The 55,371-nt window shown below is 48.2% G+C and carries 62 protein-coding genes and 1 riboswitch (2 of these 63 cut by a window edge); of the genes, 33 read left to right on the forward strand and 29 right to left on the reverse strand.

What is annotated here, in order from left to right:
* The 3 genes from H511_RS0103680 to H511_RS0103690 form a co-directional block, all read right to left on the reverse strand.
* Positions 1–161, reverse strand: partial view of an SCO family protein gene (locus H511_RS0103680; RefSeq protein WP_027251091.1) — the start only. Its footprint begins 433 nt before the window's first position; only the first 161 of its 594 coding nucleotides appear in the window; its start codon is at positions 159–161; its stop codon lies beyond the left edge, outside the window.
* Positions 158–586: a hypothetical protein gene (locus H511_RS0103685; protein WP_051287805.1), complete on the reverse strand. Its 429-nt coding sequence runs from the start codon at positions 584–586 to the stop codon at positions 158–160. The genes H511_RS0103680 and H511_RS0103685 overlap by 4 nt, the downstream gene beginning before the upstream one ends.
* A gap of 154 nt (positions 587–740) precedes the next feature.
* Positions 741–1,652: a polyprenyl-phosphate transporter gene (locus H511_RS0103690; protein ID WP_027251093.1), complete on the reverse strand. Its 912-nt coding sequence runs from the start codon at positions 1,650–1,652 to the stop codon at positions 741–743.
* Positions 1,653–1,886: 234 nt separating this feature from the next.
* Between H511_RS0103690 and H511_RS22465 the strand changes: the two genes are divergently transcribed.
* Entirely contained in the window at positions 1,887–2,183 is a 297-nt protein-coding gene (locus tag H511_RS22465) for a hypothetical protein (RefSeq protein WP_051287807.1), read from the forward strand.
* Between the two features lie 2 nt (positions 2,184–2,185).
* On the opposite strand, the gene pdsS is transcribed toward H511_RS22465, so the two are convergent.
* Together pdsS and pdsR are read right to left on the reverse strand one after the other, a co-directional pair.
* Positions 2,186–4,378 (reverse strand): proteobacterial dedicated sortase system histidine kinase, encoded by a 2,193-nt coding sequence (gene pdsS, locus H511_RS0103700; protein ID WP_027251094.1) that lies wholly within the window; start codon positions 4,376–4,378, stop codon positions 2,186–2,188.
* Positions 4,366–5,052 carry a proteobacterial dedicated sortase system response regulator gene (pdsR, locus tag H511_RS0103705; protein ID WP_027251095.1) on the reverse strand — a complete coding sequence of 229 codons (687 nt, stop codon included), beginning with the start codon at positions 5,050–5,052 and terminating at the stop codon, positions 4,366–4,368. The genes pdsS and pdsR overlap by 13 nt, the downstream gene beginning before the upstream one ends.
* A gap of 241 nt (positions 5,053–5,293) precedes the next feature.
* On the opposite strand from pdsR, the gene pdsO reads away from it, so the two are divergent.
* Together pdsO and H511_RS0103715 are read left to right on the forward strand one after the other, a co-directional pair.
* On the forward strand, positions 5,294–6,052 hold the full coding sequence (gene pdsO / locus H511_RS0103710; RefSeq protein ID WP_248616567.1) for a sortase-associated OmpA-like protein PdsO: 759 nt from the start codon (positions 5,294–5,296) through the stop codon (positions 6,050–6,052).
* A 9-nt stretch (positions 6,053–6,061) separates the two neighbouring features.
* Positions 6,062–6,247 (forward strand): hypothetical protein, encoded by a 186-nt coding sequence (locus H511_RS0103715; protein ID WP_027251097.1) that lies wholly within the window; start codon positions 6,062–6,064, stop codon positions 6,245–6,247.
* Between the two features lie 180 nt (positions 6,248–6,427).
* On the opposite strand, the gene H511_RS0103720 is transcribed toward H511_RS0103715, so the two are convergent.
* On the reverse strand, positions 6,428–7,378 hold the full coding sequence (locus tag H511_RS0103720; protein ID WP_027251098.1) for a chemotaxis protein CheV: 951 nt from the start codon (positions 7,376–7,378) through the stop codon (positions 6,428–6,430).
* 571 nt (positions 7,379–7,949) lie between these two features.
* Between H511_RS0103720 and H511_RS0103725 the strand changes: the two genes are divergently transcribed.
* Positions 7,950–8,312: a hypothetical protein gene (locus H511_RS0103725; protein ID WP_027251099.1), complete on the forward strand. Its 363-nt coding sequence runs from the start codon at positions 7,950–7,952 to the stop codon at positions 8,310–8,312.
* Positions 8,313–8,378: 66 nt separating this feature from the next.
* Here the strand turns inward: H511_RS0103725 and nagA are convergent, their stop codons facing one another.
* Both nagA and H511_RS0103735 read right to left on the reverse strand, forming a co-directional pair.
* A complete protein-coding gene (gene nagA, locus H511_RS0103730) occupies positions 8,379–9,518 on the reverse strand; it encodes an N-acetylglucosamine-6-phosphate deacetylase (protein ID WP_027251100.1) in 1,140 nt (379 codons plus the stop codon).
* A gap of 131 nt (positions 9,519–9,649) precedes the next feature.
* Positions 9,650–10,189 carry a hydrolase gene (locus H511_RS0103735; RefSeq protein ID WP_027251101.1) on the reverse strand — a complete coding sequence of 180 codons (540 nt, stop codon included), beginning with the start codon at positions 10,187–10,189 and terminating at the stop codon, positions 9,650–9,652.
* 272 nt (positions 10,190–10,461) lie between these two features.
* On the opposite strand from H511_RS0103735, the gene H511_RS0103740 reads away from it, so the two are divergent.
* Positions 10,462–11,148, forward strand: coding sequence for a VC0807 family protein (locus tag H511_RS0103740; protein WP_027251102.1), 687 nt, complete (start codon positions 10,462–10,464; stop codon positions 11,146–11,148).
* 47 nt (positions 11,149–11,195) lie between these two features.
* Here H511_RS0103740 and H511_RS0103745 read toward each other — a convergent pair whose 3' ends face one another.
* On the reverse strand, positions 11,196–12,062 hold the full coding sequence (locus H511_RS0103745; protein WP_036758633.1) for a DNA ligase: 867 nt from the start codon (positions 12,060–12,062) through the stop codon (positions 11,196–11,198).
* Positions 12,063–12,383: 321 nt separating this feature from the next.
* Between H511_RS0103745 and H511_RS0103750 the strand changes: the two genes are divergently transcribed.
* Both H511_RS0103750 and H511_RS22470 read left to right on the forward strand, forming a co-directional pair.
* Positions 12,384–13,055 carry a chromosome segregation ATPase gene (locus tag H511_RS0103750; protein WP_248616568.1) on the forward strand — a complete coding sequence of 224 codons (672 nt, stop codon included), beginning with the start codon at positions 12,384–12,386 and terminating at the stop codon, positions 13,053–13,055.
* Positions 13,056–13,060: 5 nt separating this feature from the next.
* On the forward strand, positions 13,061–13,447 hold the full coding sequence (locus H511_RS22470; protein WP_051287819.1) for a cupin domain-containing protein: 387 nt from the start codon (positions 13,061–13,063) through the stop codon (positions 13,445–13,447).
* Positions 13,448–13,511: 64 nt separating this feature from the next.
* Here the strand turns inward: H511_RS22470 and H511_RS0103760 are convergent, their stop codons facing one another.
* Positions 13,512–15,017, reverse strand: coding sequence for an NAD(P)-binding protein (locus H511_RS0103760; protein ID WP_081669179.1), 1,506 nt, complete (start codon positions 15,015–15,017; stop codon positions 13,512–13,514).
* Between the two features lie 405 nt (positions 15,018–15,422).
* Between H511_RS0103760 and H511_RS0103765 the strand changes: the two genes are divergently transcribed.
* Positions 15,423–16,412 (forward strand): OmpA family protein, encoded by a 990-nt coding sequence (locus H511_RS0103765; RefSeq protein ID WP_027251106.1) that lies wholly within the window; start codon positions 15,423–15,425, stop codon positions 16,410–16,412.
* An 87-nt stretch (positions 16,413–16,499) separates the two neighbouring features.
* Here the strand turns inward: H511_RS0103765 and H511_RS0103770 are convergent, their stop codons facing one another.
* Complete coding sequence (locus tag H511_RS0103770; RefSeq protein WP_036758639.1) at positions 16,500–17,297, reverse strand: M48 family metallopeptidase; 798 nt, start codon at positions 17,295–17,297, stop codon at positions 16,500–16,502.
* Between the two features lie 105 nt (positions 17,298–17,402).
* Between H511_RS0103770 and H511_RS0103775 the strand changes: the two genes are divergently transcribed.
* From H511_RS0103775 to H511_RS0103790, 4 genes are all read left to right on the forward strand, one after another.
* Positions 17,403–17,840 carry a hotdog fold thioesterase gene (locus H511_RS0103775; protein ID WP_027251108.1) on the forward strand — a complete coding sequence of 146 codons (438 nt, stop codon included), beginning with the start codon at positions 17,403–17,405 and terminating at the stop codon, positions 17,838–17,840.
* Entirely contained in the window at positions 17,837–18,079 is a 243-nt protein-coding gene (locus tag H511_RS0103780) for a DUF3389 domain-containing protein (protein ID WP_027251109.1), read from the forward strand. The genes H511_RS0103775 and H511_RS0103780 overlap by 4 nt, the downstream gene beginning before the upstream one ends.
* A 190-nt stretch (positions 18,080–18,269) precedes the next feature.
* Positions 18,270–19,175 carry a phosphotransferase gene (locus tag H511_RS0103785; RefSeq protein WP_027251110.1) on the forward strand — a complete coding sequence of 302 codons (906 nt, stop codon included), beginning with the start codon at positions 18,270–18,272 and terminating at the stop codon, positions 19,173–19,175.
* A 58-nt stretch (positions 19,176–19,233) separates the two neighbouring features.
* Positions 19,234–19,884 (forward strand): putative ATP-dependent zinc protease, encoded by a 651-nt coding sequence (locus tag H511_RS0103790; RefSeq protein WP_027251111.1) that lies wholly within the window; start codon positions 19,234–19,236, stop codon positions 19,882–19,884.
* Positions 19,885–19,950: 66 nt separating this feature from the next.
* Here the strand turns inward: H511_RS0103790 and H511_RS0103795 are convergent, their stop codons facing one another.
* The 3 genes from H511_RS0103795 to H511_RS0103805 all read right to left on the reverse strand — a co-directional run bounded on the left by H511_RS0103795 (position 19,951) and on the right by H511_RS0103805 (position 23,949).
* Positions 19,951–20,772, reverse strand: coding sequence for a DUF2797 domain-containing protein (locus tag H511_RS0103795; protein WP_027251112.1), 822 nt, complete (start codon positions 20,770–20,772; stop codon positions 19,951–19,953).
* Between the two features lie 165 nt (positions 20,773–20,937).
* Positions 20,938–23,334, reverse strand: a complete 2,397-nt coding sequence (locus H511_RS0103800; protein WP_036758641.1) for a fatty acid cis/trans isomerase — start codon at positions 23,332–23,334, stop codon at positions 20,938–20,940.
* Positions 23,335–23,496: 162 nt separating this feature from the next.
* Complete coding sequence (locus H511_RS0103805; protein ID WP_027251114.1) at positions 23,497–23,949, reverse strand: DUF3069 domain-containing protein; 453 nt, start codon at positions 23,947–23,949, stop codon at positions 23,497–23,499.
* 266 nt (positions 23,950–24,215) lie between these two features.
* On the opposite strand from H511_RS0103805, the gene H511_RS0103810 reads away from it, so the two are divergent.
* The 5 genes from H511_RS0103810 to H511_RS0103830 all read left to right on the forward strand — a co-directional run bounded on the left by H511_RS0103810 (position 24,216) and on the right by H511_RS0103830 (position 27,394).
* A complete protein-coding gene (locus H511_RS0103810) occupies positions 24,216–25,163 on the forward strand; it encodes a GGDEF domain-containing response regulator (protein WP_027251115.1) in 948 nt (315 codons plus the stop codon).
* A 151-nt stretch (positions 25,164–25,314) separates the two neighbouring features.
* Positions 25,315–25,992 carry a YceH family protein gene (locus H511_RS0103815; RefSeq protein WP_027251116.1) on the forward strand — a complete coding sequence of 226 codons (678 nt, stop codon included), beginning with the start codon at positions 25,315–25,317 and terminating at the stop codon, positions 25,990–25,992.
* Positions 25,985–26,299 carry a GIY-YIG nuclease family protein gene (locus H511_RS22475; RefSeq protein WP_036758642.1) on the forward strand — a complete coding sequence of 105 codons (315 nt, stop codon included), beginning with the start codon at positions 25,985–25,987 and terminating at the stop codon, positions 26,297–26,299. The genes H511_RS0103815 and H511_RS22475 overlap by 8 nt, the downstream gene beginning before the upstream one ends.
* Positions 26,300–26,375: 76 nt before the next feature.
* The gene (locus H511_RS0103825; RefSeq protein WP_027251117.1) at positions 26,376–26,813 is read left to right on the forward strand and encodes a hypothetical protein; all 438 of its coding nucleotides are present in this window, start codon (positions 26,376–26,378) and stop codon (positions 26,811–26,813) included.
* A gap of 35 nt (positions 26,814–26,848) precedes the next feature.
* The gene (locus tag H511_RS0103830) at positions 26,849–27,394 is read left to right on the forward strand and encodes a YaeQ family protein (protein ID WP_027251118.1); all 546 of its coding nucleotides are present in this window, start codon (positions 26,849–26,851) and stop codon (positions 27,392–27,394) included.
* A gap of 155 nt (positions 27,395–27,549) precedes the next feature.
* Here the strand turns inward: H511_RS0103830 and H511_RS0103835 are convergent, their stop codons facing one another.
* Positions 27,550–28,164, reverse strand: a complete 615-nt coding sequence (locus H511_RS0103835) for a glutathione S-transferase family protein (protein ID WP_027251119.1) — start codon at positions 28,162–28,164, stop codon at positions 27,550–27,552.
* Positions 28,165–28,268: 104 nt separating this feature from the next.
* Between H511_RS0103835 and H511_RS22480 the strand changes: the two genes are divergently transcribed.
* A complete protein-coding gene (locus tag H511_RS22480; RefSeq protein WP_338091513.1) occupies positions 28,269–28,748 on the forward strand; it encodes a TetR/AcrR family transcriptional regulator in 480 nt (159 codons plus the stop codon).
* A 269-nt stretch (positions 28,749–29,017) separates the two neighbouring features.
* On the opposite strand, the gene tenA is transcribed toward H511_RS22480, so the two are convergent.
* From tenA to thiD, 5 genes are read right to left on the reverse strand one after another with little or no spacing between them, the layout of a single operon-like run.
* Positions 29,018–29,680, reverse strand: coding sequence for a thiaminase II (tenA, locus tag H511_RS0103845; protein WP_027251120.1), 663 nt, complete (start codon positions 29,678–29,680; stop codon positions 29,018–29,020).
* Between the two features lie 39 nt (positions 29,681–29,719).
* Positions 29,720–30,661, reverse strand: coding sequence for an ABC transporter substrate-binding protein (locus H511_RS0103850; RefSeq protein WP_027251121.1), 942 nt, complete (start codon positions 30,659–30,661; stop codon positions 29,720–29,722).
* 27 nt (positions 30,662–30,688) lie between these two features.
* Entirely contained in the window at positions 30,689–31,465 is a 777-nt protein-coding gene (locus H511_RS0103855) for an ABC transporter permease (protein WP_051287821.1), read from the reverse strand.
* A gap of 31 nt (positions 31,466–31,496) precedes the next feature.
* Complete coding sequence (locus tag H511_RS0103860; RefSeq protein ID WP_051287811.1) at positions 31,497–32,288, reverse strand: ABC transporter ATP-binding protein; 792 nt, start codon at positions 32,286–32,288, stop codon at positions 31,497–31,499.
* Complete coding sequence (thiD, locus tag H511_RS0103865; RefSeq protein WP_036758644.1) at positions 32,285–33,169, reverse strand: bifunctional hydroxymethylpyrimidine kinase/phosphomethylpyrimidine kinase; 885 nt, start codon at positions 33,167–33,169, stop codon at positions 32,285–32,287. The genes H511_RS0103860 and thiD overlap by 4 nt, the downstream gene beginning before the upstream one ends.
* Before the next feature lie 100 nt (positions 33,170–33,269).
* Positions 33,270–33,367: riboswitch (TPP riboswitch) on the reverse strand.
* Between the two features lie 193 nt (positions 33,368–33,560).
* Between thiD and H511_RS0103870 the strand changes: the two genes are divergently transcribed.
* Entirely contained in the window at positions 33,561–33,911 is a 351-nt protein-coding gene (locus H511_RS0103870; RefSeq protein ID WP_027251125.1) for a VOC family protein, read from the forward strand.
* Positions 33,912–33,984: 73 nt separating this feature from the next.
* On the opposite strand, the gene H511_RS0103875 is transcribed toward H511_RS0103870, so the two are convergent.
* The gene (locus H511_RS0103875) at positions 33,985–36,573 is read right to left on the reverse strand and encodes a family 20 glycosylhydrolase (protein WP_027251126.1); all 2,589 of its coding nucleotides are present in this window, start codon (positions 36,571–36,573) and stop codon (positions 33,985–33,987) included.
* Positions 36,574–37,185: 612 nt separating this feature from the next.
* Between H511_RS0103875 and H511_RS22485 the strand changes: the two genes are divergently transcribed.
* Complete coding sequence (locus H511_RS22485; protein WP_051287814.1) at positions 37,186–37,674, forward strand: hypothetical protein; 489 nt, start codon at positions 37,186–37,188, stop codon at positions 37,672–37,674.
* Positions 37,675–37,980: 306 nt separating this feature from the next.
* Here H511_RS22485 and H511_RS0103885 read toward each other — a convergent pair whose 3' ends face one another.
* Positions 37,981–38,613: a hypothetical protein gene (locus tag H511_RS0103885; RefSeq protein ID WP_155804794.1), complete on the reverse strand. Its 633-nt coding sequence runs from the start codon at positions 38,611–38,613 to the stop codon at positions 37,981–37,983.
* 247 nt (positions 38,614–38,860) lie between these two features.
* Positions 38,861–39,322: a hypothetical protein gene (locus tag H511_RS0103890; protein ID WP_202601861.1), complete on the reverse strand. Its 462-nt coding sequence runs from the start codon at positions 39,320–39,322 to the stop codon at positions 38,861–38,863.
* Positions 39,323–39,572: 250 nt separating this feature from the next.
* Here H511_RS0103890 and H511_RS0103895 point away from each other — a divergent pair, with 250 nt between their 5' ends.
* The 7 genes from H511_RS0103895 to H511_RS0103925 all read left to right on the forward strand — a co-directional run bounded on the left by H511_RS0103895 (position 39,573) and on the right by H511_RS0103925 (position 44,966).
* On the forward strand, positions 39,573–40,337 hold the full coding sequence (locus H511_RS0103895) for a DUF3450 domain-containing protein (RefSeq protein WP_027251129.1): 765 nt from the start codon (positions 39,573–39,575) through the stop codon (positions 40,335–40,337).
* Between the two features lies 1 nt (position 40,338).
* Positions 40,339–41,673 carry a MotA/TolQ/ExbB proton channel family protein gene (locus tag H511_RS0103900; protein ID WP_027251130.1) on the forward strand — a complete coding sequence of 445 codons (1,335 nt, stop codon included), beginning with the start codon at positions 40,339–40,341 and terminating at the stop codon, positions 41,671–41,673.
* Complete coding sequence (locus H511_RS0103905; protein WP_027251131.1) at positions 41,673–42,221, forward strand: MotA/TolQ/ExbB proton channel family protein; 549 nt, start codon at positions 41,673–41,675, stop codon at positions 42,219–42,221. The genes H511_RS0103900 and H511_RS0103905 overlap by 1 nt, the downstream gene beginning before the upstream one ends.
* Positions 42,218–42,622, forward strand: a complete 405-nt coding sequence (locus H511_RS0103910) for an ExbD/TolR family protein (protein ID WP_027251132.1) — start codon at positions 42,218–42,220, stop codon at positions 42,620–42,622. The genes H511_RS0103905 and H511_RS0103910 overlap by 4 nt, the downstream gene beginning before the upstream one ends.
* On the forward strand, positions 42,622–43,242 hold the full coding sequence (locus tag H511_RS0103915) for an energy transducer TonB (RefSeq protein WP_027251133.1): 621 nt from the start codon (positions 42,622–42,624) through the stop codon (positions 43,240–43,242). The genes H511_RS0103910 and H511_RS0103915 overlap by 1 nt, the downstream gene beginning before the upstream one ends.
* Positions 43,242–44,402: a tetratricopeptide repeat protein gene (locus H511_RS0103920; RefSeq protein ID WP_036758714.1), complete on the forward strand. Its 1,161-nt coding sequence runs from the start codon at positions 43,242–43,244 to the stop codon at positions 44,400–44,402. Before H511_RS0103915 ends, H511_RS0103920 begins: the two co-directional genes overlap by 1 nt.
* A 216-nt stretch (positions 44,403–44,618) precedes the next feature.
* Positions 44,619–44,966 (forward strand): hypothetical protein, encoded by a 348-nt coding sequence (locus H511_RS0103925; protein WP_027251135.1) that lies wholly within the window; start codon positions 44,619–44,621, stop codon positions 44,964–44,966.
* 46 nt (positions 44,967–45,012) lie between these two features.
* On the opposite strand, the gene H511_RS0103930 is transcribed toward H511_RS0103925, so the two are convergent.
* Both H511_RS0103930 and H511_RS0103935 read right to left on the reverse strand, forming a co-directional pair.
* Positions 45,013–45,483: a hypothetical protein gene (locus H511_RS0103930; protein ID WP_027251136.1), complete on the reverse strand. Its 471-nt coding sequence runs from the start codon at positions 45,481–45,483 to the stop codon at positions 45,013–45,015.
* Positions 45,484–45,802: 319 nt separating this feature from the next.
* Positions 45,803–46,471 (reverse strand): MaoC family dehydratase, encoded by a 669-nt coding sequence (locus H511_RS0103935; RefSeq protein ID WP_027251137.1) that lies wholly within the window; start codon positions 46,469–46,471, stop codon positions 45,803–45,805.
* A gap of 441 nt (positions 46,472–46,912) precedes the next feature.
* On the opposite strand from H511_RS0103935, the gene H511_RS22490 reads away from it, so the two are divergent.
* The 6 genes from H511_RS22490 to H511_RS0103965 all read left to right on the forward strand — a co-directional run bounded on the left by H511_RS22490 (position 46,913) and on the right by H511_RS0103965 (position 52,222).
* Positions 46,913–48,067 (forward strand): serine hydrolase domain-containing protein, encoded by a 1,155-nt coding sequence (locus H511_RS22490; RefSeq protein ID WP_051287822.1) that lies wholly within the window; start codon positions 46,913–46,915, stop codon positions 48,065–48,067.
* A 120-nt stretch (positions 48,068–48,187) separates the two neighbouring features.
* A complete protein-coding gene (locus tag H511_RS0103945) occupies positions 48,188–48,403 on the forward strand; it encodes an alternative ribosome-rescue factor A (protein WP_027251138.1) in 216 nt (71 codons plus the stop codon).
* A gap of 129 nt (positions 48,404–48,532) precedes the next feature.
* Positions 48,533–49,294, forward strand: coding sequence for a molybdate ABC transporter substrate-binding protein (modA, locus tag H511_RS0103950; RefSeq protein WP_036758646.1), 762 nt, complete (start codon positions 48,533–48,535; stop codon positions 49,292–49,294).
* Positions 49,295–49,326: 32 nt separating this feature from the next.
* Positions 49,327–50,025, forward strand: a complete 699-nt coding sequence (gene modB, locus H511_RS0103955; RefSeq protein ID WP_036758656.1) for a molybdate ABC transporter permease subunit — start codon at positions 49,327–49,329, stop codon at positions 50,023–50,025.
* Positions 50,025–51,110: a molybdenum ABC transporter ATP-binding protein ModC gene (modC, locus tag H511_RS0103960; protein WP_027251141.1), complete on the forward strand. Its 1,086-nt coding sequence runs from the start codon at positions 50,025–50,027 to the stop codon at positions 51,108–51,110. Before modB ends, modC begins: the two co-directional genes overlap by 1 nt.
* 416 nt (positions 51,111–51,526) lie before the next feature.
* Positions 51,527–52,222 (forward strand): CAP domain-containing protein, encoded by a 696-nt coding sequence (locus H511_RS0103965; protein ID WP_027251142.1) that lies wholly within the window; start codon positions 51,527–51,529, stop codon positions 52,220–52,222.
* Positions 52,223–52,296: 74 nt separating this feature from the next.
* On the opposite strand, the gene H511_RS0103970 is transcribed toward H511_RS0103965, so the two are convergent.
* From H511_RS0103970 to H511_RS0103985, 4 genes are all read right to left on the reverse strand, one after another.
* Positions 52,297–52,851: a hypothetical protein gene (locus tag H511_RS0103970; RefSeq protein WP_027251143.1), complete on the reverse strand. Its 555-nt coding sequence runs from the start codon at positions 52,849–52,851 to the stop codon at positions 52,297–52,299.
* Between the two features lie 232 nt (positions 52,852–53,083).
* Positions 53,084–53,872: an alpha/beta fold hydrolase gene (locus tag H511_RS0103975; protein WP_027251144.1), complete on the reverse strand. Its 789-nt coding sequence runs from the start codon at positions 53,870–53,872 to the stop codon at positions 53,084–53,086.
* Complete coding sequence (locus H511_RS0103980; RefSeq protein WP_027251145.1) at positions 53,869–54,921, reverse strand: M14 family zinc carboxypeptidase; 1,053 nt, start codon at positions 54,919–54,921, stop codon at positions 53,869–53,871. The genes H511_RS0103975 and H511_RS0103980 overlap by 4 nt, the downstream gene beginning before the upstream one ends.
* Positions 54,922–55,140: 219 nt before the next feature.
* On the reverse strand, positions 55,141–55,371 hold the 3' end of the coding sequence (locus H511_RS0103985) for a DUF4336 domain-containing protein (RefSeq protein ID WP_027251146.1). Its footprint extends 450 nt past the window's final position; 231 of the gene's 681 nt are visible here — the last part of the coding sequence; its start codon lies off the right edge, out of view; the stop codon is at positions 55,141–55,143.

The raw sequence follows: 55,371 nt of genomic DNA on the forward strand, positions 1-55,371 counted from the left end.
TTATCATTGGTATTGAACAAGTCGACGGACTCTTTACCACTCTCGAGCTGACCGCTCGATTGCTGGGCTTCTGCGACACTGGCGTCATGACTGTCAACAAGGTAACGGGTGGCGAGGCCAGCAACCAAGGCTACGGCCAGAATTATCCATTGAAATTTCACTGTGTCATCCTTAAGGAAACGTAAAGAGGTGTAAGGGAGCCGGAATCTGAGGTGATCTTGCCTTGCCAGGTCATCGCATCCTGTGTACAGAAAGGCAGCATGAGTTCACCAGAAAAGCTGTCATCCGGTTGCCGGGTTAATTGTAGCTGATATTGTCCCATCATCATTTCCTGACCTTCCAGAGTAAGAAGGAGGCTATTTGTCTCTTTCGGCAGTTCAGACCAGCGAATGGTCATTGTGGTGGGTTGCAACGGGTGGACAATATTGTCGCTCAGCCTGATGCTGGCATTATTCTGGAGGCAGCTTGCCTGACTTAACTCACAGGCCTGTGAGCTGTCATAGACGGTCTCAGAGTTTATGAATGCCGGCAGCCACTCAAAAGCGGCTAAGCCCAAACTGAACGCCAGGATGATCTTTACTGGCATTAACCAATGTGTTGAGAAAAGCTTATGGGACATCGGTTTCTCGCGTAAGTCACTTGTTATCAATCCACTGCGATAGAATATCACGCTTTATGTCGTGCTCGCAGCTGCTGCAAAGAAAGGCTGCCGGATGGCAGCCTCAGCATTCACTCAGCGGTTAGTCCGCAGCAAATTTTTCCAGTCCCCACACAAGCACGATACCGGCAAGCATGGCAATCACGGCATAAGCAAGAAGCGCTGGCTGGCCGGTTACCTGTTCAAAACTGAAGGGGGACAGATTGTGCTCCAGCAGGGGCACTTGTTCACCGCTGGAATTGGTGCGCCAGCTGATGGTTTCTTTCCAGGGCCAGACTTTATTCAGTGTGCCGAGCATCAGGCCTGTCAGGAAGGTCAGCGTGAGATCGCGGTAATGACGAAGCAGCCACGACAGTATATGAGAAAAGCACAGCAGGCCGATAACACAACCCGTCGCAAATAGTCCCAGTGTACCCAGTTGCAGCGATTTTGCTGCCGCGAGGATAGGGCCATACATACCCAGCAGTAATAAAATAAAGCTGCCGGAGATGCCCGGCAGAATCATCGCACAAATAGCAATAGAACCGGCTAGTACTATGTTGATACTGGTTGGGGCCATATCAACAGGGTGTAAAACAGTGATGCCATAAGCAAACACTGCACCGGCAATAATGCTCACTATCCGAGATGCTCTCCAGTGCTGAACTTGTTTAAACATATGAACAGCAGAAATCAGGATCAGGCCAAAGAAAAAGGACCACAGCGGGATCGGGTGTGTATGCAGCATCCAGGTGATCACACGAGCCAGGGTGAGAATGCTGGTGAGAATGCCGGTGAGAAGCACAATCAGAAAACCCGCATTGATGTGGGTGAGAACTGCGCGGATTCCCTGATTGCGCCACAGCGTGATCAGGCTGGGGTTGATACGTCTGATGCTTTCCAGCAGCGTATCGTAAATACCGGTTATAAAAGCGATTGTACCGCCGGAAACACCGGGAACGACGTCTGCCGCACCCATAGCCAATCCTTTAAGAAATGTAAAAACGTTGCTCATTTGATTCAGGTATAGTTGTTATGAAAGTGAAGGCATTATACCGACTTGGTGTCAAAACGGTATGAGCACTTTGTTGAGTTCAGCCGGAAAATGTCGCGGCAGATGGCTCTGCCTGAAGTCTGTCACTGTCAGTAATAGGTAAATTGTCTCAAGATTCGATCATTGTTTGCTGCTAATTTGCTTAACTCTAAAGTATGGGCCTGTGCGGTTCATACTTGAACGAAGGTGAGCAAGATGAAATGGAACAGTGTGATGTTACCAGCGCTGGTGGTTTCTGGAGTATTCGTCGCGAATGTTCAGTCGGAGAGTCTGCTGATGTCTTATGACGAATATATGGAGCGGTGCACCGAAACGTATGGCTCGGACAGGACAACCATCAGTGTCTGCGAAAACCAGTATCTGACTATGTATGCCAAAGAAGAAGAGGTGACAGCGCAAGCTGATACACAATTGCCGGCCACATCTCCCTCTTTAGATTCTTCTGAACCACAATCATCGGTACCTGAGACTGATACCGAGCAGGCGGAATAAACTCAGGTATTGATTGCCGCACTCAATGGCAGAGTAATGGCGACAGTGACACCCAAACAATCATGGCGGTTTTTGATTGCGATCTGTCCTGCGTGATAATCCACGATCAGCCGTGCAATATACAGACCCAGTCCGAGGTGCGGTTTGTCCTGATGGGCCTGACTGCGTACCGAGACCATTGAGTGTAACAACTGATCGGCCATATCATCCGGTAGTAGCGGCCCCTGATTGCTGACAGTCAGTGTGGCGTGCTTATCAGTTTGTGACAGTGTGACGTCAATCGGGCTGTTCGGATGGCTGAATTCCACAGCGTTGGCAATCAGTTTGTCCAGCAGCTGAGCCAGAAAGTCGGGGGCACCGGTGATAAGGACCGGGGTGTCCGGCACCTGCACCTGAAAGTCTTGCTCTGCAAAGGCGAACTGATAACCTTGCATACAGCCGCTGATCAACTCATTGAGCGCAAACTCTTCCATGTCTGCACCTTGCAGGCTCTGCTCGATACGGGTGGCTTCTGTCATACTCGATAAAATCGTGCTCAGTCTTCGGATACCTTCCTGCGCCCGTTCTATATAGCGCTGTTCATCATGATTGAGGCTGGACATGGAAAGGTTATCCAGTGAAGAGCGGACGACGGCAACGGGCGTGCGCAGCTCATGTGACAGGCGCGAAGACAGGTTTTCCAGGTAATGATTGTATTGTCCGAGCCGGTTAACCATGCTGGCCAGACTGCGGGATAAATCACCGACTTCATCTTTCGATGATGACGCAGTGATCGCTTCGCGAATCCGGCCCTGAGCATCTATCGATTGCTCTGCCTGATCGCGTAACCGCCGGATACGGCCTGAGAGGCTTGAGGCAAACAGGAAAAGAATAATGGCAGCAATGATGATAATTGCCAGTAACACGTTAAAGAGTTGTTCCAGAGCCCGGTTTTTCAGGGTCTGAACGCCCTGGGTTGATTCTTCGGCGACCACGGCTCCCATCACTTTGTCATCCAGCCAGATGGGGTAGGCGGCGGACAGAATCATTGCTTTGCCGTCACTGGACGGCCGCCAGTGGGCGTAACCGCGTCCCTGTAAGGCTTGATCAACATTGACACCTGTGATGAGTGCGGGATCGGCGGGCTTGTCGTCGAACGGGACGGGCTCTGATAAGAGAAAGGTGTAATACAGCGGGCGCAGCAGGTGTTGATCCAGCCAGGAGCCTAAACCGTATTCTTCCTCATCATAGCGAACTGACGTTGCCCACACCCCGTCTGAATGCCGAATGTCGCCGGATTGCGCCAATACACGCTGATGACGATCCAGCACCCAGATACGTGAACTGCTGTGGCCCATGCCTTTTACTATGTGTTCGATTTCCGGTGAAGGCAGCAGCACTGTACCCAGATCAGCCGCCGTTTTGCTGTTGGCTGTGCCTATGATGGTCTCAACATCACGGTGGGTATCGTGGTTAACATCATAAACAGACACCGACAGCCGTTGGCCTAGGTGTGACAAGGGCATGCTGATTTCCAGCGAGTAGCCATCCTGCCTTGGTTGCCACTGCGCTGTAATCAGGTTCGTGGCAGAGATCAGATTCGGCTCGTCAAGCTCATTGGTTATCATCCAGGCCGAAGTCTGACTATTTTGTTCAAGTGCAATCAGATAACGTTCGAACTCACCCTGTGGGGTTGTCAGTGCCAATATCAGATGATCGTTCCTGTCGACCTGATGACTGTTGGCACGGCGCAAAACGGTGTGCCTGTCCTTCACTTTCATGGCGGCATAAAATTGCTGACTGTGTCGCCCGGTAATCAGATAGAAATCGGTTTGCCCCTGCTGGTAAGGGCGCTGGCTGAACCGGACATACTGACGCCCGTAATAATGCATCTTGGCATCAAGATCCTCTGGCCAGTCTGCAAGGCTTCCGTCAATGATGATTGAACCGGGTAAGTCGTAGACGTATAAATCGCGGCCATGCTGAACACGAGGCAGAAAACTGGCTTGCTGGCTGAACAGCGCCGGCCGTTCGTTCAGCGCGGTGGCAATGGCTCTGGCTGTGCCAATCAGAGTTTGCTCTTGTCCCTGACGGAGCAGTTTTTCCATTTCAAGGACAAACCGGTACCCGAACCAGGGCAGGGTGAGCAACAGGCTGGCGATGATAACGATCTTAACGCGAAGTCCTGCGGTAAGTCGTGCGGTCAGGCTCCCCATCGGTATCCCATTCCGTAGACAGTATGAATATGATCAAAGTCGGCATCATGCTGGGCAAACTTTTTGCGGATACGCTTGATATGAGAGGTGATGGTGCTGTCATCGACCACGACGTGGGCATCTTCCATCAAATCCTGACGGCTTCTGACATGGCCCGGCCGTTTTGCCAGCGCGTACACCATCCAGAACTCAGTCACAGTCAGATCAATGTGCTGATCCTGCCAGAAGATCTGCATTTTGTTCTGGTCAATGGTCAAAGCTCCCCTGTGCAGCAGTGTCTCTTCCGTGGCTGGGGCAGACATCAGCTCACTGCGCCGGAATAGTGCGGCAATTCTTGCCATTAAATGGGGCAGGCTGATGTCTTTGGTGAGATAGTCATCTGCTCCCATCCGCAGTCCGCATACCGTATCGAAGTCGCTGTCGCGTGCAGTCAGAAAAATGATGGGTACAGTGGGAGACAGGGCACGTAACGACTGACAAAGTGCGAACCCGCCGTCGATCTCATGGCCCAGGCCGATATCTATGATGGCCAGATCGGGCAGTTTGAGGTCGAACGCTTGCTGCGCTTGCTGGCGGTCAGCGTAACCCTGCACCTTGTAACCGTGCTTTTTCAGCACATCCATGTAGTTTTCCCGAATCGCTGCTTCGTCTTCAACAATGGCTATATGTTTCATTGATTGCTTCATCATTCACCTTGGAGAAAACTGACTATACCTGAACTGGCAGGCTAAAAAAGTGCAAATCTGCCTTCAAAGTCAATTGCCATAATGTTGCCACATTTGATCAGCACATTGCCTTTTTCTCTCCCTCTTATTGCCTGAACACTTTGTTTTAATTCTCTCATCGGCAAACGAGAGCTGCATTAACGGCCTCTGATGCTTTTTCGGATAACACAGAAATGATGAGGAAAATCAGATGAACGACATGATGAAAAAACAGGCTCTTTCCCTTTTGGTCGCCACCGCGATTCTGGGTGCCAGCACTCAGGCCCATGCGGGTCAGCACAGTACAGCAAACTCTGAGCCGGTTGCCCAGCAAGAACAATGGATTGGCATGGGTTCCGGTGCCGCTGTCGGCGGTCTGGTTGGTGGTCCGGTCGGTGCCGTTATCGGGGCAATGGTCGGCGGGATTATGGGGACTGCCGTCGGTCAGGAAGATTATATCGCCAGCCAGACAGCACGTTTGAGTGAACAGCAGCAAACCATTGTCGCTCTGAATGAGCGTAACGCCGAGCTGGAGCCTGTGCTGAACAGCTATCAGGAAATGCAGCATGAAATGGCCAGCCTGCGCGAGACACAGCAGAAGCATGATATGGCGCTGGCAATGAATGTGCATTTTCGAACCGGCTCAGCAGCGATCGAACCTCATTTCCAGGCTCAGCTGGATGAAATTGCAGAACTGATGAAGCAGTCGCCAGAAATAAACTGGGAATTATCAGGCTATGCAGACCGCCGTGGCGGGGCGGAACGTAACCAGGTGCTTTCTGAAGAGCGTGCGACTGCCGTCAGGGATTACCTGGAATCTCGGGGTGCGAATCCATTGCAGATTGTCACTATTGCCTATGGTGAAGAAGAGCCGCTCAAAATGGATGAAAGCTGGGAGTATGACTTTTTTGACCGTCGCGTCACTTTGCGCAGTCAGCAGGGACCGGTTCAGACAGCACAGTCGCATTAAGGGGGATATATGGAATCGACAGCTCAGTTTACGCTCAGCAGTTGTTTGATACCGATAGCGGTTTTGGTGCTGTTTACTATGCAGCTGGCAATGAAAAGCGATGAGCGCACATTGTCAGTCAGTCATCAGATTGAGGCAAAGGGATTCAATGATGGTATCTGGCATGATACGGACAGTATTTCACCCACTCAGTAATTGGGTTCAGCGTCAGGGGAGCCGGGTTGGACTGGCCCCTGATACCTGGCCGGGAGCAGTGCTGAAGCTGACGTTACTGCATTTGAGTCTGGTATATTGCTGAACAGACAACGCGCATTTTCATTGTTGTCTGCCAAACGACTGCTGTCTGGCAAACATTGTGAGTAAGCCCGTGGCGAATTACACGGGCTGCTTTAAGGTTTCTCTCAGCCTGTCCTGGACGACTTCAACCAACAGATCCGGCTGGAATTTAGAAATGAAACGGTTACAGCCTACTTTATCGACCATAGCCTGGTTAAAGCTTCCGCTGAGCGAGGTGTTCAGCGCAATAAACAGATCTTTCATCCTTTCATCACTGCGGATTTCATGGGTCAGGCGATAACCATCCATTTCCGGCATTTCAGCATCGGTGAACATCATCAGGAGCTCTTGATTCACATCTTTTCCTTCATCGCACCAGCTTTTGAGGATATCCAGTGCTTTTTGCCCATTAATGGCTTCAATGATTTCCAGTCCCAGCTGCGACAGGGTATCCCTGATTTGCGCTCTCGCGGTTGAGGAGTCGTCGACAATCAGAATCTTGCGTCCATGAAACTGGCTGATTAAATGCTGGTCAAGAATATCGGCAGAGATGTCTGTGTTGTACGACACAATCTGAGCCAGCACCTTTTCGACATCGACTATGCTGACCAGCCTCTCAACACCCTCTCTTTCGATTCTTGTAATGGCGGTAAGATAATTGTTTTTACCGACCTGAGTAGGTGGCGGCTGAATGTCCTGCCAGGTCATATTGGCAATGTTCATGACCTGTCCGACGAGAAAACCCTGAACGCTTCGATTGTACTCTGTAATGATGAGGTTGGTTTCACTGCTCTCTTCAGTGGCTCTGACCCCAATAGCCTTTCGTAAATCAATGATTGGAATTGATTGTCCGCGAATGTTGGCAACACCACAGACACTGGAATGGCTGCCTGGCAGTGAGTGCAGATGCGGTTGCTTGACGATTTCACGTACTTTGAACACGTTAATCGCAAATAATTGAGCAGAATGAAGCCGGAAAATCAGCAATTCAAGGCGGTTCTCTCCAACAAGCTGTGTACGAAGATCGACTGCGTCAAGAATGGTCGTCATAAAATGCCCGTAAGTGTGGTTTTTGTTCTGAATTTCAGCAAATTATAGAGAGAGGAAGCCAATATTCCTAACGAAGGTTACAAAGGTAAGAGCAACATCCCAGTTTCATTGTGAATATGCCGAAAGAAAAGCGCGTCAATGTTGCCTCTTATCGCTGTGACTGGTTCGCACTAAAGGTTTGTCACACTTTTCACTTTGGTGGCCTCTGAAGTAAAAATTCAGTATTAGATGCTGCATTTCACACGAAGTACGGTGTTATGGCATTGATACTCCCGGGTTCCGGCCCGCAAATTCTGAATTTTATTTTTCAGATATGACCTTTGTAGCAATATTCTGCTGCGGCCTGAATTGTTAACCATTTTGTAACTTTTTGCGGGAAGTTGTTTCCTGTTAGGTGTTTATAATGTTTCAGAATGTAAATGACTGAAAGTGAAACATTTTAGCAACAATACTGAAAAGAGTGACCACTATTAAACCGCCGTAAAACCTGCAACAATAGCTGTAAAAGGGCGATCCGGTGAAAGAGTTGGCGTCCATTGTCATTAACGTCGGGTTTTTGAGTGAGGTTCTTATGAAGTTCTTGATCATTCTCGCTGTATCGGTTGCTGCCGGTGTTTTCTCAGGGGAGCATCTTCATTCATTTATGGCCGGTTTTGGCATAGCGTCTCTGGCGGTAGGTACGGCCTACTGGCTGGCATTCCGGGCAACACGTTATCCTCAATTGGCATTCATGCTGCTGCTGACCGGGTTAATGGCTAAAATGGGCGTCACAGTCGCAGGGGTAATGTGGGGACTGGAAAACCAGGTGATTAACTCACCTCTGGTGTTTGCTCTGTCATACCTTTTCTTTTCTGTTGTGGCTACTTACGGCTACTTCAAACTGCGCGAATATCAACTTGCCCGGCTTGAAACGCTCAAGTTTGCCAACGCATAATGCACAAAGGGCCGCAGATGAGTGGCCCTTTGTCTTTTCACTTCTGAACATAGCATACCGGGTCTTTTAAAGGTTATGCCGCACTCCCATCTGAACCGCCCCTTTTACTTGCAGATCCGCAGTCAGTAAGGCCAGATTGGCTTTATATCCCGCTCTGACCCTTCCATAGTGTGCATCCAGACCCAGAGCTTTGGCCGGGTACAGGCTTGCCATCCTTAGTGCTTCTTCTTTACTGACACCGACATGATTAATCAGATTTTGTACGCCTTCAATCATGGTAACAGCCGCGCCGGCAATGGTACCGTCTGCATAATGACATTTACCGTCAGTGACATAGGCCCTGGTGCCTGCCATGTCATATTCTTTGAGGTCAGTACCAGCAGGTGTCACAGCATCTGTGACCATAAAGAGTTTCTCTCCCAGAAGCTGGTGGGCAATTCTTACCGAGGCGTAATTGACATGAATACCATCTACAATGATGCCGGCATGGGGTTTGTAATCAAAGATATAGCCGACAGCACCCGGTTCACGAGAGTCCAGCGGGCTCATCGCATTAAACAGATGCGTCGCCATACTGATGCCCTGTTTGGCGGTGTAGTCGGTGTACCGGCCATTGGTGTGACCCATAGACACTATGATGTTCGCCTCTGTCAGCTGGTTAATCACCGCCTGATCACATGACTCTGGTGCCAGTGTAATGACTTTTATGCAATGGGCATGGCTGACCAGGTACTGAGCGGTTTCTTCATCAAGTTCCCTGATGCATTTTTCCTGATGTGCTCCTTTCTTTTGGCGGTTGATGAAAGGGCCTTCTAAATGCAGTCCCAGTACCCCTTCAGATTCCGGGGCATCAATGCTTTCCATTAACTGGATGACTTCGTTAAGCGGTTCGGCTTCGCTGGTGATAAAAGTGGGAAGATATTGAGTGGTACCGTAGCGAAGGTTAGTCGCATTCATGGTATCCAGGGTGGATTTGGCAATATCTGTGTTGAGCAAAACACCGCCACAACCGTTTAGCTGAATGTCAATGAAACCTGCGGTGGCCAGCAGTCCTGTACCGTCGAGGCACTCTGGCGGGAGTAAGTGACGGGACTTGGCTTGCGACATGGGCATGACGGCAGAGATAGTGTCTCTGTCGATAAGAATGGCTTGATCGGCAACAATCGCGCTGCCATCAAACACGCTGATGTGGGTTATGGCGTACATGGGCCGGACTCCGGAAATGCAGAGGAGGAGATTAACCTATGGCTATCTTATTTTTTGTATGAAAATAAGATAGCCTGCATTGCATCCGGGATCAATTTCTCAGTGAAATTAATGTCAACTTTGTGACTTAATTATTTGATGAGGTTTAAGATCTGCCGGAAGCTTTCGCCTTCAGCGACGCCTTGCAACTCAAAAAGAACCATTTCTGTGCACGAGATTGAGGCGCCCGCTTGTTGCATGCGATTCAGGGCGACTGTTTTGTTCGCCGCATTCCGTGAAGAGACAGCATCGGAAATGACTTCGACATGGTAGCCTTTGCGCAGTAAATCCATGGCGGTTTGATAGACACAGATGTGTGCTTCGATGCCGACCAGCAATACGTTTTTGCAACCAGTGGAAACCAAAGCATCCATAAAGTCGATCGACTGACAACCGCTGAAACAATTTTTGGCAATCGGAGCCTGATCAGTGAGATGCTCAGCAATCTGAGGGATGGTGGGCCCAAGCTTATCGGGTAACTGTTCTAACCAGATGACAGGTAATTGAAGGGCTTTTGCTCCTTGCGTCATGACTGACAGGTTCTGATAGAGAGTCTCACTGTCTGACATCAGGCTGGCCAGTTTTCCCTGAACATCAACGATCACCAGCGCGGTTTTATTGCGATCCAGCATAAGAATATCCTTTATATTAGTTCACCGTTATGTGCTTTTATATGACATGTGCTTTTATATGAAAAGTTTAGCGGTGATTGCTCCTTGGTTGTAAGGCAGAACATGGTTCTATCTGACCATAAAGTCAAGTCGGTTTGGTATTTTGTCTGCCCCATAAGCTAAAATAGTTTGGTGAAGTCGACCAAAGTGAAAAGCCTTGTAACTTGTTTCATCTTTACATTATGGGTAAATGACGGAACAATGACCCGATATTGAAACGTACCTGAAAAACCATGACTGAAAAAAAATCGAATCCTCTTACTGATCTTATCTTCAATGTCATCGTACCGTCTGTGGTACTGATGAAGCTGAGTGGCCAGGAACAACTGGGCCCTGTTAATGCATTGATACTGGCACTGGCTTTCCCGATTGTGCTGGGTGGCTATGAACTGATCAAACACAAGAAGTTTAACTTCATTTCGTTATTGGGCTTTGTCAGTGTATTACTGACCGGTGGAATAGGTTTACTTGAACTTGATAATCAATGGCTTGCAATTAAAGAAGCCTTGATTCCTGGTTTGATTGGACTTGTGGTGTTTGTCTCAACATTCACTAAGTATCCTGTTGTAACCAAAATGATTTTCAACGATGCCGTTCTGAATCTCTCGCTGATCAAAGAGAAATTGACACAAAACGGCAAACTAACTGAATTCAACAAGTGTCTGGCACAGTCTAATTATTTGTTTGCCAGTACCTTCGTGTTTTCCTCGATAATGAATTACGTACTGGCCACCACCATAGTGACCAGCCCGGCAGGGTCAGAAGCTTTTAACGAAGAGCTGGGTGAAATGACGCTGCTGAGTTATCCGATGATCGCGATTCCGTCCATGCTGATGATGTTCGGTATCTTTTATTACGTCTGGCGTTCTATACGGCGCATGACCAATCTTGAAGCTAACCAGATTTTCAAGATGCAGTAATACCGCCAAGGGCTTACCACTGAGTAAGCCCTTTTTACATCTGCGTATCACAGAGTCGATGCCGGTCTTGTTCGCAAATATCGGGCAAAGCGAGGGATATGGTTATGTGTAAAGCCGTTATATCTGATGGTGACTATACTTCCGATTTCAGGGGGAACGGCACGATCTGCATCTGAAAAACCCATACCGATTTTAAAGGGCGGCAGAGCTTCCATCTTTACCCAGAGCGCCCCCATCAATCCCTGATATTTCCCTTTCCCGGGCTCGTAGCCAACCACGACAGCTTCTGCATCTTCGAAGCGTTTTATTTTTACTAAGCTGTCTGACCGGCCTGCGACATAGGGTTGCGAAGCATGGTGTAACATTATTCCTTCACCGCCATCGGCTTCTATTTCCGACAGCCAGTTCTTTACCATGGCTATTGAGGTCAGTTTTCGCTGCTCTATGACGTTGATGTATGGATGATTTAATGTATCGACCAGTGCGGTGACATGGCGCCGGCGCTCATCAAATGAACCAGGATGTGCGGGGGCATCGAATACCATGAATCGGATCTTTTCCCACTGTTCAGGGTTGGGTGATGAATCCAGCACTGTTTGTGATACCAGATGAAAAGCGTCTCTTCCGGCCCATAATTCGCCCTCTAACACTTGGTCAGGTAAGCCAGCGGTGAACCACTGTGGTGCATGAATAACGTGCCCTGTACGGGTTTGCAGCTGCTGGCCATTCCAGTGGGCGCGGATGCCATCTAATTTTTCGCTGACCCAATAATCGGTCATTCTTGTACCCATAGGGAGCAGAAATGAGTCATCTTGCCAGGCAGCAGAAGTGGCTCTCATTGTTACCGTTTCTTTGGCATAACTGATTGGGCTCAGCATTAAGGTGATGATCATCGCCAGCTCAGATTGCTTCATGTTAGTTTTCCTCCGGGGGCTACAAGGGCAAAAGTAACCCGACACTGTCATATCCAGATTTTATTCCGAGGGAAAAAGCGAAAGAGTGCGGCAGGAATGTGATTCGGAATAGCTAATTTTCTTTCGCTATCATAGACTTTGCGAATGAAGCCTCAATGAAGCTTGATATAGCTCTGACATCGGCCCGTAACGGCTGTGGTAGTTTGTGTCATGCCCACTTGGGTACCCGGGGTTTTGAAGCCATTGGGGATAGATTGGGCTGTTATCGTGCCTAATTACGTATTGAACTGGGTAGTTTGTCAGGAGAAAGGAATGGAGTTGATGTCGAACTGGAAAGTGACTCTGGTTGCCGGTTTAGTCGCAGGAATGCTACTGGCATCGGCAATAGGGCACATTCAGCATCAGCCAACGGTTGCGGAAATGGACAACCTTCGTGAGATCAACGCTGAACAGGCGGAGCAAATACAAAGCCTGAGCTCGCGTTTAGAAACGATGGCGTCAATGGAAACTCAAAAAGCGATTGAATTTAAACAGCTGCAGCAACAACTCGACCAGAAAGCGCTGGAGCTGGCTTCAGTACGCGAAGAGCATGCAAAACAAATGGCAGCTCTCAAACAGCAGAAAAAGCAGCTGGTTGTGACCAAAAAACAATTAGATACCAAAGTCGAGACGCTGACTGAAGCCACCCAAAAGCAGCAGACTGTATTGTCCAACTCTAAAGCGCTGTACCAGCAGCAACTGGAACTGCAAAAACAGCTCAGTCAGGTAGAGGCCGGTGTGAAGCAAGCGCGACGTGTCGCCGAAGAGTTTAAAAAGCCGTGTGATGAGTTTAAATCCGGCAAGAGTTGGAATTGGGTTTCTCAGGCTGACTGTGATCGCTATGAAGCAAAATTATCCAAAGTGGCGGAAGCAGAAGTGGAACGAACGGCGCTTCAGAACGAACTTGATGAACTGAATGAGAAAATCAATGTTGCATTGCCAAAAGATGAGTGATGTTTATGACGATCAACAAGTGTCAACCTGGCAGCCTGAGCATTCAGGATGTGTTATCAGACATACCTGATAAGCTGCCGGAAGAGCTGTTTCAGACTCTGATTAATACATCTGGTGTCCGTATTGAGCGAATCATCTCGCGGGGTCACCAGACCCCTCCTGACGAGTGGTACGATCAGGATGAAGATGAGTGGGTGATGGTTATTCGGGGGGCCGCCGAGCTGGCATTCGACGATGGCCGTTTGTCCGTTCGATTACGTGAAGGCCAGAGTATCTATCTTCCCGCACGCTGCCGCCACCGAGTCAGTTGGACGGCACCCGGCGCGAATACCATCTGGCTGGCGGTATTTTTTCCGCCAGACCGCAATGACCTGTCGATTCTGCCTGAATAAAACCGGCATCCAGAAGATACCGGTGCTGTTGTTGTCAGATCTTCACTGTGCTGCCAGATAAGGTTTAGCCAACCGGCAGAGCTAACGCGACTGGAAACTGGCGTGCTTTCGCTAATGCCTCGGCTTTTTCGGTGATAGTGGCAGCGCCAATCTGCTGAGTGACTGCAAAGCGAGCTTCCAGAGGTAATGTCAGGCCACTTTGTTCAGCACTAATCAAGCCGTCTTCTACCAGCTTTTTAATGATGACCTCTGCGGCGGTTAATGCAGAGGACGCTTTGACGATCTCGGTGCGGGCATAGTGATGCCCATCGAACGAGACATCGGCAGCGCGAAGGGAGGGATCTTCCCCCGGGATCTGCTGCGCCCCAAACAGTGGCGGGCCACCGACGCTGGCTGTTTTATACGCTGGCAGATGTTTGGCAACATGTGCGATAGCCCTGCGCGTTCGTTGCTCTATATCACTGGGCTGCCAGCCGTTTCTCAGCATATTTTTGTATATAGGATTTAATACGGGCTGCGCGCTTTGTTCATTGCTGCTGACCAGGCCGTCTTTAAAGAGTGTGATGTCTTCTGTCATGCCGTGTAACTGGAAGTGGCCGTCCGGGTAGGGGGTAAGTTGCGCCATGCCCTGCGGGGTGCCACGCTGCCCATGAAAAATAATTTCGGGCCAGTCTGCTTTGCTGTCTTCCCATCGGGTGACATAGGCTGCTTTAAATTCGACCAGACGTTTACGTTTATAATGCGCCATATCATCTAAGGTGCCGGTGCGGTAACCACAGGCATTGATCAGATAATCCACTTCCTCTTTGTGGCTGTTGCAATTGCTACTGCCTTCACCCAGACAACGGTAAGTAATTTGCCATTTATGGGTCTGATTATCCTGCTCTATATGCGTTACCTTGGTGCGTGTTCTGACCTGGCTGTTGGGAAGTGCATCCAGTCCCAGAGTGACAGTGGCGGCTAAGCGAAAGACGCTTACACCGTACTCCTGAACAAGTACGATGGGGAATTTAAAATTATCAAGGTCAAGGTGTTTTGCGACCGGAACCATCCAATCATCAGGTTCTGTTGCACGGTTTGGTATAGTGCGTTGAGCCAGTCTTACCATATCTTCGCGATAATAAAGGCGGAAATAATCATCCGGCTCGCCCAATACGGCATTTGCCGGATCAGCCTGAACCAAGGCTTTATAGTGTTGTTCAAGCAAAGTCAGTCGGGGTAACAATAAGTCGGGATGGCCGGGATCCTGTTTCGGAACAGCGATGACGGTGGGGCGAATATTAGCACTGTGTTTATAGACTCTTAACGTATCGACAGACTGTGTCAGCAGTTGAATACACTGCTCATCAGAAATGTCACGATACAGATTGCCGCCTGCGTGTAAGTGGCAGATAGGAGGACCGTTAACCAGGCTGGGTCCTTCTTCGAAAAGGTTGACAGAGAACCCTTGCTCGGCAAGCCGGAGTGCAATGGTAGAACCTGCCATTCCGCCGCCAATAACCCCAATTTTCAGGTGGCTAAAAGGTCTGTTTGTGCCAGTTTCAGTTGTCATCAGCGGTAAATTCAACATTTTTGTAATCAGTTCTCATGCCAGACATTTTACTTGTCTGGCGCGCTGTTTGAAACAGTGAACATAAACAAACTCATTGATTGTACATTTTTCTGTCAGTGTGAATTTACAATGTAAACATTATGCACCTGAATGTGCATCTTAGGTGGGTTGTTAATCGGTGAGAGTGATAAAAACTGCCCTCAAGCCTTGCCGGTTTGCCTGCTGTCAGTGGTACTTTTTTGACTTTAATGGTTAAGAAAGCCCTATTTCATGGCTCTGTGAAAGATTGTGCTTAAAAATCGCTTCAGCCGGATGTCTTAAAAAAGATATCGGTGCGCTATAACCTGCTTATTACCTTGCAAAAATTGGAATCTCTGTCTAAACCCTTAGAGGTAGTGGTGAACTAATAAAAAGGAAAATTTTATGATTCGAATAATCAAATTTGTTCCGTTGGCGATTTTTTTGTCTGGTTCAGTTGTCGCCGCGACAGAGAATCCGTGGTATTTCGGCGCCCGGGTAGGCGGCACACATTTCAACAATTTTGACGGTGCGATTGACGGCCAGAAAAGTGACTACGGGCAAGATGACTGGGGCGGGGGTGTTTTTCTGGGTTACCAGTTCTCGCCTTTGGTTGGTTTAGAAGGCGGGTACACTTACCTTGGTGAAGCCGATTATGATTTAGGCAGTGGTGGCTTTGAAGCTTACGGTTTGGATTTAGTTGCCAAGCTGACATGGCCTGTGACGGATACGGTTGATCTGTATGCCAAAGCGGGTGGCTTTTTCTTTAATGTTGATAACACGGTAAATGGTGCAGATGACAGCGGTACATCGGGCACGGCAGGGGTTGGGGCTGAGTTTTATATGAATCCCAACGTATCAACACGGTTAGAGTATCAATATTACAATCAGGTTGGGCGCAGTGAGCCTGGTAAGACAGATATTCATTTCTACGGGTTGAGCCTGGTATATCACTGGGGAGCACCGGCCGCCGCCGTTGTTGTTGAAGAGGCAGCTCCGTTGCCAGAACCTGCGCCATTACCCGCTTCAACTATTCAGCCTATTCGGGTGGCATTACCGTTTAACTTTAACAGTAGTCAGTTAACGCAAGAAGATATTGCGCGCCTGCAACCCATTGCCGACCGTCTGGTGAATTATCCTGACAGTAAACTTCAGGTGATAGGCCACACAGATGCATCCGGAACACCGGCTTATAATCAGAAACTGTCTGAAGAACGTGCTGCAGCCGTCGCGGGTTATCTGGCGGGCTACTTCAGTATTGGTATGGACAGAATCGAGATTAAAGGCTTTGGCGAACGGGATCCTATTGCAACGAACAACACCGAAGAAGGACGAGCGCAAAACCGCCGCGTAGAAGCTTATATGCCTGGAATGACGGTTGATAACAGTCAATAGTTCAGCACTTTTATCCTTTACTCAGCAAAGCCTCCTTGATGGGAGGCTTTTTCTGCTCAGAGCAAAAATAATCCAATATTCAGCTTATCAGCCTGGCGCTTTACAGTTGGGATGTGGTGTCGTTGAAACGGGCAAGCGGCCGATTTCACGCTGTAGATCACCAATGCGCGATGCATGTGAAGGGTGGGTGGACAGTATCTCAGGGGGTTGCCCACCGCCACTGGCTTTGCTCATGTTTTGCCAAAGTGCCACACTCTGATTCGGATCGAAACCGGCTTGTGACATCATACGCAGCCCGATGATATCAGACTCTGATTCCTGCGCACGGCCATAAGGCATCAGGATGCCGTACTGCACACCAAGCCCGAGCCCGGCCATGGCCATTTCCTGATACTCAGTGCCACCGAGGGCAACGCTGGAAATTTGCAAACCAAGGTTGGCTAACTGAGAGCGGGACAAGCGCTCGTTGCTGTGTTTGGCAAGCACATGACCAATTTCATGGCCGATAACGGTCGCGAGCTGGTCCTGATTCTTTGCAACTTTCAGAAGACCAGTATATACGCCGATTTTTCCGCCGGGCAGCGCGAAGGCATTCACCTGATCACTGTCAAATACAACCACTTCCCAGCTTGGGGCTTCTGGTTGGCGGCCAAGCGATGCAGTTAAAGCGCGAGTGACACACTGAACATAGGCGTTAACCTGAGGATCAGTATTGATCTTTTCCTTTTTTTTCATCTCCTCAAAGGATTGCGCGCCCAGCTGCGACATGTCCTGTTCAGAGAACAGCAGTACCTGTTGCCGGCCAGTGGGTGAATTACTGCAAGCAGCCAGCAGTAACGCACTTGCCAGCAAACTGGTTATGGGTAAATGGCGAAATGCTATCATAATTCTCACTCCTCGCTTTTTAGTATATGCCATGTTGTAGATCGCTTATCAGCCATTTATATAGATGTTATGCTGGCGTAATCTAGCCTGTTATAAGGAATCGCAATGTCGATTTGGCAAAAGAAATTTGATCTTAACAATTTAAATCAAACCTCAGTAAACACTCTGGTTCAACATCTCGGCATCGAATACAGTGCCTTTGATGACAATAGCTTGACGGCAATAATGCCAGTAGATTCAAGAACTCACCAGCCTTTTGGCATGTTGCATGGCGGAGCATCTGTGGTTCTGGCTGAAACGCTGGGTTCGATTGCTGCCAACATGTGCGTCAGTGACGATAAGTACTGTGTTGGTCTTGATATCAATGCCAATCATATCCGTGTTGTTCGTACTGGCTTTGTTAAAGGAACAGCCAGCCCTGTGCACTTAGGGGCCACAACCCAAGTCTGGCAAATAACAATCACTGATGAACGGGACAGTCTCGTGTGTACAAGCCGGTTAACGATGGCGGTGCTGAAACATAAAAAGAAGGGTGAAGTATGATTCTGATATTCAGCCAGGGCAGGATTGTTGCTAATCAGCATGAGCTGGTTATTCGTCTTGAAGGAACGGGTAAAGTGACTTTGCAGGCCAGGGCCGATGATATCCGGTTGCTGAGACAACCGAATATCATTACAGCAACAGGGAGTGGTGTGCAATGGTCAATACATTTGGATGATGATACACAACTTGAAGCCCTGTCGGACTGTATGGGCATTGCCATTGATTCTCACCATAATTAAAAATGATTTCCTTTTTATAGCTATTAGTCGCACTTTTATCTTTTTTGAGGGATATATCGCGAAGTTACGCTTAATGGCTTTTATCTCTGAACGTTTTTCTACAGAATCGAATTATTATATTTGATTTTTCGATGTAATTTAGAGCTTGCAGATTAGCTATTTATTGATGTGGCTATAAGAAAGGATATCTATGCAAGAGCCTCCACTTAACAGAATCGCGGTTAACGCTTTTCGTGCTCTGTTTAGCAGTTGCCCTGATTTTTGTAATTTACAACCCACTTTTTATGGTTGGGTTGCATTTCTTGCTTCAGAGAAACGACGAGTGGTTATTAAGTTCTGCCGTCAGCCTGGCCGGCTGAGTCAGGAAATTCATTCTGTTAATCGTTTAAGAGCAATGATTGATTGCAAAGTACCTGAAGTTTTATTTTTTGGTTGTGAGGAAGGGCATGAATTCATCGTTATGGAATGGATGGATGGTGTTCCGGCACATGAATTACCGAATGATCATCATGCCCTGGAGGTATTTTCGGAACACTTTACAGAACTTCTCATTAATATGCACAATCAACCTAATGATGGCGGCTTTGAAATAGCAGAGAATACGTATGATTCTCAAATAACACCTGCATTTGAAATATGGATGAGTCCGGTTTTACGTTTTGTACTGGGTAGTGATTCTCCTTTTTCAGCGGAGCTGAAAAATCATTTCGAAAAGCTCTGGGATGAGCGTCAGCGTGTATTAGCCCCCATGAATGAGCAGCCATCTTTTGTGCATGATGATTGTCATTTAGCGAATGTTCTTTTTGATGCAAAAACGTTTAAAGTGGCAGCAATTCTCGATCCTGCCGATGCGGGTATAAAGCACCGGGAGTTTGATGTGTTCCATTTGAATGATATTCGTCCCGAATTGGATCTCATTGCCCGTTATGTGGCGAAATACCCTCTTGCCGAAGGCTATGAAATACGGCGTTGGTATTTAAGTCTCTGGGATGATGCAAAACATGCATCAAACATTGGCTGGTATGATGAGCAAAGCTTCATTTACAAACTACAGAAATATCATAGCTTAACAAAAAGGCAGGACTGGATGTTTTGAGAGGTGCCGTTAAATTGTTTACAATATGCGCGTATTCTTGATGTTTAGTGGCAACTGTATGAAAAAATTGCTCTTTTTGTTTATGATAATTCTTTTATCGGGTTGTGTGTCTTCGACTCAGCCTTCAAATCAGAATGGCGATGTCGTTCAGACTGACGAACCTGTAACGTCAGTGCCGCAGGAGCAATCTGAATCAGTCAAGGCAACGCCTTCTGCCCCGGCTGTTGCCACGCCTGCTGAAACCACATCCCCTGACATCATACCCCGGACGGTTAAAGCAAAAATCCCCGCTGTTACGCCGCCGCAACCCAAAAAAGTGAAAACCCGTGATGGAAAGTTGATACTGGGTCAGCACGAGTGGGTGTGGCTGAGTCCGGCAAAGCAGTTCGTGAAAGTACGGATTAACCAGGAACAAAAAGCATCGACTCTTGGCGTGACATCACTGGTTCCTTTTGAGCGTGATGGCAATGAATGGGTCAAATTTACAGCTCGCGGTATGGACTTCGAATTCCCCGTGATTCGGTGGTCTGGAAAAGATGACGCCAAGTCAGCCATTGTCCGGTTAAGAACCATTCTGGGGGATCTCAACGCACTAACCGATTTTGCTTTGGTGGAAGGCAAAGATGTTGTGCTGGGCGAGAATTTCACAAAAGATGTGGCGATTGTCGATTCGACCCGGGATTTTGTTCAGCCTAAAAAGAAGAAATGAAGATACGCAGCCAGACGCAATTTTGATGTCACTGAGCCGGACAGTAAACTGCCTGGCTCAGTGCGATTACGCAGATCTGGTCTGTACTGAGACTTCATAGCTGGTGAATTTGCGCACATTGATCACACCAGTGTCGAATATCAGGTATTGCCCTTTGATGCCAAGTAATATCCCTTCAACAACAGGTTCTTTATCGAAATTATGCGACTGTATTTTCTTGGGGTACAAGCTTACCGGGTAAGCAATCTCGACTATGTCCTGATTAAGACGTTCAATGGAATCTGCTCCAAAATGCAGTAACAAGTCCTGAAGCTTTTCTTCAATAGCTGGCAGCAGTTTGTCTGCTTCCGCGGTTAAATCGATCGACTCTGCATCTCCTTTCAGCATTGCCCGCCAGTTGGTTTTATCAGCGATGAATTCAGCTAATGCAACTTCAACTAACCCGGAAAGGTGACGGTTTTTCACTTTCAGTATCGGTAAAGCCTGTGTGGCACCCTGATCAATCCAGCGGGTCGGAATTTGGCTATGACGGGTGATCCCGACTTTAAGGCCTGAAGTATTAGACAGGTAAACGTAGTGGGGCACCATGCAGTGTGAATCACCCCATTCAGGCTCCCGACATGTACCTTGTGCATAATGGCAGGTTTCTGGCTTCATCACACACATGTCACAGCGAGCCAGTTTTTTCATACACGGAAAGCAATGCCCTTGCGAATAGCTTTTTTTCGTCTTTCTTCCGCAGGCATCACAGAAAATATTGCCGCTGAAAGTGAGTTGCAGGTGATGACCAATCAACGGGTTCAGATCGAGAGTGTGATCTCCAACCAGCAGTTGATAACTGACGACATCGCCAAGTGATGAGCGCATTTTACTTAATGTACCTTGCATGATAATTCTCTGCTTACATTGCTTAAGATGGGATCTTTGCCCCTGTAGGGTGAGTGTATCATTTCGGTCTTCAACAAGAAAAACCGGCCCGGGTGAAGTGAGCCGGTTGCCTTGCAGGTCAACGTGAGAGCGCTTCACTTGGGCCGGTTAAGAAACCGTATTGATTTAACGGTTTTCCAGGCGGTTGTAGTCCAGCAAGCCACTTTCAATTGGCCTGTTCTGGCGATTGATTTGATTTAACTTATCGCTGAATGCCCAGAAGGCGGGATTGGTACGACGAACGGCAACGTTATCCAACAGTGCCCGGTAATCCTCTTCACTGTAGATTCTCTTTGCCTGTGAAACAACATCCGGCAGATCGGCTTCTCTGATATGCCAGAAGGCGCTGGGGTAACTACCCAGCAAGCCGTTGACCAATGTCAGATTATCGTTTGACGGTAATCGGTTTTTCTCCTCGTCGAACAGGCTGGAAATGTTCTTGTGCGCGCTGTTACGCGCCAGAGTAAGCAACTGAGGCTGTGTATTTGGATCTGTGGGCTCAATCATGATAAAGGTCAGTTCCGGGAACAATGTGGCCTGGCGGCCTGGTATCCGCGCTAAAGCACGTAACTGGTTGAGACTGGCTTTACTGAGTTGCACATTGTCCAGTGAGTAACGGGTATTATTCTGATCGACCTCTTTAAGTTTGGACTGCAGCATTCCCAGCAACTCGGTTTTGGGGTTTGACGTTGTATATTCAATACCCGACGGCTGGGAGAAATCGTTGATATCACCTTCAAGGTAGTGCAACAGACTCTGGTTTGAGTCCTGATACCAGTTGGCAAGTTCCGTACGACGAGTCGCAGGAGGCAGGAGCGAAAGGAAGTTTGACTCACCTTCCATACGCAGGAAATCCATATACATTCTGGTCAGTAACTGGTGGCCAAAGTTGCCATACACATCAAAGCCGGCAACAAGAAGATAGTGGATACGCTCAATCAATGAATAGTCCAGCACCCAGGCGGTTTTGGGGTGTTCACCCACTAAACCTTTAACTACGGTTGCGCTGTCAAAATGGCGGAAAATAGTAAGGGCTGCGTTGTCGTTGGTGCCATCTCCATCCCAGATTAAATCGGTCGTCAGATGCTGGCCATTTTTGAAAGCATCATTGAGATAGGCATTTTTTGCTCTCAGAAACCGTCCTTGTTGCTTTGCGTATGTCACCCAATTATGCAGCGGCAGGGTGGTGCTGTTTTTCTCTGCCGGCAAGCGAAGATTATCGGCCTGAGTGGCATAAAAGGCCGCCACTTGCGGTGAGTCAGCGATATCCGGATCGACGAAGACAACCCAGAACCTGTCATTGATGACATTCAATGCCAATTGACCCCGACAGACAGGACCTTTGATAAACCCCATGATAGTGTGCTGAGCATTGTCGATCATATACCGGTAACGGGCACCAACAGGTAACTGCTCAAAAGCGAGCAGGGGGTTGGCAGCAAGTTCCGGGGTATAGCCTGGCAGGGCGCTCACTGTATAGTTTGGTTCAATGAAGTGTGCTTTCAGGCGGGCCATGCGTTCGCCGCTAAGGGCAAATGGCATATGGGTCTTGTCTATAATGGTTTCCCGAACCGGCAGGATTCGATAATAAACGCGCTTAACACCCGGATCATCAAAGGGACGACGGGTGGCAATAATATCTACCGGTTTTCCTGGTGCTGTACGTGAACGGACAAGCCTGAAAAATGGGGTGTGATCAGATGATTGCTCTGCATCAGGAAAATAGAGATGCGAAACAAACCAGTGTTCATACAGATAGCGGGCGGTAAGCTGATGTTTGAAATCATCTGTATTGAGAAAAGCTTCCCACGCCGCTATTTGAGGTTTTACTTCCAGAGGGATGTCATATTGCAATGCCATCGGCGCACCGGCAGCAACCCAGTCCATCAGAATCTGGTTTTCATTATCTGCTAGCTTAGGCAGCCCGTACGGCATGCCCCATAGCGGATAACTCTGCTCGTAAGCCGACATTTCCTCAATGGTCGGGCATTGCTCATTTCTGTCCAGAGAGAAGTCCCAGTCCCCTGACAGTACCTTCTCATCTGGCAGGGGATGGTTTTGTTTCAGCAGTAACATTCTAGAGATAACACTGAGCTGTGTATTGGCCTCAGCGCTTTGCATTCTTTCGTTGAGTACCGCCGTGAATCCTTTTCTGCGCCATTCTTCAGTGCTGTGGGCATCCACGAACATACGGGTTGTATTAGCGGCAATCAGACGGGTGCCCTGATAGACTTTTTCTTTGTTTGCACCTCTGTCTATGCCTTCGGCAGAGGACATTTTTAACTGGCAGGGTGCATCGTAACAGGCATGGCAAACCACGCAGCGATTTTCAACCAATGGCTTGACTTCATTGAGATACCGTTGAGCCAGGCTTGTTTCAGCGGGCAGAATTCTTTTCTGTGGTGCAGGCTTGCCGTAGATCTGATCGAGATTAAACCCAGCATAGGTTGCACAACCGGATACTATCAGCACCAGAGAGAGTAACAACGGACGTCGGGTCAGTTTGGAAAAATGAACAGTCATATGAGATAAATATCTGCCATAAAAGCAATAAGTATAAGCAAAGGGTCAGTTATCTCAAGAACTCATATAAACAATGTTCGATTGAGGAACCTGCTGAGATGGCGGCCAGGTTTGTACTTTCCGTGAACAGGGAAGGACAGGGAGCATGATGCCCCCTGGCTTTTACTGATTAAAGATTGCCTGGAACTCTTTCTTCATTGGCGGATGGCGGCGAGCCTGTTTCAGTTGCTTGCACAGGTCTTTAACACAACTGCGCAGCACTTTATCAAGCAGCACGGCTTTGTATTCACTTTGCTCTTCTTCGCTCATGTGATCCGGCAACTGTGTTTCTTGCATTTCGGTCAGAAAGTCAACACCGGCATAGCTTTGGCTTAAAGCAACAAGCGCATGAAATTGTTCAAAGTTGTCTAAAATATTTTGCGCGCTGCCAGGCAGCTCATCCCACGCTTCACGTGATGTCGTCTCTGAGACTTTATACACATTGATCAGCATGTTGAGCAGTTCGTCAGGCACTTTCTCGAATTCAACAACCTGACGCAGTTCAGGTGAACAATCGTCCAGCGTGTACTCTGTGTTTTCAACCTGATCCAGGTCTTGTTTTTCAATCTCAGACATACAAATTCCTAAGCATGTAAAAAGTAAAGGAAGCGAATCCTAATGACATGGCACCAAAAGTCAATATAGATGACTTTTTCCTGTTGGATGCAGAGATACTGACTGAGGTATTTACAATGTGATATTCAGACCAAAACCGTCAAGCAGCGAGGCGGAAATAAAGTGAGAGGTTGTGACCGGTATTGAGTAATGATAAATCACACATCCAACTCTGTGTGCTATAAATGGATCAAGCCAATGCTAAATAAATTCAATAGGATAACCTGATGGATGCAATGCGGATATTGCTGGTGGATGATGTTCAGGTCGAGCGCCTGCAATTGGCAATGCGGTTGCAGCGACTGGGTCATAGCGTCGAAGCCGTTGGGTCTGGCGTTGAAGCGATTGCGCGCTATCCTGCTTTTGAACCTGATCTGGTACTGATGGATATCAGTATGCCTGATTTGGACGGGGTTGAGGTGGTCAGGCAGCTTCGTGTTCAGCATGCCGAATGGGTGCCGATTATCTTTTTGAGTGGTCATGAAGAACCTGAAATGATTGCAAAAGCGATTGATATGGGAGGAGATGATTACTTGGTCAAGCCAGTCGATAAAATCGTACTGGTCTCTAAACTCAAAGCGATGCAACGTATTGCGAATATGCGCCACCAGCTGAAAACAGCCTCTGAACAACTCAGGCTCGCAAACGAGAAATTGTCTGAACAGGTAAATGAAGACGGTCTGACTAAGATCGCAAACCGCCGGTACCTGGATCAGAAACTGGCAGAATTTATTGCGCTGCACGGCAGAAATAATCAAGCGCTGACTATGATTATGATCGATGTCGATCACTTCAAATCTTATAACGACCACTATGGGCATTTAGAAGGTGATCGCTGTTTGCAGTTAGTTGCGAAAGAACTGAAAGACAACTTTAGCCGGGCAGGTGAGCTGGTTGCCCGTTATGGCGGTGAAGAATTTGTTGTTTTATTGAGCCATTGTGAGCGACCACGAGCAGTGAAAGAATGCGAACGGTTGAAAAAATGTATAGAAAGCTTGGAAATCCCGCATCAGTACTCCCCAACAGCAAAGATAATCACTGTCAGTCAGGGGATGGCTTCCTGGACGCCAACCGGGTTGGAGTCACCTGAATACGTTTATCAAATTGTTGATAAGGTGCTTTATCAGGCAAAAGAGCAGGGCCGGAATTGCTACATAGCAGCTGAATTTACCTGATCACGCAACGGCTAACGCATTGACGCTGCTCAACATCTGGCCTGATGGCGACGTTTCCGCTTGTCGGATTATCTGACCATGCTAATCTCTCTTCACATCATGCCTGTCGGCATAGTTGCCAGATATTGATAAGAAGAAAGGATAAAAAAGTATGGATATGTCCCTTACCCACATTGAAGCCCGAGTGATTGGCTGTCTGCTGGAAAAAGAAGTCACAACACCGGATCAGTATCCATTAACCCTGAATGCGCTGACGACTGCCTGTAATCAAAAAAGTAACCGGGACCCTGTTATGTCGCTTGATGAAGCAGCGGTCATGGACACGCTTGAGAGTCTGAAATCGAAGCGATTAATTCAGGAAATCACCGGGTTTGGCAGCCGTGTGGCTAAGTACCAGCACCGTTTTTGCAACACTGAATTCAGCACACTGCAGTTCTCTGAACAGGAAAAGGGCATTATCTGTGTGTTGCTGTTGAGAGGTCCGCAAACGGCAGGAGAAATTCGCACCCGTACTAATCGCTTATGTCATTTTGCTGATGTGAAGGAAGCTGAAAATGTGCTCACTGCGCTGGCCGAAGGTGGTAAAGGGCCTTTTGTTCAGCGGCTGCCACGTGAAGCCGGGAAACGCGATAGCCGGTACATGCACCTGTTCAGTGGTGATGACGTTGCGGGTGTTTCTTCTGATACAACAGACAGTGCTGATCATGTGTCAGACAGTTCATACAGTGATGCCGTGGAAGACAGGCTGGCGTTGCTGGAGAGCGAAGTTGTCGCACTGAGAGAAGAAGTCTCAGCACTGCAAGATAAAATCAGAGAGTTATGTGAATAAGCGTGATCCTGCACCAATCTGGTCTGTCTATTTAATACGTACACGCTGTAATCGCCTATATTGTGGGGTAACGACGGATGTTTTCCGTCGTTTATCCGAACACCAATCCGGCAAGAAAGGGGCGCGTTTCCTTAAAGGAAAAGGCCCCTTGACACTTGCCTGGTGCTCACGGGTTGGGGATAAACGCAATGCGATGCAGCTTGAATATAAAATAAAGCAACTGCCTAAATCGACGAAAGAGGCGCTGGCTGCTGAACAAATCGCCATTGCTGAGTTATTCCCCGACTACTTTGTTGGCTCGCTCTGATTAAGAGCCTGCCGAGATTATTGTCATTGTGTAGAAGTAGGGGATTCTCGTGAAATCATCATGGATCTATCATCGATTGCTGGCCGTCAGCCTGCTGACGGCAACCATTACTGTTCCTGCCCAGGCGGCCGGTATCACATCACATCCGGTACCCGGCCAGCCACTGAGTGAAAATGCACAGCGTTTAATCAATTTGTACACGACTTTTATGTTAAAAGACGCAGTGTTGCAGGCATGCACCCGCAGCATGGAGCAAACGCGAATGCAGGTTAATCATCAATACATTGAATATTCTCGCCTTGCCTTAGAATATATTCAGGCCGGGCGATTAGTGGTAAAAAAGCAACTGCCTAAAGTCGATTTGATTGCCTGGCAATCGAAACTGGCCAATTCGCAAGAATATTATGTAAATGGGTTTAGTGAATTCTCTGATGAACGTGTAACATTGGAATGTCAACAGGTTGCCAATGCTCTGGAAGCGATGAATCAACGCTTTGCAGCATTGCGATACTGAATATTCCATTTTGATTTTTACTGAGAAGCCCAAATATGGCTCTGAAAGCCACCATTTACAAAGCACAAATCAATGTCGCCGATCTCGACCGGGGTCGATATCTGGACGGTTCACATACGCTGGCCTGCCATCCTTCAGAAACCTTGCAACGTTTAATGCTGCGCTTAGTGGCGTGGGGGCTACATGCCGACGAGGCGTTGGTTTTTACCAAAGGCTTATGTGACACCGATGAACCCGATTTATGGCTAAAAAACTTGCATGACGGCATTGAGCTTTGGCTGGAGCTCGGGCTGCCTGATGAAAAAAGGCTTCGCCGTGCCTCGCAAAAAGCAGGTCATGTCGTCATTTATGCTTATGGCGATAATGCTGCTCCTGTCTGGTGGCAGTCGATGAGATCCAAGGCGGCGCAATTAAAAAATGTGTCAGTGGTTTTCATTGAAGACGCTGTACTCGAATGCCTGGAGGGCATGGTAGAGAGAAGCATGCAGCTCCAGCTGACCATCGAAGGTGAGCACTGCTGGCTGTCGAGCGAAACAGCCAACTGTACAATAGTGCCGCAATGGTGGCAGCGCGGGGAATAAACCTGCTGACGAGCAATGAGTAGCACTCAGCTACTCATTGCCTGGCATACGATCGGGTACGATTTCACACGTCGATTTCAACTTTTTCCGAGCGATATTGAACATGTGACAGTCAGGTATGCAGGTGTAGCAGAAAGCCCAGCGATAACGGTTTCTTATTGCTGACTCACAGAAGGTCGCTGGCTCACTGTTTGGCACCAAGCCTGTATGTGAGGTAAGGAGTCATCCAGGTTTATATTTAAATTTTTCATGAAGTTACACATAACGTATGCGGTAATGTCAGCAACGGTAAATGTGTCTCCGGCGACAAACGCCGACTCGGATAATCGTTTATCCAGTATAGGCAGAAATGCGATTAACCGCTGACGTGATACCTCTCCCCATGATTCCACACAGGTTTCTCTGTCTTTGTAGACACCGGTAATATTTCTGAAAGCTTGCATGGCAACGAATAAACCTTTCAATTCTACAATTCTTTGCCACATCTCTACCTGTGCTTTTTCCAGCGGGGTATGCCCGAATAAGGAGTGTTCGTTTGGATAAGCTTCATCGAAGTACCGGCAAATGGCGACAGACTCGCTGATCGTGGTACCGTCATCAAGCTCAAGAACAGGTATCAGTCCATTCTGGCTCTTAGCCTGAAAAGCGTCCGATAAGTTTTCTCCGCCACGAATATCAATTGAAACCCGTTCAACGTCAATGCCCATTTCCGCAAGAAAAATACTGACACGGCGAGCACTTGGAGATGGGGCTAGTTCATAGATTTTCATGGTTTTCTCTTTAACGGAATGATTGGTTAGAATAGAATCTAAGTTATTGCAGTGCTTTAGGTCAAGTGTGACAGTACAAAAATAGCACCCTGAGAGATAAGAATATGGCTAGGACAAAAAATTTTGACAGAGAAGAAAAGCTTATTCAGGCAATGGAGCTTTTTTGGCTGAAAGGATATGCAGATACATCGGTATCGGATCTGGTTGAATGTCTGGGCATTAACCGGTTCAGTCTCTATAACACTTATACAGATAAAGCGAGCTTATTCAGCGAAGCCTTAGACTACTACCTGAAGAAAGTGTCATTTCCACCCTTGCATAACCTGCTGCATGAACATGCAGGGTATGAGGACATTGTGGCTTACCTGAAGCGGTTTGCGTCATTACAGCGCGAACAGCCTTGCGGCTGCTTTATACAAAATGCCTTACTGGAACGTGCACATTGTGATGAGAGGGTACTGGTATCGGGCGGAGTCTTATTTAATACGCTTGCCGGTCGGTTTCAGACTGCCATTCAAAACGCACAGAAACAGGGCGAATGGAGCATGAGCACAGATGCGAAGCAATTCAGCCATTTTTGGTGATGCAAATGCAGGGTATCCGGGTACTGGGAAAAGCCCGACAGTATGAACTGGTTGATAATGGCGTCAGCGTGCTGCTCGGTCTCTTGGCATTGCAGAATCAGGCGGGTCACAAATACCATTAACCCGCATAGGCGTTATCTTCCGGGTGTGTCGGTTGTGCTGTCACCGTTTTGCAATCTGAATATCAAAGAGCGCTTATCGCGAAACCGACTTATCCATCACATGAATCATGAAAAGGGGCCGATCCCGGCCCCTTTTCTCATCTCAGACTAAGCTGCGTTCAGCCCCTGTTGCCAGAAAGCAATTTCCATCCGGGTAGCCGTTCGGAAAATGTTGATGAGCTGTAGGCCCCGTGGACTTGACAGTGATACTGGCTCAAGCAGATCGTTCAGGTGCCGGATACTGGTTTGCACATCGTGCTGGAAGCTGTCGCCGCCATATAACTGAATCCAGCTGGCGTAAGGGTTGTCCTGAAGACGGGTGTCTGGTGCTTGTATCAGTCTTTCGCCAATCATGGCATAGCCGATCGCACACGGGGCCAGCGCAGTAAATAAATCAGTGAGATCACCGGCCATACCTGTGTCTAACACATACCGTGTATAGGCCACTGTCCCTACATCTTCAGCCTCGGCTTCCATGTCCGATTCAGTTAACCCCCACTGCTGGCAATAGGTCACATGGTGATGCATTTCACTGCCGATAAGCGCCTGTAAACTGGGCAGCGGACGGCGCATTTCTTCCAGTGTGGTTGCTTTATAAATGGCAAGGGCATAAGCGCGGGCATAATGTTTCAGGAACAGGAAGTCCTGTTTCAAATAATGTAAATAGGCCGCCGAATCTAATGACCCTTGTGCTAGTTGTGTCACGAAGTGGTGGTGAGTGTATGCTTGCCAGTCATCCTGGCAGGCATGAATTAAATCTTGATGTGTCATCTGTTATTCCATCCCTGTCAACGTCGGGTAAAGGCTGAATCAAAAGCTGGGCACGAAGTCTTTTGCTGCCGGTGCATTGTCGATAATCTTGTGTTGATACATAAACGCGGAGAACTGGTTGTAGCGTTCCTGATCCACGGCAGCAGGGCGGAGGGCAAAACGAGGTAACGTATCGCGCCAGGCCAGCTTGTTTAACTCGTTATTCAGGGTGTCGGGAGAATAGGAAATGAAAGTTTGCCAGGCTTGATCAGGGTGGTTGATAAGATATTGTGTGGCTTTTTCTATGGCGAGATTAAACTTTTTCAGATCGTCTGCGCTGTACTGGTTTTTATTGGCAACCACCACCAGCTCATCGTAGGGAGGCACACCATGCTCTTCCGGGAAGAAAGATTTGGCTTTATATCCTTCCAGCGCCAGTTGGTTAGATTCAAAATTGCGTAATCCGCCCCAGATGGCGTCAACTTTACCGGAGGCGAGTGATGAGGAAAGCGCCCATCCGACGTTAACGATCTTAACATCAGTGAAATTGACGCCTGCTGTTTTCAGCATAGTACCGACGGTTGCCTCTTCATTACCGGCAATGGCGATACCAATCGTCTTGCCCTTCAAATCAGCCATGGTATTGATCTTGTTATTATCAAGCACCATCAGGGTGTTCAGCGGCGTTGCGATTAAGGTTGACGCCCTGATCAGCGGCAGTCCTGCTGCTACATCAATCGTCAGGCTGGTTTGGTAAGATATCGCCAAATCCACTTTTCCTGCCGCCACCAGTTTGGCTGGCATGGAAGGGTCTGCGGGCTCCTGAATCTTAATGTTTAAACCTTGCTCTTCAAACAAGCCGTTTTTTTGCGCAATAATGATAGGGCCGTGATTCGGGTTGACAAACCAGTCCAGCATTAAGGTCATGTCTTTTGCCTGAGCCTGACTGGCAAAACTGGCAATGGCAAGCGCAATTGCACTTCGGGCAGGTAAGTTGGTCATTAATTATTTCCTTATCTAATACGACATTTATTGTGACTGACCATTCACTGGCAGCCAGGGAATAGCACGTTTAAGCAGGTAATCTGTCGCAAAATACAGCGACACAGAGAGCCCGGCTAAAATCAGCAAGGCGGCAAACATTTCATCGATCATCATGCGGGCGTTGGCTTGCAGCATCAGGTAGCCGAGTCCTTCGCTGGCGCCAACCCATTCACCGACAACAGCGCCAATGGGAGCGACAACCACAGCAACCCGTATACCAGATGCCAGGGCAGGCAGAGCGGCCGGCAATCTGATACGCCATAGCATTTGCCACTTTGTGGCATTCATAGTCTTTGCGAGATCTAAATAGCCCTGGGGCGTGTGCCGCAAGCCGTCATAACAACAAGTGGTGACCGGAAAGAAAATAATAATGGCCGCCATTACCACTTTGGATGCAATGCCATAGCCCAGCCAGAGCATAAGAATAGGGGCGATAGCAAAAACGGGAATAGCCTGACTGGCGATCAGCAAGGGGAGCAGCCAGCGTTTAACCGGATTAAAAAGCAGCATCAATAACGCGCAGGTGAGACCAATGCCCAGCCCGAAGGCTAACCCCAGAACAATTTCGCTGATAGTGACACTGGCATGGCTGAGTAAGACGTCATGGCGCTGAATTAATTTGCGAAATACGGCGAGCGGCTCTGGCAGAATAAAACCGGGAAGCTGAAACAGGCTGACAATACCCTGCCAGAAGCAGATCAGAAACACCGAGCTGATCGCCAGACGGCTGAGGGAATGATGAAAAACCGGGCGGAAATTCATCGTAGTCACAGCAGGTTTTTCTGCGAGTTCTTTAGACATTGTGCTCACCCAAACCGGATAATTGCTCGATAATGGCGTGTTGTTTTACAGCCAGCTCTGCATTGATGCTTCTGGGCGGTGTGCCTTCGGGAACGGACAAGCGCGCTAGCTGGCCCGGTTTGCCTTGCATTAAAAAGAGATGATGGCCTAGTCTTAGCGCTTCCTGAGGGTCATGAGTAATAAGCAGTACAGTGCGCTGAACCAGTAACTCAGCAGCGAGATCCTGGAGTTTATACCTTGTCACGGCGTCCAGGGCGGAAAACGGCTCATCCATCAAAACCAGCGGCTTGTCCTGAATTAAGGTCCGCACAAGTGCGACGCGCTGCCGCATTCCCCCTGACAGTTGCGATGGACGGGCGTGCAATTTTTCACCTAACCCAACTCGCTGGAGAAGCTTGATTGCACGTTCCTGTACGGCTTCACTGGCTTTACCTCGCTTAAGCCTGAAACTGAAACAGACATTGTCCAGTACATTTAGCCAGGGCAGCAGCAGATCCTGTTGCGCCATATAGGCGACGCGATCATTTATACTTCGGGCATCCGAGGTCGACAGTTCGCCCTGCCATGCCACATCTTCAGGTAACAGATCGGCGAGAAGCCGCAACAGGGTGGTTTTACCGCAGCCACTCTGACCAAGAATACAATGCCATTCACCGGCCTTGATTGTTAAATCCAACTGGCTGAACAAAGGTGCTGTCTGACCAGGAAAGGACAATGTCAGTTGCTTTATGCTGACACCTAAACGGTGAAATTGAGTGTCGGGTGAGGGCTTCACTGTGTTCATCGTTTATTCCTTGACGGATGAAGTGCGTAGAAGTGATGGACTGGCCCGTGTCCCTGACCAATGCGGAGCTGGTCGGCATGACACAGTGCTTGGGTTAGGTACTCTTTGCCTTTATGGACAGCCTCAGAGAGGGGGTTGCCTTGTGCGAGGTAGGAGGCGATAGCGGCGGATAAAGTGCACCCTGTTCCATGGGTATTTCGGGTTGCGATACGCTTGGCTGAAATAGTGACGGTGTCACTGCTTGTGATCAAATAATCGGTACTGAATGTGTCCTGTTCCCAATGTCCGCCTTTCAGCAATACAGCATTGCTGCTGAGGGTTTTGAGTTGCTCGATAAGCCTTTCTTTATCGGTATGCTGCAGGGCTGATGGATCTATATGCCGGCCCGTTGAGCGGGTGAGCGTGACAGCTTCGGGCAGGTTGGGGGTTATCAGAGTGGCTAAAGGGATCAGTTCTTTTTTCAGGATGCTGATCGCGTCTTCTTCCAGTAAAAGATCCCCGCTGGTGGCCACCATAACAGGGTCCAGAACGATAAATTCAGGCTGGTACTGGCGAAGTTTCTTTGCGACGGCCTGGATGATGCCAGCATCGCTCAGCATACCTATTTTGACGGCCCGGATGTCGAGATCACTGAAAACGGCATCCAATTGCTGCTCAACGAATGCCGGGCTGACAGGAAAGATGCCGGATACACCCAGTGTATTTTGCGCCGTCAGTGCAGTAATAACGGAACAGGCATAGCCACCTGTTGCGGAAATCGCTTTAATGTCTGCCTGAATGCCTGCGCCGCCACCGCTGTCTGAACCGGCAATGGTCAGTGTAATCGGGGTACGTGCAGGATTATCTGACTGATAAGATGTGGTTATTGTGGACGTGTTCATCGGCATCCCTTGCTATCAAAATCATCGCTTGATTACGCAGGGGTGACGAACAGTCGCCGGATTACACTTCGTGAGCATCCTGGTCAGGATGAGAAGGTGACAGGCAATTCTGCTAGTTCCCTACGCCAGTATTAACTGGATCAGGTTCAACGGGTCCCACAATGTGGTCTCAGCCTTACGGCTCCCCGACTAACGTATCTCTAAATCTGATGCGATGCGCTGAAGCTATACACTTAAGCACTTTTTCGCGCTGGCCATTCTAACCTTGTTGTTTCTCAGAAAGCAAAAGAATTACACCAATTTGATGACAGGCGAGTTGACAGGTGCAAACTCAGCTAAGATTTCGTTGTAGATTATGTATGTTGAAATCGGCCATTAAGGAGCAGAGCCAGTGAAAAAGCACCATCAAATCAACTATGTTGAATTTCCTGCCAGTCATATACCCAAGACCAAGGCATTTTTTGAGCGCGTTTTTGGCTGGTCATTCATGGATTATGGTGACGAATACGCCGCATTTTCACAACAGGGGCTGGATGGGGGATTTTATGCCGCGCCGTTGTCTTCTCAGGTTGAGAAAGGCGCCGCGCTGATTGTTATTTACAGCGATAATTTAGAAGCTACCGAACAGGCTGTGATCGCCGCGGGCGGGGTGATTGTGAAGCCGATTTTTTCATTTCCGGGCGGCAGACGTTTTCACTTCACTGAACCAAGCGGTAATGAACTGGCGGTATGGTCGGAATAAGATTAGGGGCAGAGCGTCAGCATTGAAATGAAACAGAGCTCCCGCAGGAGCTCTGTAAGTCGGTTGTCTGGTCTTAGTTAACCGTTGTTACCCGGCTGGTCCGCTGACCTGAAACGGTTCTCAGCTGAACACCTGCCGCAACAGCGGGTGGGTTGAGATAGTCGTACGACTGCCAGCTCGTGCCTTGATCTGTTGAGTACTCAATAGTCAGACCCGGGAAAGTCGAATTGGCTTGCAGTACACCATTCTCAATAACACCGCCTGGAACCGGCAGGTTAAACGCAATACCCGCCTGCTCCAGTTTAGGCAGCACTTTCTGGCCCAGCAGGTTGGCGAACTGGTTGTAACCGGCGTTACGTCCGGCTTCGTCCAGCGCAATGCCTGCGTTGTCATTGGCTTCCCATGCTGCAGTGTGCCAGGCGCGTTCAGCCAGACCCAGTACGCGAGGGAAGATCATCCCTTCAAACTGGTCTTCGGTACGGACTGTTTCGGCCCAGAGTGATCCTTGAAGGCCCAGAACATTCTCGGGTTTGAGCAGTTTTTTCACACCCGCTGAAGCCACCACTTCTGCTTTGGTGATCGGTGCACCGGCACGAGTGAAGTCAGCATTGGCGAAGACGTCGTCTGGCATGAAACCAAAGGTTTTACGGGTGTCGGTAAAACGTGGCGCCCAGTAGTAGCCACGCTCGTTTGGATCGGGTTCATACGGGTGGTCAAAGTACAGGTGGCTCGCATGGTTATAGACGACTTTATAGTCGTTATTGGCCAGGTTGTATGCGCGATCCGCGACACCCCATTCCCAGATATTCTGCCATGCGTTGCCCCAAAGCTGGCTGTTTGCCATTTGTGAGCGTGGATAAACCTGACCATCGTGCATCAGTCCGTCTTCCCAGCCTGCCATATCCAGACCATAATTGGCAGTTATTACAGAAATACGTTCGACAAAGTAACGGCTCAGATCCGATACGCTGTTTACACCATCAGTATTGTTGGCAATGAAGTCCTGACAGGCCGGGGAGTTAATCCATGCACCTGCAATTTCGTCACCGCCGAAGTGGAACGTTTTGAGCGGCTGAACGCCCTGATGCAGGCTGACAAGACCGTTAACCACTGCATCAACAAAGTTATAAGACGATTCCATACACACATTGATGGCGTTGTCTGTGAACATCTGAACCGACAGATACTGAGTGGTATCGTTAAAGTCGGTCAGGAGGTATTTGTTCGCTTCAGCCATGTTCCCCTGAGCCGCGTAGTGATCATAGCGGGCTTCCATCGCCTTGATTGCGGCGTGTGCATGGCCGGGAATGTCGATCTCAGGCACGACTTCAATATTCAGGGCTGCGGCATGGCTAAGAATGTCCTGATAGTCCGCTGCTGTGTAATAGCCGTTGGATTCAGGTGAACCATCCGGGCCTGCACCCAGGAAAGGTAAAATACAGGCTTTCTCTTCCGGATCATGGCAGCGTGTTGCGCCAACCTCTGTCAGTTCAGGCAGACCTGGAATTTCTATGCGCCAGCCTTCGTCGTCAGCCAGGCGCAGATGGAGTTTGTTCAGCTTAAATGCGGCCATTTGATCCAGCAGCTGGATAATCGCCTCTTTAGTACGGAAGTTACGCACTGCATCGACGGAAAAACCGCGGTAAGCAAACCGAGGCGCATCAGTAATCTGCACCTCAGGGACTTTATTACCGTCGACTAATTGCAATAACGACTGAGAGGCATAAAGTGCGCCTGCAGCATCCGCGGCACCTATGGTGATGATCTCGTTAGCGGCGTCGACGTTAAGATTATACGCCTCTTCCCACTTTTGTTCGCCATTGATGTTGACCTGACTCCAGCCCATATTGATACGTTTTTGGGTCGTGGGCGACCAGGGTACTGCAGTTACACCCAGTTGTTCGGCCAGGAACATGGCTTGATCTTCGTAACCATTGCCGTAGACGATGACCCAGGTTGAATCCAGTGTGACATCACCAGTGCCAAGCGTCAGTTCAGCAGGAGTAGGAATAACACCGCTGGCATTGTTGATGACATTGAGATCAGCATTGCGCTGGTATCTGTCTTGTGCGGTAAAAGGATCGTAAAAGTCGGTTATGGCTGCACTTCCATAACGTTTCCATTGCTGTGGCGTTGAAAAATCAGCCACGAATGGGAGCTCTTCTGATGGCTTGGTGGGGACCTGACCATTCACACGGTTACTGGTACTGGTGATCAGCGACGTAATGGTCTGGCCTTGATCTTCAGACACGAAATACCAGTTCGGCATTACGTCAGTTTTTGCTACCTGCCAGTTTGCAGCATCAAACTCAATGGCAAGCGATTGTCCCGGAGCCAGAGGGACAAAGTTTGCGGTTGGCTCGATCTTAAACATATCACCGTTGACATGACTGATTGTCACCTGGTCGCTTAAGACATTTTCAACCATACGGATATGGCTGAAGTAAATTGACCAACCCGTCGCGGGCAATGTTTTACCGCTTTGGTTGGTGAAATCGATTTTGGCGCGGAAAGTGACCCAGTCATTCTGAGTGTTATCCAGAACGGTGTAAGTCACATTCAACCCCTGGCCTAGCTGGTCGAGGTCTGCAGCAGGAATAGCCATCGCAGGTGCAGTTAATACAGCTGACAATGCAAGTGCCAAGACTGACGTTTTTATCATCTTAGGTTCCTTTTTTTGATGAGCGAAATAATCAATTTCCAGCCTAACCATAAGATTTGAATGATAAAAATATCAATAGATGTAAATGCAATAAAAGATAGTAAAACTGGTAGGAATGCCTGATAAAGCATACTTTATGTGCATAAAACCAACAGATGTTCGTGATGAAGATTGTAATTTAAGCGAAGCGGGAGACACTGACTGCTTCGGCAGGGCACTTCTGGCCGTTGAAATGTCAGCGTGATGTAGGGTTATTGCGCGTTATAAAATATTGTTCACTTTTATCCGGAGGATGATGGACTCATTCAGCAGAATAATCATTCTGGTATATAAAGTGAGTCAAATTATGATGGTAAACATCATGATTTCCAGTCACAGGTGACGATTCTAACGTTTAATAAAATTTGTTGCATATTCATTTTAGCAGGGGAGCAGCACATACGGTTTATAATAGCGGCAACTTACAGGTAACATTTAAATCCATTCAGGCAACAAATCAGTTGCCTTACAAAAATGGCATCCAGCTATCAGTTTCGCGATTAGAAGTGGATTTCCGCTCATCTCTAGAAGATACTCACCCGGCAACAACCTGATACGACAAAGGATAAAAAAATGACAAGAGCAGCAGTAATTTTATGTTCATTACTGGCCCTGGCTGGCTGTGATGAAGAAACAATTGAAAATTTGGTAGAGGGCAAGGTCGAAGTTTTTACGATTCATAGTGCCAGTACGACAAACCTGACAGGTGTACCTGATGGTTACCATACATGGGCAGAGTTGCAAAACTTCAATGTAGATTTACCGGAGAATGCCCCTTTTGGTACTCGTAATGATTTGGTCAATGCAGTCGGGGATGTTACTGACTCAGGTTGCGCAAAAATTCCGGAAACATCGGGAGTCTGTTTTAAAGAAGGCGATACATCAAGCTGCCTTCCTACAGAGCTTACAGAGGTTGGTCTGAAGACGTATAAAATTGATTTAAGCAGTATTGAAGATGCAATCAATGCCGGTTTCTACCCAACAGCAGTGCAGTATCTTGATCAATTTGGTCTCAACTCGAATTTGAGCATTGAAGATGCAGAATGTTCAGCAATTGAGTAAACCTAATTGCGGATAATGTAAAGAATGGCCAGGCATGACGTCTGGCCTTTTTGTGCCTGTCTGGTTTGAAAACATGCATTGTAAGCACTTGAAGTTTAAACCTCTAACCGTTATCCACAAAAGCTGTGCATAACTCTGTGGGAAATGGCCGGACCCCAGAAGCTGTATCGCCTTGGCCAATGTCAAGCATTCAATGTGGTATTTTTGTGGTAAATTTTTGTCCTGAATATGAGTAAACTTTGTTTGTTAGTTGCTTGTATTTAAAGGGAAAAATTTATTGAGAAGGTAAAAGGTCGCAAGCAAGTGTCAGCTTTGAGGCCCGGACAGCGGCTGCAATTTTAACAGCGGAGAATGGCTTACCTTTAAGGTTACAGTGTTGAAATGCTTTCCGGTGAGTTCAGGATGACGCTCATAGAAAAAGTTGCGGTCTCTTTCTATCGCATAGCTATGCGTCAGATACCCTCTTCCGTTGGGATAATCAGTGTTCCAGAGTGAACTTCTGGACACTTTACTGCTGGCAATAAACTCGCCCAGGTAAGTAACTTCATCAGGCTGGATAGAAAATGTTAAGTCCAGTTGTTTATCGGTTTGTGTATGGACAGTTTTCCGGCCGTCAGTGCCGATAAAGGTGATCGTATGGAGCAGGTAGTTTCCTGACGGCAGCGGCACAGTAAACAAAGAGCTTGTCGCAGTGGTGCTGTGAAAATCACTGGAATCATTGCTGTTAGAAACAGTGATATCCTGCTCTGAATCGGTTCGACTAAAATACAGTGTAGTTTTTAAGTTTTCACCCGTCGACGGCCAGATAGTCGATGCACCAATGCTACCCACTAAAAAACCTTTATCCGGTAATTCGGTAGATTGTAAGTTTTCAGGAATAGATACCAGCACGCCCTTGCTACATCCAGCCAGAGACAAACCGATCAGACTGTAAACCAAAGGCTTCATGTCTTTTCCTTCCTATTAATCGTTAGCAGTTGATAAATATCTAAAAACCAGTCTATAGCGTAGATACAGACACGCTGAGCCACAAAGCACATTTATGCCACATAACGCACAAAATCTCATGGCTTAACGTTAAAAAGTCAGGTGAATAATAAAACTTTGAGCATTAGCTCAAAGTTTTATTGAATATTCTCAGAAGAGCGCAAGGTGAGGTCAGGCCCAGAACAGGTCAAACCCTTTGCTATTTGGCGGTGATAACGTTTTTGAACTTGTTTGCCTTACTGAAGAGGTAGTCAACATCGGGCGGAAAGTCTTTGTTAGACTTTGCATGGTTCATCATGTCGAAGACAGTAAACTCAGTGAGTATCGCAAACTGATAGGAAGCGAAGTCGCTATTTGCCTGTAACGTCGGGTCGAAATACAAGTCTCCTGAGCGAATGATCGCATGATCGACGATGGGATCTTCGCAGCGATAGCCAAGCACGTATCGCTCTCCCTTGCCATAAATGACATTCATGTAAGAGTTATAGAAGCATTCGTTTTCTTGGCTTGTGCAAGTTTCTAATAACTCTGGGGCCATCGCTGAAACCGTCACAATTCTGATCCCTTCCGGGCGGAAGCCTAAATCAGACAGCTGTTGTTGAATTGATTCAATGGAGAGATTGGACACTTTACTTTCCGGATAACTGATAATCCGACACATTATATCTTCCCTGTTTCTTCAGGTCACTGTCTTCCATCTGGATTGATTTTACATCGTGATTCAGCCTGATCAGAGTCAGGTTAGTATGGAAATGGCGGAAGCAAAATTTCCGGATTTTGTAGTTTAAATGAGATTTGTTTTCAACTAAGATGTGTGACCAGTAACTCAGCTTAATGAGTAATTGACTAGTTATGGGAAGTTAGCTCAATGGCTTGCTTTTTGAACAGGATCTTAAGGTAACTGCTCCAAGATGAACATGATGAAATCCAGTCTGACCGTGATTGCACTCGGTCTGAGCATAAATGCGGGGGCCAATACGCTTGATACTGCCCGCAATATTGAGAGCAAAATCAATCAGTCTGCCGAACAAAGCCAGAATAAGATTGATAAAAGTGCAGATGCGACGCTTTCGATGAAGGCTGAAATTGAAGCCCTTCAGGAAGAAGTGAAAAACCTTATTGTCTATCGGGATCATCTGGCTCGTCTGGTTGACAGCCAGGAATCAGAGAAAAGCAGCTTAAGTGAGCAGATTTCAGGTATCAAAGAAACGCGGCAGGGTGTTGTGCCATTGATGTATAAGATGATCGATGGTCTGAAATCCGTGGTAGAAGATGACAAACCAATCAAACGTGATCAGCGACTGGCCCGGATTGCCAAGCTGGAGTTCATGATGGCTCAGGCCGATATCAGTGACGCCGAAAAATATCGCCGTATTCTGGAGGCTTACCAGATTGAAATGGACTACGGCACTAAGCTGGGTGTTTATCAGGGCAAAATGACCCTGAGTGCCACGGAAAACATAGAAGCCGATATGCTGTATCTCGGACGTGTGGCTTTTGTGGCGCGAAGCCTTGACGGCCAGCGTTACTGGGCATGGAATGACGGTACTCATCAGTGGCAGTCATTAGAGCCTCAGGCTGGCACTGAGCTGGATAAAGCCTTTGCTATGGCGTCGAAACAAATCGCTCCCGGTCTGATTTCTCTTCCTGTATCCGTGAATGTGGAGGCTAACTGATATGAAGTTTAAAACGTTAGCACTCGCACTTACCCTGGCCTCAGTGCAGACTTCCGTACTGGCTGTGGATGGCCTGGTGGAAAAGACCCGGCAGCAACAAAAAACCGAGCAAGTCCACAACCAGGCCCGCGAAGCCGGGTTTAAGCAGACTGAAGCAGAAATACGTGCTCAGAGAGATGCACTGTTGGCCAAGCGTGAATCGCTGAATTCAGAAATTGACAACCTGAGCAACACCTTCAGCGGAAATGAAAAATCGCTGGCTCAACTGGAAGAAGAGTTAAGACTTGAGTCTGGCAGCTTGGGTGAATTGTTCGGCGTGGTGCGCCAGACTGCAAAAGACTTGCAGGCGGAGCTGGAAACGTCAGTCACAGGTGCCGACCGTCATCAGTACAGCGCTGTTGTAAACGATATTGTTGATGCTAAGGCATTACCTTCGCTTAAGCAGTTAAACGGGCTGTGGCAGGGGATGAACGAGCAAATCACAGCCAGCTCGGAAATGCGCAAAGTGTCTGTCTCTTATATTAACGGAGAAGGGTATCAATCCACTGTGGATGCATACCGTCTTGGCAGCATTGGCCTGATTGGCGAGCAGGGTTATCTGGCCTGGAATGGTCTTCGCCAAGTGGCAACACCGTATTTAAAACAGCCAGAAAATGGTCCGGTAGCCAGTCAGATAGCATCGCTGCAGCAAGCGGGTTTGCAAATGGCGGTTGTTGACCCGTCTCGCGGCAAAATGCTGGAGCAGTTGGCGCATGCCCCCTCCCTTGCAGAACGTCTGTCCCAAGGCGGAGTGGTAGGTAAAATTATTCTTGGGCTGCTGGCGATCGGCGGCATCATTGCCTTGTACCGTGGCTGCAAATTGATCTGGATTCGCCAACAAATCAATGCCCAGTTGAAGAAACCAGAAAAGCCAGGCAACAATCCACTTGGCCGTGTTCTGAGTGTTTACGACACCGATCAAAAGCGCTCTGTTGAAGCGTTGGAATTACGACTGCTGGAAACCATTGTCGATGAACAGCAGGGGCTGGAACGTGGTTTATCCATGCTGAAACTTCTTGCAGCGCTGGCACCTATGCTGGGCCTGCTGGGAACAGTAACCGGTATGATTGAAACCTTCCAGGTGATTACTCAGTTTGGCAATGGTGACCCTAAAGTGATGGCTGGAGGGATATCTATGGCACTGGTGACAACCGTACTGGGTCTGATATCAGCGATGCCTCTGCTGCTTGCACATAATCTGCTGAGCGCACAGGCAGATGCGATCCGCAGTATTCTTGAGAAGCAGGGCATCAGTCTTGTCGCGGCAGAAGCAGAAAAAACAGGAAGCACTGCGTAATGGATGTGCCACTGTTCAGTAGCGAATTTGCCGAAACCTGGTGGATCTCCCTGCAGCAGTTCATGCAACAGGGAGGACAAGTACTGTGGTGGCTGGCCGCTGTGGTGCTGTTCTGCTGGTTGCTGGTCGCTGAACGCCTGCTGTATCTGGCGTTCACCTATCCCAAGCAAAAGCAGCAGTGGCTGGCAATGTGGTACGCCAGAGAAGATCAAACCTCCTGGTATGCCCATGCCATACGAGCCGGCTGGCTCAGTGAAGCACATCTTGCCTTATCTCAGAATCTGAATGTGATTAAAGTCCTGGTGGCGATTTGTCCGATGCTGGGACTGCTGGGAACAGTGACCGGCATGATTTCAGTCTTTGATGTCATGGCGAACCAAGGCAGCAGTCAGCCCAAACTGATGGCTTCGGGTATCTCGCTTGCTACTTTGCCAACAATGGCGGGTATGGTTGCCGCACTGGCAGGCATGTTTATTCATGCTCGTCTTGCAAAAGCGTGCAAGATGCGTGAGCAAAAACTAGAAAAATTGATGAGGAGTCAACGATGAGGTTAAGTCGCCCATCTGTCGCTCGGGAAGAAGCCCAGATTGATCTGACTTCTATGCTGGATATCGTGTTTATCATGTTGATTTTTTTCATCGTGACCAGCTCTTTTGTTCGTGAGTCCGGCGTTGAAGTGAATCGTCCCCAAGCCAGTAATGTAGTCAGTCAGAAAGATGCCGGCATCTTTGTGGCGATCACTTCGGCAAATGATGTGTATATCGATAAGCGTGTTGTCGATGTTGAACGCGTACAGGCAACACTGGAAACCTTGCTGCTAGACCAGCCAGATGCGTCTTTGGTGATTCAGGCTGACGAGCACGCCTACAGTGGTACTGTGGTAAAAGTCATGGATGCAGCCAAAGGTGCCGGAGTCAAAAATATCGCCCTGGCGGCGGAGAAACGCTGATGTTCAGGCTCATAGTAGCTGCTCCGTTAGCACTGCTGATTACCGGTGGCTTGTTTACTTTTATGGCCTGGATGGTTGATGACGGAAACCGTCAGTTACCGGAAGCAAAAGAATCGCTGGCGTTTAATATGGTGATGGTTGAGCAGGAACGTGAAGCGCAGCGTCGGCAACGTACAGTCCCTGAGAAACCGGAAACACCTGAGCCGCCACCGCAGGCCATGCCGAAAAGCGCCCAGGCCAGTGCTGTGACGCCTTTGGTTTCACCCACCATGCCGTCAATTGCTATGGATGCTTCCGTGAAAGGCCTGGCAATCAGCTTACCGGCCGTTTCAGATGTGGGAAGGGATCAGCAGGCCATGCCACTCTATCGCGTTGAGCCCAAATATCCTGCACGGGCCTTGAAAAGAAACATTGAAGGATATGTGGTGTTGTCGTTTACGATTGACCCGCAAGGCAGACCAACGGATATCAAGATTGTTGATGCGCAGCCAAATCGCGTTTTTGACCGTGAAGCGATACGTGCTTTAAAGAATTGGAAATACCAGCCAAAGATTGAAGGTGGTAAAGCGCTGTCTCAGCACGGACAACAAGTAAAAGTGGAATTTAATCTGAGTAAATGATGAAAAAATTAGCTTTTATAATGGCGATGCTGTTTGCGCCTGTCGCGCTGTCGGCACAACTGTCCCAGTACACCGCCGGTAAAGTGCAGCAGGCACAGAAACTTCAATTGGAAGACAAAGTCAGTACAGCCATTACCCTGCTCAGGGAGATGGATATTTCCCGTGCGTATGATAAAGCGTTTGTTAACCGTATGCTGGGTGTGTATTACTGGCAAGACGGCAAGCCAGCTTTATCTATTCAGCGGTTGACTCAGGCCATTGAAAGTGGGCAGCTTGATGACGAGTATCTGAGATCCACACAACGTATGCTGGCCGATATATTGTTATCCCAGGCGCAATATCAAAAAGCACTGAGCTATTACTATCAACTCAGTAAATCGATTCCCGCAACGGAAAAAGCCGATGAGCTCTGGCTGAGAATCGCCCAGGCCAATTATCAGCTTGAAGAATGGCGTTCGGTGCTGTCAGCTATTCAGCAGTATGAGCGTGCACATAAACAAAAAGAAGTGCAGCCTTTATCACTAAAGCTGGGTGCTCAGTTACAGCTGCAGCAGTATAAATCAGCGCTTCCGACCTTAAGCAGTCTTATTACGCTGGAGCCGCAAAAAGTCGTATGGTGGCGGCAACTGGCGGGCATTGAAATGCGGTTGGAGAGAAGAAAACAGGCAATTGAAACGCTAGCGCTGGCAAGGCGTCAGGGCGTTGCTTTATCTCAGCAGGATCTGAAAACCCTGGGTCAGCTTTACGCTCAGGAGGGAATTCCTGAGAAAGCCGCTCGCGTTTTTGCATCACTGGATAACAGTGACAGTAATCTTGATTTATTGATCTCTCAGGCAACCTACTGGCAAATGGCGAAAGAGTGGGATCAGGCGATAGAAACATGGCGAAAAGCCGTTGAGCTAGATACTCAGTATCGCTGGCAGCTTTCTACGCTTTTATTACAGGAAGGTCATTATCAACTTGCGCTCAATGAACTGGATAAATTACAGATCAAAGGTAAGCAAGCGGATATTGAGCTGGCTAAAGTGCGTGCCTATTACAAATTACAAAATCTTGAGCAGGCCATTGTGCATGCCAAGAAAGCGGATAATTTACAATCGACAAAAGCGTCAAAAAGTTGGATTAAGTATCTGAATCAATTACGTGATATGGAAAGTTAAGTTCAAGAAATGACCGCAGAGATAAAAACGGCGCATGGCGTCGTTTTTTTGTTGTCACCCCTAAACCACCGTCTATGGCGGTGGTGATTGTTTATTGTGCATCTGGTATTCATTCCAATCCAAATAAATGACTGCACTTGCATATTAATACAAAGGCTTTAAAGTGAGTCCGCAACGAAATAAACCTTTTTTGATGTCGTATAACTTAACAAGAAGATGCTGAATTTTCTGAAATACGTATTGCTGAGTAATTTGTTGGCAGCTGGCGCAGTATGGGTTGGCCATAAATTTTTCGGGCAGCCATTCAGTGTTAGTGGTGATGTTCTGTTTTATATGTTTGCACTTCAATGGGCGCTGGCTGGCATGGTCTGGAATGGTGGCAAAGAGAGTCAATCATTTGATGATGATCGAGCTGCCATTAAAGCCGTAGCCATGCTGTCGGAGCATGAGATAGAGGCAGATAGGCAAAGAGAAATAAAAGCGAACTACCATTTTGGTTTTATCTTCTTTTTATCGGGGCTATTTCCTTTACTCGCCTGCATTTTATTATCGGTATTTAACTGAGAAGCTGCCCGCTTCACGGCGGGCAGCGATAGCACTGACGGAGAATTTATGCGGAATACGGCAGGTAACCGGTAAAGCCACAGATTTTCCAGCCTGCATCTGTGTGTTTCAGGTAGTAGAGTGACTGCCATAACAGTTCATCAGTACCGCCGTCAGCACGTTGGATGCTGCCGCAAAATTGTTTACGGGCAATCGCACGTCCATTTTCTATGGTAATTTCATTCAAGCTGGTAGCAGCATGAACCGCCAGTTCTAACGGTTCGCTGTACACTGTTTCTTGCGCGATTTTTGCCTGACGCAGCCACTCTTCCTGGTAGTCCGCCAGAGAGGAAAATGCGAAAGTCCACGCTGCCGGGTTATCTGACTTGTTGGCATTGATGGCATAAAATTCATCTTTAACGAAGTCTTCTGCCACTTGCGACCAGTCTGCCTCGCAGTAAGCTTTGATATCACGCGTTACAAGCATATCCCAGATAGCAGCGCGATCCTTGTCAGGAAATGGGTTGGTTTTAATCATAGTACTCTCCCTAAAAATCAGTCCCAATGTGGGATGCTATTCATACGTGAATAGCCAGATAAACTGACGAACATCAAACTGGAAATGGCGCTCAAATTAAACTGATAGAGTTTAAGGTTGGGATCTTGAACAACAAAAAGCCCCTGATATTAAGGGAATATACGAAATAGACATGTGTCAATGAAAGCAGAGGAATTTTGCCTGCATTGTGGTTTGACCTTGTCACAGTCTGGTATTGGCTACCGAAAGGAAAAATGGCGGTGTTGGGCTATGCCGCTCAAACTGAGTGAAAGTTTGAGCGGTAGGCATGAGATAGCGATCAGAAATACAGTCGAACGACTGATTCAGCTACACAGCCAGGGCGGCGGCAGCCTTCGATTTCAACGGAAATTTCCTGCACAATTTCCAGGCCACGTTTTACAGGCGTGACAGACTGGATTTTTGTACGGGCTCGCACCCGGCTACCTTCTTTAACCGGGTAGGGGAAACGTACCTGGTTTAAACCGTAATTAACCGTCATTTTTGCGGTAGGGAATTTCTGGTTGTCTGGATCGACACTATCTGTCAGCACAGAGAGCAGCGACAGCGTAAGAAATCCGTGCGCTATTGTTGTTTTAAACGGTGACTCAAGCTCAGCGCGTTCCGGATCCGTGTGGATCCACTGATGATCATCCGTGACATCGGCAAATCGATTAATGCGATCCTGATCGACAGTCAGCCAGTTACCGACGTGAATCTCTTCACCCAGCGATGCGAGCAGTTCTTCCATGAGTTTGGCGGCTTCAGGATGGATCTCGATAGCTGCTGTTTTCTGTACAGATTCGCCATTCGAGGCAATATTCTCAGCTTTAGCCCAACCTGTGACATGAGCCTTGTTAAGGAATTCAATCCAATAGTCACGAATTGACGGCGACAGCCAGTCTTTCAGCTCAAATGGGTGCTTGGCCAAAATTTCACTTTTCTGTTTGAGAAAGTCGACCACTTTCATGCTTACCAACCTTTATCGTTTTTTCTTAGTATGATTGAGGCGGCATATTGAATCCTGGCTTAGCAGCAGCAGGATTAAAATGTGCCCTTGATCTCAAATAACTCATCGGATGAGTTCTCATTATTATAAATCAAATTGATGTCGTCACTGTAAAGTGTGCGTCAAATCATACTTTAGCCTAAATGTGTGATCTGGGTCACCTTTGTGTAATGTGAAGATTCGTCTTCAATTGCGCTAGCTTCACGGCCGCGGGTTTTGGTTTAGATTGCTCCGTGACAGTCAATCTGACTGCTGGCAAGCATTCGTTTTGTCGTCCCTGTGATTATAGATTGTCGCAGGAAAAAGAAGTGAATAGTGTGCGATTGATACCTGTTTTTAACTTCTTAGATTATACCTACCCTATTACCTGCTGGTGCAGGGGACAGGGTGTCAGGTGGGGTTGTGTGCTGTCGAACCTGGTTGTGGTGCTGTATTTTCATCTTAGGCATTCGGGGGGCATGTGCCGCTCCTGGTGATGAAATTGTTTTTGCGCTGGATAAATTTGTGAATCAAGCCGTGACAAGTTCAATCCCTGGTGCGTCATTGGCTGTACTCGTAAACGGCGAGATCCGCTTATTACGTGGTTACGGTGTCACGAAAGTGGGGGGCGATAAAAAGATTGACTCTGCAACCGTTTTTCCGCTGGCATCGATTTCTAAAACGTTTGCTTCAGCGGCAACGGCGCTGCTGGTTGACCGTGGCCTGATTGAATGGGATACACACGTTGTCCCGTATCTTGAAGATGTCAAATTCAGCGATCCGGATTTAGGTAAAGTCGTGACATTGCGAAATGTCTTGTCCCATACCACAGGTCTGGTGCCTCAGGCGTATTCTGATCTGCTTGAAAATGATGTGAGTTATCAGCGGATTCTATCAATATTAAACCGGGTCAAGTTTGTGTGTGAGCCCGGTGAATGCTACGGATACCAGAATATCGTCTATAACCTGAGTGCCGACATGATTTCACTGGCATCTGGTATGGAATACAGCCAGTTTGTGACAGAGCATATTTTTATTCCGCTTCATATGCACAGTGCCACCTTTGGCCTGGAGAGTTTTCTGAATGCCGATGACAGAGTTGTCCCGCATGTCAGAACCAAGTCCGGCTATGCGGCAGTTAAGCCTGCTCCTTACTATTACGGTGTACCTGCGGCGGCTGGTGTCAATGCCAGCGCGCAGGATCTTGCGCAGTGGATGCTGGCTCAGTTTGGCCAGTATCCAGAGGTACTCAGCGATGACAATCTCACTCTGCTACATAAGCCGTTGATCCGGGCTCATCAGTACCGATACCGGGCGAAGCTGAGTAATGTGTATTACGGGCTAGGATGGCGAACATTTGATTATCAGGGGATCACCGGGTTTGTCCATCATGGTGGCTGGGTTAAGGGCATAAGAACAGAAATGGTTTTTAACCCGGTCACACAGACAGGTATGGTTTTTCTGACCAATTGTGAAACAGATGTGGCAAGAGAAGTTGTATTAGAATTCCTGGATTTGTATAAACGCTATATTGACCCTGGGGTTTCCGAAGCCGAAGTAGCAACGTCAGGAAATTAAAGCGCTTTTTTGAAATCTGATCACTAAAATTTATCTTGGCAATCTCTTGTATTTTTAAGTGTCAGGCGTACACTTCGCTTGAAATTTGCCGATAATAACTGATTAACCAAGGAGCATATCATGGCAAAGAAAAAGTGCTGTCAGCACACAGAGCAGGTCACACAGACTGGTTTTGAAACCGATCATGGTCGCGGAACAATCATGGACAATGCCCTTAAAGCGGTTGTCACCAGTAAAGTCTTCCGCAGCCGGGTTGAAAAAGCCCGAAAAGGCAAAGGCAGTTTTCAGCGCAAGGCAAAGCACGGAGGACGAGAGTCCTGGCCAATCGCTGCTTAATGTAAGCATGATTGCCCAGGACTCTTTTTTAAGTCAGATGTTTTTCTGACTTAGTGGTCAGGAATTGATTGTCAGGTATAGTCCACTGATTTACTATCTCTGACTCACTGATTGGAATGGAGTCTGGTAATGAAGAAGCTTTGGATCCTGTTATTTTCTCTGTGCGTGTTGAATATGCCACAGGCCACTGCACAGGAAAAAGTATTGGTTTTTGCTGCGTCTTCACTTACCAATGCACTGAATGAGTTGGCGGAAAGTTATGAGCATGCCAGTGGCAATCAGGTGGTATTTTCGTTTGCGTCGTCGTCAACGCTTGCCCGCCAGTTAGCGCAAGGGGCACCTGCAGATTTGTATTTATCAGCAAATACAAAATGGATGGATTATGCAGCAGAGCAGAACGTCATCAATACTGAATCACGCAAAGATTTACTGCACAATCGGTTAGTCTTGGTTACCCATCAATCTGAATCGGTGGATTCCGTACCGCTAAATGGCTCGTGGGACATCACTAAGGCATTAAATGGCAGCCGATTGGTCGTTGGTGATCCTAATCATGTACCGGCAGGCATTTATGCCAAAGAAGCCCTGGAATCTCTGGGACTGTGGCAACAGGCAGAGCCCTTACTGGCGAGGGCAAACAATGTTCGTGCTGCGCTTTTGCTGGTGGAAAGGCAGGAAGCAAAGTTTGGTATTGTTTACCAGACAGATGCGCAGATAGCACAAGATGTAAAAATAGTTGCCCAGTTCCCTGAGCAAAGCCATCAGCCCATTACCTATCCGGTTGCACTAACCCGGCAGGCCCCATCGAAAGCGGCACAGGGATTTTATGACTATCTCCAGTCTTCTGATGCGGCTGAGGTGTTCGAGCGCTACGGCTTTTCAGTCAATTAACCAACGGGAAGTGTGTCATTCTGAGTATTCCCATGGATACCTTTACCTTAACCGACTATGAAGTCACCGCGCTGCAGCTGAGTTTGAAAGTTGCACTCACCGCTGTGATTGTCAGTCTGCCGGCAGGCATTGGCTGTGCCTGGTTGCTGGCTCGCAGGCAATTTTGGGGCAAATCCCTGTTGGATAGCCTGGTACATCTGCCGCTGGTTCTGCCTCCTGTTGTGGTTGGCTACCTGCTGTTAGTTATGATGGGGCGCCAGGGAATGATTGGTGCTTATCTGTACGATTGGTTTGGCATCACGTTTGGCTTTAGCTGGCGTGGTGCTGTTCTGGCTGTCGCTGTGGTGGCTTTTCCGTTAATGGTAAGAGCCATACGGCTTGCACTGGAAAATGTCGATCCTAAGCTCGAGCAGGCGGCCCGCACGCTCGGAGCCAGCCCGGTTAAAGTCTTTTTTACCATCACATTACCGCTTATGTTACCCGGCATACTCACCGGCACCGTGCTGGCCTTCGCCCGGGCGCTGGGCGAATTCGGTGCCACCATTACGTTTGTCTCGAATATACCGGGCGAAACGCAAACTATTCCTTTGGCGATGTTTTCATTCATAGAAACACCGGGAGCCGAAGTGGAAGCTGCCCGCCTGTGCGTGATAGCCATTATTATTGCTTTGCTGTCTCTGGTGATCGCTGAATGGCTGGCTCGCATTGCACGAAACAGGCTGGGTAACTGATGTTAGAGCTGAATTTTGTCAAGCAACTTGGACAAATGCGACTGAATGTCGACGTGCGCTTACCTGCGTCGGGTATCACTGCCATTTTTGGCCGATCAGGTGCAGGGAAAACCTCTTTTATTAATATCGTCAGCGGGTTAAGTAAGCCGGATGAAGGCCACATCGCTTTTGGCGAGAATGTGCTTTGTGATACTTGGCAGGGCATTAATTTACCACCGGAAAAGCGCCGTATCGGATATGTTTTTCAGGATGCCAGATTGTTTCCGCATTATAAGGTGAAAGGTAATCTGCTGTACGGAAACCACAGCAAGCCTGACCCGGAATTGTTCAGTGAAGTTGTTCAGCTTCTGGATATATCGCATTTACTAGGTCGTTATCCTGCCAGCTTATCTGGCGGTGAGAAACAGCGTGTTGCCATTGGCCGCGCGTTACTGAGTCAACCCGATATATTGTTGATGGATGAGCCATTAGCCTCACTGGATTTACCGCGAAAGCAAGAGCTGATGCCTTATCTGGAATCGTTAGCGAAAAGTGTCAGTATTCCTGTGCTTTATGTCAGTCACAGTCTGGATGAAATACTTCGCCTGGCGGATCACATGGTGGTGCTGGATCAGGGGAAGGTGATTGGAAATGGCGCGCTGACCGATGTTTGGGCTTCCTCTGTAATGCGTCCCTGGCTCAGCGCCAGAGAACAAAGCTCAGTGTTGCAGCTGAAAGTTACTGAACATCATCCGTCCTATCCGTTGACTCAGCTTTGTATCGGGCCAGATCTGCCGTTGTGGGTCAGCAGAGTGCGCCGGCCAGTCGGGGAAATGGTCAGGGTGAGAATTCACGCAAATGACATTTCCGTCACCCGAATCAAACCCGCGCAGACCAGTATACGGAATGTGTTGCCTGCGACCGTCGAAGGCATAGAGCAGCATAAATATCACTCTGATATCGTGGTGCTCCGTTTAGCTGTTGGCACGTCAATCCTGACGGCCAATATCACGCCCTGGGCAGCAGATGAACTGAACCTCAATGTCGGCGATAACCTGTATGCGCAAATCAAAGGCGTAAGCCTGAGCCAGCAGGATTTGGCCTGAGTGGCCAACTCCTTGGTGTCCTAACCTTCTTCTCATTTCCCTTGTTGATATATTGCTAGCACCCATTTTACCGTGTGCGACTTTTGTCAGAATCGAACAAAAAATAACCTGATTGAGCTGTGCATATTTTGAACAATGTGCGGGTGGTTTATCTGCTTGTTTCATTGAGATTAAGTTCCGCTGTGTGCTCAAAAACTGGCATATTTTTGTGTCAAATGATTGTCAGGATGTGCATTTTTTAAACGTCAGCTATTGCTAGCAGATGTTCGCAGTCAGTATATTCCTCTCCCGTTGTTGGCTGATTTTATCTTTGCAGCTGTAAAGGTTGCACATTGCAGAGACTTATCCCTGGCTACTGATTGTTCTGGCCTCTGCGTTATAAATCAGGATCTTATTATTATTAAGTGGATGTACCCATGCGAATTCTTACAGTATTGATTCTATCTATGTTTGCCCTTGTCGGGTGTGGCGGTTCGGACGGCGGTTCAGGTAACAGCTCTACTTCTCATAACGGCACTTCAGTATCGAATGGCGGTGCTTCAGAGCGCCCAACGACTGAAGATAGCGGCCAGACCACAGGCGGTTCTTCGGGCTCAGGTTCTACCGGAACGGGCACTGGCTCAAATACAGGCGGTTCAGATACAGGTGACTCGGATCAAACCGGCACTGGCTCAGATACAGGCAGCTCAGATCAATCTATGGCTGATGAAATGCTGGCAGCGGTGAATGCTGCTCGGGCACAGGGTCAGGACTGTGGCGGCACCTGGATGCCAGCCGTTGCTCCTCTGACATGGGATGCCACTTTAGAACAAACGGCATTTCTGCACTCCAGCGATATGGCCAATTATGACTATTTCAGCCATACAGGTTTGAATGGTTCATCACCGAGTCAGCGTGTGACTGAACAGGGTTACAGCTGGAGAACCGTAGGTGAGAATATTGCGGCAGGCCAGAAGACGGTATCTGCTGTGATGCAGGGCTGGCTGGAAAGTCCGGGGCATTGTAAAAATATCATGAACGGCAGCTTCACCCAGATGGGCGCTGCGTCTGACACTAACTCAGGCAGTACCTACGGCATATACTGGACCCAAGTGTTTGCCTCGCCGAAGTAAGTATCACAGATTACAGTCCAAAGACAAACTTTGCCTGGTGGTTGCCGGGCAAAGTTTAGTGCTATCTGAGGATGCTATTGATGCCATTGCTGGTAAGCATCAATGCAGCGAATCTGAGGAAGCTTTTCTTTTAGCACACTATCGAAGCCGCTTTGCTTATAATTTCTCAGTTCAACATTGTATTTGGCTGTGGCTAAATCATAGTTGTTGGCATGGAGTATAGAGCCGGCACAGATTTTTTTATACTGATCCCAGTCACTGTAATACTTCACATAAAACGTCTGGGTCCATGCGCCGCCGGAATTGTCCTCACCACCTGTCACTTTGTTGTTAATGATACGCTCGGCATAAAACTCCCAAGTGCCGTCATCAAAAATCGTAAACTGAGCCGGGTTGTCATACTCTAAATTTTCACGGAAATAGGCCACATTGGTGAACTGGAAGACCGGATTTTTAGTGTTGGGTTTTTTATCTGTTCTTGCCGGTAAATAGATGTTCATCGTCTTATCGATGGGCGAGGCCGTGGGGGCTTGTGTACTGGTTTCGTCGTCACCGGAACTGCAGCCCTGCAGTAATATCAGGCCCAGAACGGTAAACGGTGTGATGAAAATACTGCGATGGTAAGACATGAAAATTCTCCTACGATGATGATGCCCCTGCATAAATCTCAACGTATGCAATGTCATCTTTGAGAATATCGGCAACGCTTCTTTTGTGACGTATCAACACTGAGACGTCACAGACTTCTTCTTACCTCAACGAAGAAGTCTGTGGTTTTACAATAAGCTGAATAGCCTGGCTGCTGAATCGATTGACGGCTGAGTAAATTTCGCTGTCAAGCTGACTTCATTCAACCTGGCTTCATTTCACATCCTGCCAGAATGACAGCGAGTAACGGCAAACCCAGTCGGGATCATCAAGTGGCAGGTCATGGCCGGCACTGGGGTGAATGTGTATGGGGCATTGCCAGTAGTGGGCAAGCGTACGGCTGCAAGAAACATCGACCAGCTCATCGTATTGTGAAGCAAGCAGCAGTACGGGTTTATCCGGAACATCTTTATATCTGAAGCTCAAGGCGGCGTTCAGTTGCCTGAACAGATTACTCCTTTGGATAGGACACTCTTTGCGCCATCGAATCCATGTTTTCAGTATGTCAGGATCTTCGGGGTACATGTTGGAGGTCATACGAAGAATGTATTTTTCCTGCTCTTCTGGTTTGCTCAGCAGCAATCTGATGATATTGGGGTACTGCCGCCAGCGTAATCGCTTATAAAAGGGGGATTGTTTGCCATCACTGGTATTGAGCAACACCAGTGACTTCACTTCCTCCGGGTATAATCTTGCCCACTCAAGCGCAATCATTCCTCCCATAGAAATCGCCAGCAGATCATAGGTTCCTGCTTCTATTTTATTTTCTGTCTCAAGTTCGCGGGCGTGTAAAAAATGTAACTGCTGATGAAGGTCATCCACCATGGCGCTGACGGTGGAGGGGGATGTCTCAAGAAACCGCTGGCCATTACCGGCCAGATCCAAAGCGATCACCTTACGGAAAGGAAAGTGCGATCTTAACTGTTGGGTGAAATTGCCCCAGTGTCTTTGCTCGCGAAGTAATCCCCGCAAAAGGATAATAGGTCGTTGGCAGTGAGTCATGAGCAGTTATCCTGATGGTTTGATGAATACCAGAGCAACATCGCCTGATGCCAGTCGGCCGTATCTTCGCTGTGACTGAACCAGTTGGTATAAGCTTCGGTTGCATTTATCAGAAAGTCTAACAGAACGAGATGTTTGCGGAGTGTCCGTTGCACTCTGTGCTTTTTAATGGGATGAAATAATCCGAGCGGATGCCAGAGTTGTAACGGGTTTTTTCTCACCCACAGCCAGGAGCCCATTTCCAGCGTGAGCGGTAGCAGGGTATTTCCCTGGGCTTCTGCTTCATCATACAAAAAGTCCCACAAGTCGCCGTGGCAGGTGTAGTGCTTTGTCTGCGGTTCGAAAACATAGTTTTGATGAGGGTAGGCCTGAAAAAACATTTCCCGCACCCGAAACAGGCTGCCTAGCCGTGACACCGGCTGCCGGGTACTTTTGGCGTAAGGGAACCAGATCCTGTCTCTTAGCCCGAAGCCAGAATGGCAATCCAGCGCCATGGTAAACGGGCTTTGCCGGGTCTGCTTTAGCACCTGATCAACCAGCAGCTGTGCTTCAGCTTCCATCGGATGCCCTGCCGGACCGCGATACCAGGGCAAACGGGGACTGATTCTGTGGCCACCAACCAGCCAGGCTGTACGTTCCTGGCTTTCGACAGGGGCATTGCGCATCAAATCAACATGCCTGGCGTTCGAGCGGCGTTGCATGGCCATACCCACCGGATTGAGCAGCGGAATCGCCACTATCTGCATGCTCTCAAGCGTGCGTTGCAGGTTATTATCCCAGGCCAGACGCTGACACAGGCTGGTCAGCAGTGAGAGTAAAACCTGAGTTCCAATGCGCTCAAGGCCATGCACTCCGCCAACCAGAAACAGGCAGGGCAGGCCGGGAGCGGGGTTGCCTAAACGGCACTCATAAATGGGGAGATGCTGATCATGAAAAGGTAACCGGATTAACTCACTGGCCTGCAGGCTAATGCGGTTCTTAATTTTCGCTTCGCTTTCAATCAGTGCTTCAAGTTGTATCAGTTCAGGCAAACGCTCGGTAATAGTCACATTGAATCCCTGTTTTCATCATCACTATACCTGTCCTACTGGAAGCTGCAGCGGTGTTGGCTACATTCATTCACCCCAATCACATAGTTCAGCTATGTTCATGGGGATTCATTCACTTGCCGCCTACCTGCATCATCAAGTAGTTTAGGTATACACTTATCATGGTTCATAGTGGAGTGAAAAGCTGACAGCTTTATTGCAACTGAACGCGTTATTGTTCTAGGCCAGTGCCCAGCGAAAAGCCTGAGAAAAGATATGTTTGCCGTTCTCGGGTATCACTTGTCCGTGGGCAAACAGGATTTTGTCAAATGGCCAGGTCAGAATTTCCTGCAAGGACTGGCGTAACCGGGTTTTGTTGTGGAAGCTATGACGCCAGTAGAGTGGCATCGCCGGATGAAAATAGCAGCCATTGGCTAAGGCTAAGGCCACGGTGGCCGGGTTGTGACTGTT

The organism is Photobacterium halotolerans DSM 18316, assembly GCF_000425165.1.
Classification (GTDB): domain Bacteria; phylum Pseudomonadota; class Gammaproteobacteria; order Enterobacterales; family Vibrionaceae; genus Photobacterium; species Photobacterium halotolerans.

Excerpts from the sequence above, each read along its gene's own strand:
- H511_RS0103685 (WP_051287805.1), bottom strand. The coding sequence starts at position 586 with ATGCCAGTAAAGATCATCCTGGCGTTCAGTTTGGGCTTAGCCGCTTTT.
- H511_RS0103690 (WP_027251093.1), bottom strand. The coding sequence starts at position 1,652 with ATGAGCAACGTTTTTACATTTCTTAAAGGATTGGCTATGGGTGCGGCA.
- H511_RS22465 (WP_051287807.1), top strand. The coding sequence starts at position 1,887 with ATGAAATGGAACAGTGTGATGTTACCAGCGCTGGTGGTTTCTGGAGTA.
- pdsS (WP_027251094.1), bottom strand. The coding sequence starts at position 4,378 with ATGGGGAGCCTGACCGCACGACTTACCGCAGGACTTCGCGTTAAGATC.
- pdsR (WP_027251095.1), bottom strand. The coding sequence starts at position 5,052 with ATGAAACATATAGCCATTGTTGAAGACGAAGCAGCGATTCGGGAAAAC.
- pdsO (WP_248616567.1), top strand. The coding sequence starts at position 5,294 with ATGAACGACATGATGAAAAAACAGGCTCTTTCCCTTTTGGTCGCCACC.
- H511_RS0103715 (WP_027251097.1), top strand. The coding sequence starts at position 6,062 with ATGGAATCGACAGCTCAGTTTACGCTCAGCAGTTGTTTGATACCGATA.
- H511_RS0103720 (WP_027251098.1), bottom strand. The coding sequence starts at position 7,378 with ATGACGACCATTCTTGACGCAGTCGATCTTCGTACACAGCTTGTTGGA.
- H511_RS0103725 (WP_027251099.1), top strand. The coding sequence starts at position 7,950 with ATGAAGTTCTTGATCATTCTCGCTGTATCGGTTGCTGCCGGTGTTTTC.
- nagA (WP_027251100.1), bottom strand. The coding sequence starts at position 9,518 with ATGTACGCCATAACCCACATCAGCGTGTTTGATGGCAGCGCGATTGTT.
- H511_RS0103735 (WP_027251101.1), bottom strand. The coding sequence starts at position 10,189 with ATGCTGGATCGCAATAAAACCGCGCTGGTGATCGTTGATGTTCAGGGA.
- H511_RS0103740 (WP_027251102.1), top strand. The coding sequence starts at position 10,462 with ATGACTGAAAAAAAATCGAATCCTCTTACTGATCTTATCTTCAATGTC.
- H511_RS0103745 (WP_036758633.1), bottom strand. The coding sequence starts at position 12,062 with ATGAAGCAATCTGAGCTGGCGATGATCATCACCTTAATGCTGAGCCCA.
- H511_RS0103750 (WP_248616568.1), top strand. The coding sequence starts at position 12,384 with ATGTCGAACTGGAAAGTGACTCTGGTTGCCGGTTTAGTCGCAGGAATG.
- H511_RS22470 (WP_051287819.1), top strand. The coding sequence starts at position 13,061 with ATGACGATCAACAAGTGTCAACCTGGCAGCCTGAGCATTCAGGATGTG.
- H511_RS0103760 (WP_081669179.1), bottom strand. The coding sequence starts at position 15,017 with ATGTTGAATTTACCGCTGATGACAACTGAAACTGGCACAAACAGACCT.
- H511_RS0103765 (WP_027251106.1), top strand. The coding sequence starts at position 15,423 with ATGATTCGAATAATCAAATTTGTTCCGTTGGCGATTTTTTTGTCTGGT.
- H511_RS0103770 (WP_036758639.1), bottom strand. The coding sequence starts at position 17,297 with ATGATAGCATTTCGCCATTTACCCATAACCAGTTTGCTGGCAAGTGCG.
- H511_RS0103775 (WP_027251108.1), top strand. The coding sequence starts at position 17,403 with ATGTCGATTTGGCAAAAGAAATTTGATCTTAACAATTTAAATCAAACC.
- H511_RS0103780 (WP_027251109.1), top strand. The coding sequence starts at position 17,837 with ATGATTCTGATATTCAGCCAGGGCAGGATTGTTGCTAATCAGCATGAG.
- H511_RS0103785 (WP_027251110.1), top strand. The coding sequence starts at position 18,270 with ATGCAAGAGCCTCCACTTAACAGAATCGCGGTTAACGCTTTTCGTGCT.
- H511_RS0103790 (WP_027251111.1), top strand. The coding sequence starts at position 19,234 with ATGAAAAAATTGCTCTTTTTGTTTATGATAATTCTTTTATCGGGTTGT.
- H511_RS0103795 (WP_027251112.1), bottom strand. The coding sequence starts at position 20,772 with ATGCAAGGTACATTAAGTAAAATGCGCTCATCACTTGGCGATGTCGTC.
- H511_RS0103800 (WP_036758641.1), bottom strand. The coding sequence starts at position 23,334 with ATGACTGTTCATTTTTCCAAACTGACCCGACGTCCGTTGTTACTCTCT.
- H511_RS0103805 (WP_027251114.1), bottom strand. The coding sequence starts at position 23,949 with ATGTCTGAGATTGAAAAACAAGACCTGGATCAGGTTGAAAACACAGAG.
- H511_RS0103810 (WP_027251115.1), top strand. The coding sequence starts at position 24,216 with ATGGATGCAATGCGGATATTGCTGGTGGATGATGTTCAGGTCGAGCGC.
- H511_RS0103815 (WP_027251116.1), top strand. The coding sequence starts at position 25,315 with ATGGATATGTCCCTTACCCACATTGAAGCCCGAGTGATTGGCTGTCTG.
- H511_RS0103830 (WP_027251118.1), top strand. The coding sequence starts at position 26,849 with ATGGCTCTGAAAGCCACCATTTACAAAGCACAAATCAATGTCGCCGAT.
- H511_RS0103835 (WP_027251119.1), bottom strand. The coding sequence starts at position 28,164 with ATGAAAATCTATGAACTAGCCCCATCTCCAAGTGCTCGCCGTGTCAGT.
- H511_RS22480 (WP_338091513.1), top strand. The coding sequence starts at position 28,269 with ATGGCTAGGACAAAAAATTTTGACAGAGAAGAAAAGCTTATTCAGGCA.
- tenA (WP_027251120.1), bottom strand. The coding sequence starts at position 29,680 with ATGACACATCAAGATTTAATTCATGCCTGCCAGGATGACTGGCAAGCA.
- H511_RS0103850 (WP_027251121.1), bottom strand. The coding sequence starts at position 30,661 with ATGACCAACTTACCTGCCCGAAGTGCAATTGCGCTTGCCATTGCCAGT.
- H511_RS0103855 (WP_051287821.1), bottom strand. The coding sequence starts at position 31,465 with ATGAATTTCCGCCCGGTTTTTCATCATTCCCTCAGCCGTCTGGCGATC.
- H511_RS0103860 (WP_051287811.1), bottom strand. The coding sequence starts at position 32,288 with ATGAACACAGTGAAGCCCTCACCCGACACTCAATTTCACCGTTTAGGT.
- thiD (WP_036758644.1), bottom strand. The coding sequence starts at position 33,169 with ATGAACACGTCCACAATAACCACATCTTATCAGTCAGATAATCCTGCA.
- H511_RS0103875 (WP_027251126.1), bottom strand. The coding sequence starts at position 36,573 with ATGATAAAAACGTCAGTCTTGGCACTTGCATTGTCAGCTGTATTAACT.
- H511_RS22485 (WP_051287814.1), top strand. The coding sequence starts at position 37,186 with ATGACAAGAGCAGCAGTAATTTTATGTTCATTACTGGCCCTGGCTGGC.
- H511_RS0103890 (WP_202601861.1), bottom strand. The coding sequence starts at position 39,322 with ATGTGTCGGATTATCAGTTATCCGGAAAGTAAAGTGTCCAATCTCTCC.
- H511_RS0103895 (WP_027251129.1), top strand. The coding sequence starts at position 39,573 with ATGAACATGATGAAATCCAGTCTGACCGTGATTGCACTCGGTCTGAGC.
- H511_RS0103900 (WP_027251130.1), top strand. The coding sequence starts at position 40,339 with ATGAAGTTTAAAACGTTAGCACTCGCACTTACCCTGGCCTCAGTGCAG.
- H511_RS0103905 (WP_027251131.1), top strand. The coding sequence starts at position 41,673 with ATGGATGTGCCACTGTTCAGTAGCGAATTTGCCGAAACCTGGTGGATC.
- H511_RS0103910 (WP_027251132.1), top strand. The coding sequence starts at position 42,218 with ATGAGGTTAAGTCGCCCATCTGTCGCTCGGGAAGAAGCCCAGATTGAT.
- H511_RS0103915 (WP_027251133.1), top strand. The coding sequence starts at position 42,622 with ATGTTCAGGCTCATAGTAGCTGCTCCGTTAGCACTGCTGATTACCGGT.
- H511_RS0103920 (WP_036758714.1), top strand. The coding sequence starts at position 43,242 with ATGAAAAAATTAGCTTTTATAATGGCGATGCTGTTTGCGCCTGTCGCG.
- H511_RS0103925 (WP_027251135.1), top strand. The coding sequence starts at position 44,619 with ATGCTGAATTTTCTGAAATACGTATTGCTGAGTAATTTGTTGGCAGCT.
- H511_RS0103930 (WP_027251136.1), bottom strand. The coding sequence starts at position 45,483 with ATGATTAAAACCAACCCATTTCCTGACAAGGATCGCGCTGCTATCTGG.
- H511_RS0103935 (WP_027251137.1), bottom strand. The coding sequence starts at position 46,471 with ATGAAAGTGGTCGACTTTCTCAAACAGAAAAGTGAAATTTTGGCCAAG.
- H511_RS0103945 (WP_027251138.1), top strand. The coding sequence starts at position 48,188 with ATGGCAAAGAAAAAGTGCTGTCAGCACACAGAGCAGGTCACACAGACT.
- modA (WP_036758646.1), top strand. The coding sequence starts at position 48,533 with ATGAAGAAGCTTTGGATCCTGTTATTTTCTCTGTGCGTGTTGAATATG.
- modB (WP_036758656.1), top strand. The coding sequence starts at position 49,327 with ATGGATACCTTTACCTTAACCGACTATGAAGTCACCGCGCTGCAGCTG.
- modC (WP_027251141.1), top strand. The coding sequence starts at position 50,025 with ATGTTAGAGCTGAATTTTGTCAAGCAACTTGGACAAATGCGACTGAAT.
- H511_RS0103965 (WP_027251142.1), top strand. The coding sequence starts at position 51,527 with ATGCGAATTCTTACAGTATTGATTCTATCTATGTTTGCCCTTGTCGGG.
- H511_RS0103970 (WP_027251143.1), bottom strand. The coding sequence starts at position 52,851 with ATGTCTTACCATCGCAGTATTTTCATCACACCGTTTACCGTTCTGGGC.
- H511_RS0103975 (WP_027251144.1), bottom strand. The coding sequence starts at position 53,872 with ATGACTCACTGCCAACGACCTATTATCCTTTTGCGGGGATTACTTCGC.